The following is a 57,671-nucleotide window of genomic DNA, read 5'->3' as shown; positions in this document are numbered from 1 at the left end:
GGCGGACGAGGACGTCGAGGATGCCGTCGACGTTCCACAGTTCCAGCTACGGACCGCTCCTGAGGCAGACAGCGACGATTTTGACCTCAGCGATGCCAACTCCTTCCAGCCCAGCGCCATTGCCGTTTCCTTCAAGGCGCGTCTGCCGCCAGGGAGCTTTCTGAGCATCGATGCCAGCGCGGCGTCTTACGACGGCATCACCGTGCGGGTGAAAGGGGCCAAGCGGGAGCCGCGGTGGTGGGTGCGGCGCCCGTTCACGCTCCAGGCGCGAGCCGGTGGAAAGGAACTGCTCCAGCAGACGGAGCGGTTGCTCGGCCTAGCGACCGAATGCACGGGCCAGACGCGGACCGCGCCCCAGTTGCAGGCATACAGCCGTCCGGTGCCCGGCGTTCCTGACCCCGCCTGCCGCCTCGTGACGATCGCGCTCGTCAACACCAGCCAGGCGGCCGGCTCGGGCGGGGCCATATTCCAAGCCGCCTTCGCCATCCGGCCCCACGGCGGTGCCCGGGTAGAGCCCTATCCCGAATCGCCGGTGCCCGATGGCGCCGACGAGGAGGAAAAGTCAATCGAGCTGCTGTATCGGAAGAAGCTCACGTTCGCGGTCGGTCACGGGTGCGCAGCAGGATGGGACGAGCCCACCAAAGGCGCCACGTCAGCGATACGCGCGGAGGCTCTTCCGGCGTATGAGGTTTCCAGCCTCACGCCCGACATCGTCTGGCAGGACGGCTCGGGCAGGCGAGCTGAACTGCGCGCGAGCATGGCGGCGCTGGCCGAGAACCAAGCTGAGGCACACACGCAGATCGAGCTGATTCTCACCGGCTATGAACAGTGGATCGAGCACCGGGAACGGGAAACAGCAGCCCTCGAGGACCGCTTCCAGGAGACCGCTAGGCGGCACATCAGCCTGTGCCGGCAGGCGCTTCGACGCATGCAGCGAGGATGGGAGCTGGCAACGAACGACCCGCTCGCGTCCCGCGCGTTCCGGCTCGCCAACCGCGCCATGCTGTTCCAACAGATCAGGTCGCGCCTTCCGGTCAGAGACATCACGGTCAGCAAGGACGGCCTCCTTGAGATCGTCGGTAGTCAGCCCGAGGCCGTCGCAGGCCCAGGTACCGGTAACTGGCGCCCTTTCCAGATCGCCTTTCTCCTCGCGAGCCTGCCCGAGATCGTGTACCCGGAGCGAGAAGAACGGGACATCGTTGATCTAATCTTCTTCCCGACCGGTGGCGGTAAGACCGAGGCATATCTCGGTGCTGCAGCGCTCAGCATGATCGCCCGTCGGCTGCGCAACCCGGACGATGCCGGCACGGATGTGTTGATGCGCTACACGCTGCGCCTGCTCACCGCCCAGCAGTTCCTGCGTGCGGCGGCTTTGTCATGCGTGCTAGAAGACATGCGCACCAGCGAGGGCGACCTGGGGAACGAGCCGTTCACGATCGGAATTTGGCTCGGCTCATCGACGACGCCCAACACTTGGCGGCAGGCCAAGGCACAACTGCGGGCGCTGCAACGCAGCCCGCGCGATGAAAACCCGTTCCTGCTTCTCAGGTGCCCTTGGTGTGGGGTCAGGATGGGACCCGTCAGCGCCGGTGGCAGGCAGAGCAGGCATCAAGTTGCGGGCTATGTGGCAACCGGCAACAAGGTTCGGTTTCACTGTCCGGACAGGGAATGCCGCTTCGCCGGCCATCGGGGCGGCCTGCCAGTAGCCGTCGTGGATGAGGACATCTACGATCGCCAGCCAACGCTGGTCATCGGCACCGTGGACAAGTTCGCGATGCTGGCCTGGCGGCCAGAGGCGCGAACCATCTTCGGGATCGACCGCGACGGGCGCCGCCGCTGCTCCCCGCCAGGGTTGATCATCCAGGATGAGCTTCACCTCATCTCCGGGCCGCTCGGCTCCATGGTCGGGCTGTACGAGCCGGTCATTGAAAACCTCTGCACCGACCAACGGCTCGGCACCCCGGTCAAGCCGAAGATCGTCGCATCGACCGCCACTATCCGCCGGTACGAGAAGCAGGTCCGCGATCTGTACGGCCGTAATCGCGTCGCACTCTTCCCCCCGCAGGGGCTGGAGGAGGGGAAGTCGTTCTTCGCGGAGCCGGCACGACTGGCGGACGGGTCCCCAGCACCCGGACGGCGCTACATCGGGGTGCTCAGCCCATCGCTCGGCTCGATCCAGACGGTGCAGGTGCGTGTAGCCGCTGCCACGCTCCAGGCGGCGCGGGAGATTCCCGAGGCGAGCCGCGACGGATACTGGACGAACCTGAACTTCCTCAACAGCTTGCGTGAACTTGGAAACACCGTCTCATTGTTGCAGTCGGACATTCCTGACTATTTAACCGGGCTCCGCAAGCGCGAGGGCATCGACCCTGGAGACGTCCGGTGGCCTCGGAACGTCATCGAGCTGACGAGCCGACGCCGCAATGACGAAATTCCCAGGGCGATCGAGGAGCTCCAGCTTGAGTACGGCAACGACGGCTGCATTGATGTGTGCCTCGCGTCCAACATCATCGAAGTGGGCGTTGACATCGACCGGCTCGCTCTCATGACTATCGTCGGCCAGCCGAAGACGACCGCCCAGTACATCCAGGTCAGCGGCCGTGTCGGCCGCAGATGGGAGCAGCGGCCCGGCTTGGTTATCACAATCTACGGTGCGGCCAAGCCACGTGACCGCAGCCACTATGAGCGGTTCCGCACCTACCACCAGCGCCTGTACGCACAAGTCGAGCCGACCAGCCTGACACCGTTCGCCCTGCCCGTGGTGCACCGAGGGCTGCACGGTGCGATCGTTTCCCACGTCCGGCAGTCAGCGCCGGAAGCGCTGCCGGTCTACCCGTTCCCGAGGGAGCGTTTCGATGCCGCAGTCGAGATCCTCCAAACCAGAGCCAGCGTCGCCGATATAGCCGACACCGGTCCTTTGCGAGACGTGGCAGCACGCCGCAACCGGGAATGGTCCCAATGGGAGAGGACTGACTGGAACGCCAACGCGATCGGAGGCAATCCTCAACAGGGACTGATGAGGTATGCGGGTTCGTCAGCGGGATCCGATGCGAGGGTACCGGTGTGGGACGTCCCGACGAGCATGCGCAGCGTCGATGCGGAGTGCGAACTGCGCATCAGCCCACTGTATGCCCTGGAAGCCGCCGCTGAGCAGGAGGAGCGTCATGAGTAGCGGTCTCGTCCGGAGGGCGCAGCTCGTCGCACCCTTCGGCGTTGGGGCGATGAGCATCCTGGTGAACGGCACTTCCGTGATAACTGGAGGCCTTGATCACTGGTACCACACGGATGACCAAGCCAATCTCCACCCCGACGAGTTCGTCGTTGACGAGTGGCGCCTGCAGGAGCGGCTGCGCGTGCGGCAGCTCCGCCTGCCCCCGGCCCGCCGTACACCGCAGCCCGGCGGCGGCCGGCAACACAACGTCAACCTGTCTGTCCCGGCACTCCGGTTTCCGTGCTGGTCGTTCTGCATCTACTGCAAGCGGCTCGACGAAAGCCCCCTCAGCATGGCCCAACCGGTTCGCTGCGGGGACCAGAAACACGAGGGGAAGCGGTCCGGGCCCGTCATGTCACAAGTGCCCATCGTGGTCATCTGCGAACGAGGCCATCTTGATGACTTTCCCTGGCGCGAATGGGTCCATAAGTCACTACAGCCACGATGCCATGGCGTGCTCCGCCTTCTATCCCGCGGCGGAGGCACACTCGGCGGCCAGGTCGTCAAGTGTGACGGGTGCGAGGACGAACGCACGCTCGAAGGCGTCACAATCGCACAACCTAGTCGCGGAGGCCCAGAGGAGACGACACTGTCCAAGCGCCTCACGACCGAGGGAGAGTACCTATGCCGGGGGAGTAGGCCATGGGCCGCCGACACCGGATCGGGCTGCGGCTGGCCACTGCGCGCGGCGCTCCGGGGCGCCGGGAACGTGTACTTCCCCAAGGTCGAGTCATCCATCTTCCTGCCTCGGGTCCAGGGAGGTGCTAGCGCGGAGGTACTCGATGTCCTGCGCCGACCCGACGTCCAGACCCGCATCCAGCTACTTCACGAGGTCCTCGGCTCGGTACCTCTTACCAAGCTCAGGGAATCCACACCGATGGAGCTTCTCCAGCCGTTCTCCGATGCCGAACTCCAAGCGGGCCTGCAGGACCTACTCGGCGAGCCCAGCCACGGTAGCGAACCCGCCGATGATGGAGAGGACTTGACACCCGCCGTCGCTTGGCGCCGGCCAGAGTATGAGCTGCTGCGGGAGACGCCGCACCACCCTGATCTCACCGTAACCGATTCCGGCGTCCCAGCAACGCAAGCAGGGCGCATCGGCCGCGTGAGGCGGGTCGAGGTGCTGCGAGAGACCCGTGCTCTGCGGGGCTTCACCCGCGTCCGTGACGGCAACCTCCGGCTCAGCGAGGGCAAAGCACTTCTGCGCAGGCGGAGGCTGCCTCCCGCGCACGACTGGCTGCCCGCCTACGTGGTGCGAGGTGAAGGCATATACCTCGAGCTAGATCCCTCAGCGCTCATCGCGTGGGAGTCACGCGAAGACATCCGTTCCCGCGCGGAGGGCATAGCGGTCAACTTCCAGACGGTCCAGCAGAGCCGTGGACTGCAGCCACGCGAAGTCGCGCCGCGCTTCCTGCTCATACATACTCTCGCGCACCTGCTAATCAACGAACTCATCTACACCTGCGGCTACAGCTCCGCGTCGCTGCGTGAGCGCCTCTACGTCACGGCCGAGCCTGGGCGGCAGATGGCGGGCGTCCTCATCTACACAGCCGCCGGTGACTCTGAAGGCACTATGGGTGGCCTGGTACGGATGGCAGACCCCGATAACCTGGAGGCCGTCCTCACAACGGCGATCGGCAAGGCACGCTGGTGCTCCACCGATCCGGTCTGCATGGAGCTCGGTGAGGCAGGCCAGGGACCCGACTCCTGCAACATGGCTGCCTGTCATGGATGCGCCTTACTACCAGAGACTAGCTGCGAGGAACATAACCGGTTCCTCGATAGAGGGCTTGTCATCGGTACCTTCAACCAGCCTGACCTTGGGTTCTTCTCGTAGCTCGCTGTTGCTCCGGGATGCGTGTTCCTGCGACAGCCATCGCGGAGGAAGCTGCATTTCAACCACGCCAGCCGCAGGCAAGCAGCGGGCTCACTTGGGTGGTCTCTGCCGCCCCCAGAGCCCGCTGCCCGCCGGGCCCCTTCCGGAGAGCCCTGTCGCTCAGGAAGTCAGACATGGGCGCGCACACGCGCAGAACCGCGTGGGCCGAACCAGCGGCATGATGCCCACGCGGGAAGGGCGTGGTCGCGGCGCAGTGCTCCTCGGCGCCGCAGCGTCAAGGATACGCAGTCGGTCATGTGCGCCGGGCAGACGAGCGCCTCACATCCGCTACAACTCGAACGTTCGAGGCCTCAATGCGGTGACTGCCATCTGGCTGGGGCTGTATGTGCGGTCCCGTACGTACGCCACGTACCCGGTAGCGGCGAGAGCAGCCGCCCAACCTGCGCGGAACGATGGCGGGTTGGGCGAATCTGTACATGATCTTCGGATGAAGTTATTGACCTTGTGCCCGCTGCGCGGCAGGATCGTTGAGAGCTGCGGCCGGGTCGACGCCGCAGCTATTTTCGTGCTAGAACCTGGTCGGTCAGGGGAGGCCGTGGCCATCCAGGGTAAATTACCATGATGTAAGATGGTTGAGGGCGAGGACTGGGTGTCAACGAGACGTAGCGGTACGGTCGTTGAGGAGGGTGGCCCCGACGTCTTCCCACAACAAGACCCCCAGGGGACGATCCTGCGGGTGGCCGAACTACTGGAGGTCACCTACCGCTCCGCTGACCTAGGCAACATTACTGACGATGTCCTGAGTGAGACCCTCTACATCCTTCTTAGCCTGCAGACGCAGGAGCTGGTGTACCAGCGCATGTGGAGCGCATTGCGAGAGCGGTTTCCCACATGGGTCGACGCGATGAAAGCGTCGCGTGAGGAGCTGGAGGGCGTACTGCGCATCGGCGGCCTGCAGCACCAACGCGCGATCAAACTGCAGAACATACTTCGGGCGGTCCACGTCGACAACCTCAGCCGAGGTGTGGGACCTGCTGCGGGACAAGATTTAACCTTGGAGTACCTGCGCGAACTCGACGCAGAGGAAGCCGAACGCTTCTTGCTCAGCCTTCCCGGCGTCGGAACTAAGTCTGCCCGCTGCGTCGAATCTTACGCGCTGGGCCTTGACCGTTTCGCGGTCGATACCCATATTCAGCGCATATTCAACCGGTTGGGAATAGTTAGAGACACGCGGGCAAAATTCGATCACGATGCCTTCGAGCGGGTAGTCCCACCCCGACTGCGTCGGCAGCTTCATATCAATATGATCCACCATGGGCGCATGGTATGTAGTAGCAAGCCACAGTGTGGCAGTTGCGTCCTTGTCTCGTTCTGCCCTCCGGCGTCCCGGTCAAGCAACTCCGATGCAGGTCGACTGACAGCGACACCGAGGACCCGACAGCCAGTCGCGATCGATTTGTTTGGCGGAGCCGGAGGGTTGGGACACGGCTTTACGAAGGCCGGCTACCGTATCGCACTCGCCGTGGAACGTGATCGTCATGCCGCACAAACCTATCGCGCCAACAACCCCGGCGTTCCAGTAATCGAGGCCGATGTCGCGACTCTCAAGGCAAGTGACATCCGGCGAGTTTGTCCCGACCTTGGGGAGCCGGACGTAATCTTGGCGGGCCCGCCGTGTCAAGGCTACTCTCATGCAGGCTTGCGGCAACCTGAAGACGGAAAGAACAAACTGTTTGAGCATGTCGTGCGCCTTGCGGAGGAACTTGGTGCCCGATACATTGTGCTGGAAAATGTTCCCGGATTGCGGCGAGTCAATGGCGTCGGATTCGAAGACCGCATCCTCCGCCGCCTACGCAGAAAATTTAACGCCGAAGTCTATGAGCTGTTAGCGGCGCACTTCGGGGTGCCGCAGAACCGGCGCAGGCTTTTCTTCCTAGCGCGGCGCAAGGACCTCGGCGCTGCCCCGTCCGCGCCGACACCAACCCACCGGGTCCCAGGAGCACCAGCCGAGGCTAACGGCCAAGCGCTGCTCGACACTCCCCGGCTCGAAGACGTGCTCCGAGGTCCGCTGGAGCTTCCCGCTGCTACTGACGCCGAGTACAAGGTGCTGTCCGATGGCAGCGTCCTGCGGAACGCGTCCACAATGAAGCATTCTGACAAGGTTGTTAAAAAAATCGAGGGGATTGAGCGAGGGCAAGGGCCTATCTCCTACCGCCGGCTAGAGCTCGACCTCGCGCGCACTCTCGTTGCTGGTCATCGCGCTCTGCCGGTGCATCCTTGGCTGCATCGCTCGATATCGGTACGCGAGGCCGCGCGTATCCAGGGTTTTGAAGACGATTACTTTTTCTGTGGTCCGCGATGGGAGCAGCCGCTGCAGGTTGCAAACGCCGTACCGCCACCTGTCGGCCATGCTGTCGCGGTTCATCTGAACGAATACATCGATGCGGACGATCAGAAGGCCAACAGGCAGGGGTGCGTCGAGCCACCAAGGCTTTCCTAGAAGTTTGGGATTCCGAGCAAAGATTATGAACCAGCACTGTCTTGCCTGATTCCGGCCAGATTAGCGCGCACCTCGGCGGTCGTGGATGCGATCCGGGGCGTTGCAGAGGTCGTCGGGTAGAGGGTCGGCGGCGGTGATGGCGTGGGCGCCGGCCTGGATTTCGACGGTGCGGTAGCGGCGGGCGGTGCGGACGAACTTCTTGATCGACCAGCCGGTGCGGTCTTCGATCCAGCGGCTGACTGCGAGGGCGGCGAACACGATGGTGGTAGGCGTCGATGACGAAGCCGGCCGTGACGGGGGTGCCGCCGGGGCAGGTTTCTTGCTATGGCCGGCCAAAGGGTCTACCCAAGGACGAATCAGGGTCCCTCGGATTCCGCAAGCATGAAGGGCGAATATTGACTAGCTGTCGAGTCCCTCAAGAAAGCGCTTCGCCTCTTCGTCGTTCCGTCGGCCCTCTTCGCGGTATGTCGCCGCCATGTCTCGGAGGGCTGCGGCAGTTCGGGGGTGCGTTGCCTGTACGGCCGCTGCCCACTTCTCGTACTTGGCTGCCAATTCATATTCCTGTCTGCCGCCCTCAGTCATGCTTCGAGATGTAATACCCCGCTTGTTGAATAGTCCGATCGTGAAGCCGCGTCCAAGGCGGTCGTTTGGTTCAGTCTCAAGAATATTTCGGACCGGCAGACTTGGGAACGTTCCATCCGGGTCCGTCGGGGCGTGGGCCAATACTTCGCCGATCTGGAGTTCACCTATCTCCAGACGGCCTGACTTGGACAGCAGATCGCGTGTCTCAACTAGCCAGCGCTCGAGGGCTTCGCCGTCCACGCTGCCATCCTCGCGGGACCCGGGAACGACGCGCCATCCGCGAAGCAATCTGTAAGCATTCGAAGCTAGCCTCGGATTGACGGCTCGTTGTTCGGTGTCAGCATCCTTGTGGTCGGGCTTGAAAGCCAGTTCGATGACTTGAACGAACATCTGCGGCTCCCGTGCGAGAAGCCGTTGCAGTGCGGGGGTGCGCGATTCGCCGCGAAGGAGTGGTAAAAACTTCCACTCGAGCATTGCAATGGTCGTGTTGTCGGCGTCGTGATCCTTCAGGTAATTAAGAAGCCGCACAATATCGTACTCCGAAACGCGCGCCGTTTCAGGATCATCCACCGCACCGAACTTTGCCAAAGCTTCGATAACGAGTTCGACTTCCACCCCGTCCGCGAGACGCTCCGCATACATGCTCAATACGTCCACAGCCACCGCCGCACGTCCGTGGCGGATCAGTTGCCTTGCGGAGTCGTTCACCTGAGGGAAGTCTGCTCCGCGCCCGTAAGGCGTGAACTCGGACCAGTAAGCATTTTCCACATCAGAGCCGTACTCAGGCAGCAGTTGCCAAACGGCTTGCAGGTCGGAGACAGTCTGAAGAAGCCGTGCTTGAAGAAGAGGCCGGCCGCCGAAGCGCTCAACCCACGACTGCGCCGCGTCCAGAGCGCCCTGCAACCGCGCCCTCGCGAAACCCTCAGCGAACTGAACGACACGAGGCTCGGGGCTATCTAGTAGTGCAAGGGCGTCGTAATCATGGCTGTCGTCGACGGAGGCGAGTGCGTACCCTACAGCCCAGGGCAATTCAACGGTCGCCGCGAGTTCCACGACGCTGTCCATGCCCTCGTCAACCAAGATTTGCCGAACAGCTTCACGCCTTGCAGTCTCCACGGCGGCGTCATGGGCCTTCAGGTCGTCAGCCGGCGAAACTCCGATGTCGGGATGCCAATCATCGAATAGCCAGCGGTGAGTCTCCTTGGGCCTCGCGGGCCTGATGCGGTCAGCCGCGTCGGCCAGCGGCGCAAGCCACTCCTCAGAGAGCGCCCAGCCCGCGCCGGAGTACTGTCGATGCCTTCGGACGTAGCTGTTTATCGCATCCCAGAGGGCGATTCTCGCTTCGGGTGTCAAGTCCGTCGGCGCCAAAGAACTCAGATTCGCTATCACCCGACGCCGATATTGTGTGGCCAGTTGGCCCAACTTGGGAATCACCGACGCCCACCGATCAGGCTCCGCTTCAGCCATACGGAGAATTCTTCCGGAAGCCGCGTCCACCATCTCATTGAACTCAGGCTCCGGAACGACTGTCTGGTCCGATTTTACCCACTCTCGGAATCGCGGGCGATGGCTCTGTAGCGCGAAAGCCGACTGTTCAGGCAACATGCTCAGGAGCACTTCCCACACCACGTCCTTGTGCCTCCGCGTCAGCGCATCCAAGATCTGTATGCGAGTCGACAAGGGCGCGGACGTCTGAGGCGCCCAGGGCCTGAAGATGGCTTGAAGACTCGCCACCGGGCGATTGCTGAGTCGGCCACCCGGATCAATCTCCGCGAGGGAGGCCAATACCTCGGCTGCATAGCCCACGTGCTGGTCCGACCACGCGACACCTTCCAACGCCCAGAGGAATCCCGTGTGCGGGCTGCTCACGTTCCAATGGTGGTCGGTGTCTTGGAACAGGTTTCTTGCGACGGGACGCGAACCGCTTGCAGCATGAGAGAGCGCCCGAAGAAACGCATCCGGCGCCGCCTCAGCGAGGAGAGGAACTACATCCTCAATCGATGTCCACAGGTGTGGAGAATCATCCTTGATTGCCCGGTTGAAGAGGCTCCAGACAACTCTCTCGGCCCATTGCCGTGCAGTCCGACCACTTGAGAGTCGAACTTCGTCTCCGCGTGCACCCAAGACGGCCAGTGAACGACTCAGGCCCTTCCGCAGGTCAGAAGAATGAACACGAGCCTTGCCATGGACTGCGGCAAGCCAGCGCTCCTCTGCAGGCAACTCGAGACGCGGGTCAACGGCAGCGAGAACCGTCTGTACAGCACGTTCGAGTGCTTCCAAGTCACTCTCGGTGATAATTTGTCGAATGGCTCGCCAGGAGTCCTCTGGGGCGGAAACCGCCCACGTAGCGCCCACCCTCGTGAACAAAGGATCTGCTTGTTGGATCGCCTTCTGGAGCCGATCAACGAGGTCACCTATCTCGCTTCCGCTGAGGGCCTCCAGAACCTCGACGTCACCGCTTCGAGTTTGGCTCCAGGCCCCGGCGAGCCAAGCACGGCGGACCATTCGCTCGGAGAGATCTGTGAACCATGCCTCGGGGTCTCGCTGACCAAAGCGGGTTGCGACGCGGCGTAGCGCGACCAGGCTCTTGTTGCCAGCGCGGACGTATCGGTCGAGGTCCGTCTCAGGCACGTTGGCTTTGCGAAGCGCGGCCTGAAGAGCCAAATGGTCCAAAGGAGGCAGGTCGATGTCCACGTCGCCATCGGGCTCGGTGATGATAAAGACCACATGATGGTTCTCGACGAGGTGCGCGTCGCGCTGGAGTTGCTCCTCGTAAGGTAGAAGGATCAAGAGGCTCGATGTGTGGTCAAGCCGCCGGAGCGTAACGCCATCGTGGACCAATAGAGACCTCGACAGCATAGGCTCAGCCTGATCCGGCCCCGCCGCCAGCATCGAGCATGCGGCGAATGCCAGACCGTCATCCACGCTGGCCGCTCGAATGAAGGTACGGCCGACGTCTTCGGCCATGCGACGAACGAGAGCTGCCGCGTGGTCTTCCCGCCCCGCCAGCACGACATGCGGCGTCAACGTAGGCTCGAATCCTCTCGAGAACCGACCCCACCAGTCTTCAATGGAGGTCGCGCCGAAAGGCTCCATGCCCAACAGCTCGGAGAGCCAGACCTGGACCGCAGGCGATACCTCCAGCGCTTGCTCGATGTCGTCGGCGTCGAGCACCCGCACATCACGCCACTGACCCTCATCGCGGCGCCTCTGCTCCCAGTCCTTCTTCTTGTCCCAGCGCCGGGGCGTGACAAATACGAATGTCGTGGTGGCCTTGTCGACTCCCAGCGGATTGTCCGTCCGGGTGCGGTAGTCGCTCTGCGCCTTCTTCTCCGGATCCCCTCCAACGCCCATCTCCCACACGCTGAGGCCTTCGGGCACGAAGGGCGTCGAGCGAGTGGCGTCTACTACTCCGTCGTAACCGGGAAGACCAACGCCGTCGCCGCCGCGCATCTCGACGCGCTGAACCTGGTCGTTCTCGGCACGCACGAGGCGGCGCACCAGTACCGGGAGGTCGGCTTGAGCGGACCGCGTATCCGCCCAGCGCTCAAGATCACTGGCGTCGGCCAGGTGAGGCAGCCCGCCACTCGCCGCCATGAGCCGCGCCTCCTCTCGTCAACACGGGCAAGCCTAATGCCGCTGCACACGTAGCGGTGTAGTCGCGGTGGCGGTTTGCAGCGGCGATCATCTGCTCGGCCGGCTCGGTCCAAGGCGGCGGTGTGTCGGTCGACGAGCGCGGTCCGGGCTCGGCCGTCAGGACGGGTCGTTGCGGTCGGCCTACCAGGGCAGGGGACGAGTTCCGGGTCGTCGTCGAGCGGGGCCGGGCAGGGCGGGCTGGATACCCGTGGGCGAACAGAGGCGCGACGGCAGGGGGGTTCAGAAGCCGGGTGACCTCGTCGGCGGCGTCGCGGATGGCTCCGAGCTGGTCGATGCGGTCCTGCTGGGCACCGACTGCGGCCGCCTAGCCGTAGTGGTACTGGGTGTGGGACTGGGCGGCGAGGCGGCCGGCGAGCAGCTCCGACAGCGGGGCGTGGGCAGCAGTCTCATCGGGTAGCCACACCGGCCCATCAACGGCGGCGGCCGGATCGCGCACGAGCCCGCACGCGGGACAACGATGCTGTTCGCGTCGGCGATGTCCCGGCCGGTCTACCCGCCCCCACTCGGTTGTCGCGGCGGGCGGCGGCGAGCTGCTTGCTGGCGGCGACGAGGAACGTGACGGCGCGGGCCTCGGCGGCAGGTAGTGCGGACACCGGCCCTGCCAGGCCCGGTCCGCGGCGTAGGCGAGGTAACGGCCGAACTTCTCGCGCAGCACGCCTGGCTCACGCTGGTGGCGGTGCCGGTGATGTCGTCGTGGTCGACGCTGACCAGCAGCGCGGGGTCCGGGGTCAACCAGCAGGTGCGGGTGCCCCAGCCGGGCGAGGTGGTTTTTCATTTTTGCCAGTCAGCCCGGTCCGACCACCACCACCTGCCAAGTGCTAGGCCGGCGGTCAAGCCATGGTCGCGGACTGCGGGCGGCGGTTCCCGTGACCAGGCGGGCGCCGGTGGTCCGCAGCCGCTGCCCTGTCTGTCAGCCATGGCCGGCGACGGCTTCTTCCAAGAGCGCTGCACCGGTGAGGATTAACCCGCAACCTCGCAGTCCGGGCAACCGGTCAGATCGGCGCCGGACTCGACGTCCAGCACCACCAGGCCCTGTTTACCGCCAACGTCGGGATCGCGGATGACATCGAGGGCGTGCCTGGCCTCCACGCCGAGCAACTCATCGATCCGAGCACACCACGACGCGACAGGACCACACGTACGGTGACGTATGAGGCCTTCTCTCACGCCGAGCGTGCTCGGGATCCTCGTCCGCCGCGGAGCCGACTTCGCGGCGGCCGAGGACGCCGTCCAGGACGCCCTCGTCGAGGCGGTCCGCGTCTGGCCGGCCGACCCGCCGCGGGACCCGAAGGGCTGGCTGGTCGCCGTGGCCTGGCGCCGGTTCCTCGACACGACCCGAGCGGATGCCGCCCGCCGCCGGCGTGAGGACCTCGTCGACGAGGAGCCGCCGCCCGGGCCCACGCCGGCGGTGGACGACACGCTCCAGCTGTACTTCCTGTGCGCCCACCCGTCGCTGACGCCGTCGTCGGCGGTCGCGCTCACGCTGCGCGCCGTCGGCGGGCTGACCACCCGCCAGATCGCCCAGGCCTACCTGGTGCCCGAGGCGACCATGGCGCAGCGCATCAGCCGGGCCAAGCGCACCGTGGCCGGCGTGCGGTTCGACCAGCCCGGCGACGTCGCCACCGTGCTGCGCGTCCTCTACCTGGTCTTCAACGAGGGCTACTCCGGCGACGTCGACCTTGCCGCCGAGGCCATCCGGCTCACCCGGCAACTCGCGGCCACGATCGACCACCCCGAGGTGGCGGGGCTGCTCGCCCTCATGCTGCTCCACCACGCCCGGCGTGATACACGGACCGCACCCGACAGCAGCCTCGTGCCCCTCGCAGAGCAGGACCGCGGCAGGTGGGACACCACGATGATCGCCGAGGGCGTCGAGATCCTGCAGGCGGCCCTCGCCCGCGACCGGCTGGGCGAGTTCCAGGCCCAAGCCGCCATCGCGGCACTGCACGCCGACGCCCCCACCGCCGAGGAGACCGACTGGGTGCAGATCGTCGACTGGTACGACGAGCTTACGCTCCGGGCTGGCGGCCCTCGCGGCGCTGGACGACTCACTGCCACGCCACACAGCGACGGCGACCTGACCACGGCGGCATGAGTGTATGCCGAGGCAGCCCACAAGGCCCCAACCTCGCCGAACGCGACCACCTGACACGCCAAACCGCCCGACTCAACACCCACCAGCGTCGCTGACGGGACGCGCTCGGATCCCCGCCCGCGCCCGTCAGCCGGTACCAGGCGTAGTCGCCCTTGACCACCTGCTGCCGGTCCGGCTGGACCCTCGTCGGTGAGCCGGTCGAGCGTGCCGTAGCGCGTGCCAGGCCGCAGCGCCAGCCGCCCGCTGGATAGCGCGGCGGCATCGCTGATGACGCCGTAGCTATGTATGGGCTTCCGCGCGAGGGCGACACTGGCGGTGCGTTGCCCCCGGGCCACTGCGGTTCGGCACTCGGCCGTTGATCGTCTCGTCACCTCGGTTCATGCGGCCGTAGCCGCGAGAGCGGCTGGCCGGGGCGACCGCCGCCGGATTGGGGAGGCCGCTGGCCGCGCGGGTGCGGTGGTGAACCAACCGCGAAACGCCGACGACCGAGGTGCGACCACGGCGGCGTGTCCGTGCGCTCGCCGGGTCGTGTCCCGCGTGGCGGCTGGCCGCGCTGGGCGGGCCAGGTCCATGGCCCGGCGGGCGGCGCGGGCTGCGTCGCACATGCCGCGCTGGCTGGCGCACTGGAGGTTGCGGCAGTTGCCGCGGTTGTCGGGCTGGTGCGCGCCGATCACATCGAGGGCGAGCCGCCACAGGAGCGGGTCGGTCACATCGTCGGGGATCACAGCGAGCAGGCTGAGGCGTTCACGAGGCATGGCGGAGCCCTTTCGTCGATGGGTCACGCCGTCCGCAGCTGCGAGGCGGACGGACAACGGACACGATCGACGCTCGCCTTTGACAGAAGGTCAAGTCGTCTCGCCTGAGCGGCTATCCCGGGTTGGCGGCGTAGAGGTAGGCGTAGCAGAGAATCCGCTGGTCGTTGGTGTGAGGAGGGAGCGTGGCCGCGGTTCAGGCAGTACCTCGATCGCCGGAGGCAGGGTCCGGTGGCGCTTGCCGCCGAAACGCCGTGCAGGCTGGTACGGCAGGGAGCTTGTCTGGCGACGCCCGACGACGACGCGGTCGCTCCCGTCGTTGGTGGCGCTCGTGGGTGCCACAGCCTGATCTGACTTTGGCCGGTCGTCGGCGTCGCCGAGCCTGGTCGGTCGCGCGACTGCCGATAGGACGTTCGGTGATCAACCAGGCCCGCCCCCGGGACAGGGCCGTAGCCGAGGTCGGCGCCGGTGACGTTTCGTAGTGTTCAAGCGGTGGAAGGCGGCGGTTGCCGGTGGGAGGGTGAGCGGTGGCGCGTACCTGGCTGTCCGTACGGGTCGAGTTGGTCTCCGGTCGCGGCGTCGACCTGTGGCCTCGGCCGGGCAGGGTCTTCGTGGCGAGCCGGTCGCATACCTTCGCCCAGCTCGCTGACGCGATCGACCTGGCGTTCGCCCGTTGGGACCTGGCCCACATGCACATGTTCACGTTGGCTGACCAAACCCAGGTCACGCCGCTTGAGCTGTGGGATGGCGAGGCCCCCGAGGGCAGCGTCGACAGCGACCGGGCCAAGCTGAGTCGTCTGGGTGGCGGCGAGCAGTTCGCGTACGTGTTCGACTTCGGTGACGACTGGACGCACCTGTGCACGGTCGCCGAGTCCCGCATCGACCCGCTGGAGACGCTCGGCGGCATGCCCAGCGAGCCGATGCCGTACTTCGGGTGGGGTGACCTGCCTGATCAGTACGGACGGCGGTGGGACGGTGACGACGGCGAGGCGCCGCCGCCGGAACGGCCGCGGCGACCGCTTACTGAGCTTCCGCCGCTGCTGCCGTGGTGGGGACCCCGCCAGCGCGGACAGTAGCGGTCCAGAAGTCGTCGGACGGCATGCACCGTGGCGGGTTCACCTGTCAGCGCGCGAGTAAGTCGGGCGACGGGCTCTTGATCGACGAGATGCGCGGCGGGAAGAGGTAAAAGCAGCCTGTTCGCCGGCCAGGCTCTGATCGTGTGCCCCGGCCTGGGCGCCCGGCGACAGGTCACCTTTGCTGGACCGGGTGAGGACTGCGCTGCCTGCCCGCGCCGTAGCTCGGGTCGGACGCACGTGGACGGCGGCAGGGCAGGACCACCGATGGCGGAACGGGACCGTTCGAGGTGCGCTGGACAACTGCGGGGACTGCGGCCGTGGGGCGGGAACCCTCGCTTGGAGGCGTGGAGCGGTGCCACACCGCGTGCCGACGTGACGGCGGGTCGAGGCTGACCCGCCGTTGCGGTGCTGGCCCGCTCGACGCGCCAGCGACCGATCTTGACCCGCCCACGGGCGTCCCTTCGCAGGTCGCGGTTCACCGCCCGACCACGGTGCCGCTCCGTCCGGTAGCGCCGCAGCCGTCAGTGCTGAGCAGGCGGGGCCCCAGTCGTGCTCCGGGACGTTGCTGTCCGCGTCGAGGACGGTCGGGTGCCTCGCTTTCTGCGCATCGTCTACGTCGCGGGTACGGTCGGCGCTGGACACGCGGCGGGCCGTCGCAACGGTAGAGGTTGATGTGCTCAGTTCATCGTGACCGGCCGGGATCACCAAGTCCACGATCGAGGCTCCAGGCCCGGCCGAGCAGCGTGGTGGCGGGGCGGCAACCGGCCGACCGGCCGCGAGGGCGGGTGGGCGAGGCGACGCGGGCGACGCCGAGCTGCGGGCGGGCGTGAAGTTGTTGCTGGTCATCTGAGAGTGGGTGGTCTTCGACGATCGCTCTGGTGCGACAGGAAGTCAACGGCCTGCGCCGGTCACCTTCAGGCGGCGTCTGGCGACGCCGTTGTCGTCCTGGCGGCCACGCCTGTTGCCGCCTATCAGGTCCGGCCGGTCCGCTGGGATGTTCGGCCTGGTCGTGGGTCACCAGGAGGAGGCCGTCTCGACCCCGCCGCCGTGGAACGCCGGCAGCCTCCTGGGGGAAGTAGCGAAAGGAAACTCCCTCCTACGGAGGGAGTCTGGAAATGTCACCGCCGGTGACGAGCGACGGTCACCGGCGGTGTGCTGCACTGACAGCCGCCTGCGGCCGTCACGCCTGGTGCGATGGTCGTGAGCGGTGGTGAAGGCGCGGTGAAGTCCCAGGGGAAGACGTCATGGAAGACCCCGAACGAGCTCGCCAGATGGCCGCTCGCCGGCGGTCTCTCCACATCTCACCTGCCCGCCTCCCTTGCGCAGACGGTCGTAGACCAGCCCGACGCCGACCGCCCAGGCCAAGTCGACCCGCATGGGTCCGGGTCCGGCCATGGCCGCCGCGTGGAAACTCTCCCCGCCCTCAAACCGGCTCTTGTCAGCTCCAGCGAACGCCCCGGGCGTCTAACAACGATCTGACACGGCTCCGACAAGGCGCCGCCGGGTCTGACAGACCAGCTCAGCCGCCATACGCCCGTCCAGCAGCTGGGAGACGCGGCCACCGGCTTTCAGGCGTCTCCGTCCCCGCACCGCGGTGTTCGGCAGTAGCGTCAGGGTCCAGCCGTGATGATCTGACATTCGGCACCGCCCGTCGAGCCGGTGAGGCCGGCGTGCGAGGCGGCGGGCCTTCTACCAGGGCTGTCAGGTCAGCCCCTCCGCTGTCAGAGGTCTGTCAGATCCGGGGGGCGTTCGCCAGAGCTGACAGAATCCGGTTTGAGGGTGTCAGCGCACCACGCCCCACCGAGGCGACCACAGACCCCGGTGCCGCGGCCACCGGCGATCAACGTACCGAGCCCCTGCCACGCTCCCATCTGTAAACCGTCGTTTGTGTGCTCTGGCGAACGCCTGCGGAACTCACAACCACTCACAGTGCTTCGCGGTGCCGGGCGGGCCAGCGGCCAGGCGGATCCTTGATCGGCGTTCTGAGCAGGGCTGTGAGAACGAGCGGCCCCCCGCGCCGGGGTGCCCAACGAGGGGTATCCGGCGACGTACACGCCGTCGCTCACAGCGACCCACAGCGACTCACACACGCTCACGCGGTCGGCGTGGGTGGGCGACGACGAGACTGGCACGCGTCGATGTGGCGGCGGCGCCGGGGGGCCTACATCACAACTCGATCATGGCGGCTCTGCCCCGCTCGCCGGGGAATGGTGTCGGCGTCTTGCCCCGCGCCGAACGCCGTTCCGCGGCCGGAGGCAGGACACGCCCGCCCCGAGACGCAACCGGACGCGTGCGTCACGGCATCTCGCGATGTCAATCAGGCATATCGATGGGCGCGGCGTGATCGCACGGCGGACGCCGGCAAAGGCCAAAGGTGGCCGCAAGGGCCGGCGGGTCACCCGCCGCGTGTCCGGACATGTACGTGACCGCGCGACCATCCAACTGCCATCGTCGATTGGCATGGACGTGCGCGGACATGGCGCCAAAGCGGTACGCCGCCTGTGTCCGCAGCGCGGCTCGCCAGCGGCCACGGCGTTGGTCAACGCGCACAGAGCGGCGCCGAGGCCTGACCATGTCATCGAAGTAGGTCGTTGACAAATGTCCGGCCAGGGTCGCTGAACAGGGATTGGACACGCTCGCGGACACGGGTCACGCGTGCACGACGACGTGTGGTGGCCACATGCCCGCCTTCGCGCCGACGGCGGCCATACCCGAGCGGCACCGACCACGGCCACGCGGACAGGCGTGCCAACGACCGGTGGCCATGGCGTCCCTCTGCGCCGCCGACGTGTCCGAGGGGCACCGTGCCCATCCACCGACATGAGTGCCAGGCGGGCCGTCACGTCATAGGCCGAGTGACATGTCCGGGCCGCGATGACATCTCCGTGACCACGGCGTCGGACGGCGCGGACCGTACTCCACCCTCCTTGTCATCGGCGGAATCCACTGTCACGGCGACCGGTGCCGGCGGCAGCGGTCTGGCGCCAGGCGCGGGCGCGTACCCCAGCGACGCGGCCCAACAGGCAGCTCTGTGAGCGGCTGTGAGTCGCTGTGAGTGGGGCAGGCGTTCGCCAGCGCACACAAACGCGGGTTTAAGGGTGTCAGCGCACGGCCTGCGCGACGCGGGAGCCGACGACCAGATCAGCGATCACCCGCCGCATCACCACGCCCCTCGTCGACACCCACCACGTCGACCCGACCCGACCGATCCGGTCGCTGGCGGTCTGTCGGCAGCGTCAGCGTACGGCGCGCCGCCGATGCCCCGGCCGACCTCCGCTGCGGCGTCGGTACCAGGTCGGCCTGCCGCCTCACCGTCTCCGCCCACACCCAGCCGGGCGACACCCTCACGTCTCTATCACCGGAAGGACCACTGCGATGACCACCCCTGAACACCACTCCGACCTCGTACCTTCTGCCCGCCCGTCCGAGAACGGCTCAGATGCGTGGACCGCCGAGCGGATCCGCGCCCTGGGCGCGGTCACCGACCTGGCCACTGCGGCCCGGATCTTCGGGCTGTCCCGTTCCGTCGCCTACGACCTGGCCAAGCGTGGCCAGTTCCCGGTCGCGGTGCTGCGTTTCGGCAGCCGTTACCGGGTGCCGGTCGCGGCCATCCTCCACGCTCTGCACCTGCCGACCGCCGACGAACCCGAGCCGCCGAGCCCGCCGCTGGACGGCGACTTGATCCCGGGCGGAAGGCACGCGTGGATCACCCCGCACCGAATCCGCAGCCCCCGGCTGCCGCACACCCCGACTGAAGGGAACACCTGATCATGGCGGAAGGATCCGTCTTCAAACGCTGCTCCTGCCGCGACGGCAACGGCCGCAAGCTCGGCAACCGCTGTCCGCAGCTGCGGCGGGCGGGTGGGGCGTGGAGTCCCACCCACGGCCGGTGGGCCTACCAACTCGAACTGCCCACCCACCCCGGCCAGCCGCGCCGGCAGCTGCGTCGCAGCACCTTCGGCTCCCGCGACGCCGCCGTCACCGACCGCGACCACGCCAAAACGTTGCTCGCCCTCGCCGGCGGCGATGCGGCTGTCGCGGCCGAGATCGCCGACCTGCTCCTCGCCGTCGCCTCGGGCGCCCCGCTGCCGGACTGTGACACCATCGCCCGGCGGGTCCGGGCCGGGTTGCCCGCCACCGCCGCGACGACCGTCGGCGAGTACCTGACCTCGTGGCTGGCGTCCCGGCGCGGCATCGAACCCGCCACCGTCCTCGCCTACGGGTCACACATCCGTACCCACCTGGTGCCGCACCTCGGCGACATCCCGCTGGTCAAGTTACGGGTCGAGCACATCGAGGCGATGTTCACCGCCATCGCCGATCGGAACACCGCCATCGAGATCGCCCGGCAAAGCGACAAGCCGTGGATCCGCGCCAGCGTGCGCGGCATGCGCCCCACAAGGCCGTCCACCATGCACCGCATCCGCGCCACCCTGCGCAAGGCACTCAACGACGCCATCCGCAGAAGCAACAACCGGCTCATCGACTTCAACCCCGCAGCCCACGTCGAACTGCCCTCCAGTGCCCGCCCCAAGGCACGGGTGTGGACCGCCAAGGCCGTACAGAAGTGGCACGACACCGGCGAGCGGCCCAGCCCGGTCATGGTGTGGACCCCGCAGCAGGCCGGGGAGTTCCTCGACTACGCCGAGGACCACGACATCGCCCTCTACCCGCTGTTCGTGCTCATCCTCCACCGCGGCCTACGCCGCGGCGAGGCCATCGGACTCACCGACACCGCCGTCGACCTCGACAACGCCCTGGTCAGCGTCACCCAGCAGCTGACCACCCACGGCTACACGCCCGTGGTCAAGAAGGTCAAGTCCGAGTCCGGTAACCGGGTGCTGGCCATCGACAGCTTCACCCACACGGCGCTGCGCGCCCACCACGCCCGCCGCGCCGGATGGAAACTGGCCTGCGGCCAGGCGTGGCCCGACACCGGATTCTTCTTCGTCCAACCCGACGGGCAGCCCTGGCACCCCCAGGCCGTTACCGACCGGTTCGAAGCCCTCGTCCGCGACGCCGGACTGCCCCCGATCCGGCTGCACGACCTCCGGCACTGCGCCGCCACCTACCTCAAGGCGGCCGGCGCCGACCTCAAGGACATCCAGGAACTGCTCGGCCACTCATCCCTCGCGATGACCGACACCTACACCTCCGTCATCGCCGAACTCGACGTCGAACGCGCCAAAGCCGAAGCCGCCGCCAAACTCGTCCCCCGCCGGCGCCGACGAGCCGCGTAACGCACGCACCGTCGGTGGTACACGACGCCGGATGCGGTCGGCACGCCAGAATGTCCGACCGCATCCGGCCCACCACCACAGGCACCCCAGACACCCGCAACTCCGCCGGCCGAGACGCCCTCGTCGCCCCTCGCCCTACGCGCCCAACACCGACGCCACAGCTGGCCTGGCGCAGGTAGACGGGAACCCACGGCTCTCGCGACGGAATGCGGCGACATGCGTCGCCCCGCGGCACCGGGACGCACCCCCGACCGGCGACGTCGCGCGACGTCGCCTGGCGTCATTCCAGAGCTGGGTGCTCGGTGGGTGCTCGCACGCTAAGCCGAAAAATCCGACAAATGCCCCGACTGAGGGAGGCGGAAAATAGTGACGATGGACTATTTTCCCAGTTCAAAGGTGGGCCGCCTGGGACTCGAACCCAGAACCTAAGGATTAAAAGTCCTCAGCTCTGCCATTGAGCTAACGGCCCGCTGCGTCACCAGGTTACCCGATCACGGGCACCTGGCTTGATATCCGCCTGGGTGGGCATGAGCGGGGGTTCTGGTCTGTGTCGCTGCGAGGCAGGCTACTGCTCGTTCAGGGTGGTGCGCTACTGGTCGGGACGGGATGGCCCCGAGAGGCCACCACGTTCGTTCTACGCCGGCCCTGGTCGGGGTCTCGGCCGCCGTAGTAGGAGGCCGGAACTGGCGTCAGCTGTCCTGGTGCGGCGTCATATGAGGCCGTTGCGGAGCGCGTATGCCACGGCGTGGCAGCGGTTGCGTAGGTGGAATCGGTTGGTGACGTCGTACAGGATGTTCTTGATCGTGCGTGGGGAGTAGCGGAGTTTCGCCGCGATCTCGGCGGTGTCGTAGCCGTCGGCGACCAGGCGCAGCACTGCCGCCTCCCGGCCTGCCAGGCGCAGGATGGCCATCCCACGTGGCCCGAGGGTGTCCCGTTGCAGCGCCCCGACCTGCTGCAGGAGCCGGCCGAGCAGGTCGGCGGGGATGCTGCCCTCGCCGGCTGCGGCGGCGCGGATCGCGGTGACGAGGCGTTCTGGGCTGGCCTCGGCTCGGCGGACGAGCCCGAGGACTCCGTGTTCCACCGCGGCGGCCAAGCCGGCGTCGTCGATGTGGGTTACCACCAGCACCAGGCCGGGAGCTTTCCGGATGCGCAGCGCGCGTAGGGCCCGCAGGGTCGGCTCGTCGACGCTGTCGGCGATGACGAGTGTGGCCTGGGCCTGGTCGGCTTCGGTGTCGTCGAGCAGCAGCACCTCCGGACGGGGTCGTAGCTGGCCGATCACGCCCATGCGGGAGATGACGTCGGCGGAGATGAGGGTGACGGGTACTCGGCGCCTGGGCTGGTGTGGCCTGGCTTCCGGCTGCGGCTGTTCGGGGAGGACGGTTTCGCCTTCGGGCCGCTGCCGGCGCGTGTTGTCCGCGGGCGGGCGCTGGGCCAGGCTGGCGGTGGTCGCTTGGGGCTTACCGACCAGTGCTGGGTCCGGGGCATTCTTCGGTGACATGGCGTCGGAGGGCAGGTTGTCGATGTCGCTGGTGATGACCGGGTCGGCGTCACCGGACTGTAGAGATGGGCTTGGGTGACCTGCGGTGCCGGTGGCGACTGTCAACGGGAGTAGACCCTCAGCCTCGCCGTCGGCGAGTCGTCGCAGCTCGGCGCGTTTTTCCGGTCGAAGGAGATCCTGCAGGGCTGTCATCGCGGTTGGTCAATCCTGGCGTGGTGTCTTCGGCTGGGCGCCGGCCAGAGGTGTGCGGGAGAAGGTTTCCGCCAGGTGGAGGTGGTTGTCTGGTATGCCGGCGGCGGGCAGGCGTAGCCGGGCGTGGGTGATCAGGTCGGGTGGTCCGGCGACGTAGAGATGCTGGCCGGGCTGGTAGTGGTCGAGGGCGAGTGTCAGCAGGTCGCCTTGGGCGGCGGGCTCGACGAAGGGTTCGTCGGAGAGCGCGGGTACGACGGTCAGCCAGTCGTGGTGGGTGGTTTGCAGCTTGTCGAGGGTGATGCTGTCGTAGAGGTCGGGCATGGTGCGCGCCCCGACCACCAGGGTGACCCGACGCCGCGCCCGGGTGGCGGCGAGGTGTTCGACGATGGCGCGCAGGGGCGCCAGGCCGGTGCCGCCCGCGGCGAGGAGCAGATCGCCGTCGCGGTTGGGGTCGAGAGTGAGGCCCATGTCGTAGGGCGCGCCCATCCACACCCGCTCGCCGGTGGCGGCGTGGTGGGCCAGCAGCGGTGAGACCGGTCCGCCGGTGATGGCGCGGACGTGCAGCTCGATGGTGCCGTCGGGGCGGGGCGCGTTCGCTGGGGAGTACCACCGCCACACGCCGGGCTGGCGGGGTGTGGTGACCGGGATGGCCTGACCGGCCTCGTGGCGCAGTCGGTGGTGGGGCGGCAGGGTGAGGATCGTGATCGTGTCGGCGGCTTGGTCACGGCCGATGATCTCGGCGGGTGTCCAGGCCGGGCCGGTGGCGATCCGGGTGGTCGCCCGGTGGGTCAGGCTCAGGGCGTGGTGGCTGCGGCGCTGCCAGAGGCTTGCCGCCTCGGGTGTCCAGGTGGCGGCGGCGTGGCGGGCGACGGTGGCGATCAGGGCGTCGACGATCAGTGGGTGGTGGTGGGGCTGGATGCGCAGGTGCTGGTAGGTGGGGGTGAGGGCCGCGAGCAGCGCGGTGCGGCCGGCGTGGTGGTCGTCGCCGGCGGTGAGGTGGCCGAGGGCGGCGAGGAACAGGGGTGCGTCACGTTCCGGCAGGCGCGGGTGAAGCCGGTCGGCGAGGATGGACCAGAAGTGGTCGGCGGCACGGTGGATGCACGGGACGACCGCCTCCCAGCAGGGGCCGAGTGCGTTCAGATTCGGCGGCGTCACGACGCCGTCCCGCTGTTGACCGGGAACGGGTGGGTGTTGGCCAGGCGTGCGAGGAAGTCACTGCGGGCGTGGCGGGACCGTGCGTCGGCCGGGCTTGCCGCGAGTCGCGCCAGACCCGTCAGCGCGGCGCGCCGCAGCGGTTCCGGGACCCGGCTCAGGCCACGAGTGACGGCCTCGTTCACCCCGTCGGTTGTGGGCAGCCGATTGTTGGAGGGCTGCAGGTGGGCCCAGGTGGGGCATCCGGCCATGGTGACCGGGTCGAGGTAGCCGCAACCGACGACGAGGCTGCGGACGACCTCATCGGCGGTGTCGTGGGCGGCGGGTACGGGGGCGGGGCGCGGTACGTGTCGTGGGGCCGCCCACAGGGCCAGCGCCCGCTCGGCGACCGTGGTCACGGCGTCACTCCAGTCCGCGGTTGTTGCTGAGTGCAGACGGCGGGGTGGTTGAGGCTGGGCGGCGTGCTGATCGCGGCAGCCACCATGTCGGCCAGGGGGTCGTCGGGCGGCAGGTACCGGCCGATGCCGGTGCTGGCGGTGAGCAGGCAGCGGGTGGCCAGGTGGTGGTGCCCGCAGTCGCGGTAGAGGCCGCCGAGGTTGACCAGGGTGTGCAGGCTGAGCCGGGCGTGGTGGCCGTACCGCTGGCGGGCGGCGGCGTGAACATCGGCGAGGTCCCGCAACCCCGCCGCGCAGTCGCCGAGACTGTGCCGGAGTTGGGCGAGGGCCGACCGGGCGCGCAACGTCTGCGCGTGGTCGGCGCCGAGGGCCTTGGTCGCGCCGGCGATGAGGTCCTGGTACACGGTGACAGCGAGATGCGGTTGGCCGGTCTGCGCGGCCAACGGGGCCAGCAGCGCGGCGGCCCGCACCCTGTCCGGGTCGTCGGCGGGCAGATGGCAACAGCGCTGGTGGGCGTACTGCGCCCAGGCGTAGGCGTCGGTGAGCGCACCGTCGGCGCGCAGGGCGGCGCTGCGGCGTAGCGCGTCGGCGACAGCCCGACGACGATCAGCCGTAGCGCTCTCTGCCGATTGGCGGTGTGGTGGGGTTGCCGTCGGTGGCGGTGTGCCTCGGTCTTGCAGGGTGTGCATAGTTCGGTTCCTCTGGTTGTGGATGAGGTGCGGCCGGCGGCGGAGGAGTGGAGGGGTGCCCGCCGCCGGCCGCTGGCCGGCGAGTTGTTCCTGCCCGGGTTGGGGACCGGTGGCAGGAAGCCGGCCCGGCAGTCATTCGGGTTGACTGCCGCCGCCCCGACTCCCGGCTGGCGGGGTGCGAGCCGCTGCCAGGGGTGGGGTGCCTGAAGTGCGTCCTGGACGCTGCCCGCGGCGCCAGTGATCAGCGGTATGCGGCGGTGGCGAGGTCGCCGACGGCGGCGTCCACGGCGGCGGTGATGTGGCGTACCGGCTGGTGGTGCCGGTCGGCGACGGTCTTCAGCCGCGCGGTCACGGTGGCGGTGTCCGTGTCGAGGTAGAGGTAGACGGCGAGGCCGAGCGTCGCGACGAGCCCGGCGAGGGCAGCGGTGTGGTCGGTAGGTGGTTCGTGGCCGGTGGCGAGGGCACGCAGCCGGGCGCGGGGGACGACCGGCCACCGGGTGTGGGTGGGCAGGTAGATGTCCGTGGTGAGGAGTCCGTGGAGGCGCCGCCGGGTGGCATGCCGCAGGATGCCGGCGGAGACCAGCCCGGCGCGGGTGCGCTCGTACAGGTCTGTGGTGAAGCCCCGCAGCCACACCCGCAGCGGTGCGCCGGCGGCGTGGCGGAGTGAGGTGAGCGCGGCGTCGGCGATCAGGTCGCCGACGGGCCGGTCGACGTGGAGGCGGAGCCGCTGCTCGGGTGCGGGCACCGCGGAGTCGGCCGGGTCGAGGGCGACCCGCCCGGCGAGATGCAGGTCGATCAGGACAGCGCCGGCCAAGCCGAAGGCCAACGCCTGCGGGTGCAGGTGGGGGCGGCCGGTGTCGTCGTCATGGCCGATGAGGAACAACTCGTCCCGCAACGGCAAGAGAGGAACCCTGCTGCCCATCAGTACCCCGCCACCTGCCCCGCTGTGGCGGTGAGCTGCCGCAGCCGGTGGTGAGCGCCGCCGTACGCCTCGCCGGGTGCGGGCAGCAGGGTCTTGTCGACCGCGGCGAGGACCGTGTAGTTCGGGTCGCACACGTTGCCGATCGGCGCCCGCCCGGCCTGCGAAATGAGCTGGTAGGCGTCGAGCGCGTCAAGGCCGGTCAGAGAACTCGTCCAGCCGACCAGGTCGTGGTGCGCGATGCGGTAGGCATCCTCCAGCGGGCGGACGCAGCCGACCGCCATGACCGAGGTGTCGGTTTCCAGCCGCGGCCACACCGTCGGCACGCCTTTGATCAACTCCACGGCGAGTGTCGTGGTGGTGGCGATCTCGACGCCGACGCCGCAGACCTCGCCCTGGCCCTGGCGGGCGTGGCCGTCGCCGAGGGCGAGCATCGCCCCGTGCATCTTCACGCCGAGGTAGAGGGTGGTGCCGGGGCGCAGTTCCGGGGTGTCGAGGTTGCCGCCGTGGGTGTCCGGGACGATGGTGGAGCGGGCCTCGAACCCGCCCGGGGCGACCCCGATCGTGCCGATCATCGGCTCGAGAGGCAGGTCAACCTCGTGGCTGCTGGCGGTGGCGTGGAACCGGACCGTGCCCGCCCGCCGGTCGACGTCGTATATCCACACCCGTTCTTCGAGGGGCGGCTGGAGGGTGGCGGTGTGGGCGGTGGAGGTGAGGGCCCCAAAGTGCGGAAACGTCGTGGAGACGCCCCAGTCGCGGGCGGGGGTGATGGCGGCGATGTGGATGGCGAGGGTGTCGCCGGGCTCGGCGTCCTCGACGAAGAACGGCCCCGACACCGGGTTCAGGTACGGCATCCGACACACCTGCGACGGCAGATCGGCGGGGCCGCGGACGAGGCCGCCGAAGCAGTCCTCGGTGAACACCTCGAGGATGTCGCCGGAGCACACGTGCGCCACGGGCAGGCGGGCCCCGAAGGTGTAGGCGAGCTCATCGCGGGCCGGACGGTAGGTGATCTTGCCCATGGTCGTCACACCCGCTCCACGTCACGCCGCGCCGGCTGGGTTGGTGCGAGGCCGGACAGTGCGGGGCGGCGGCCGGTGGCGTAGAGGCCGGCGAGGACCAGCACGCCCAGGCCGAGCCACGCGAGGCCGAGGCGCTGGGCGGCGATCTGGGCGTTGACCACCACGTAGGCGAGGATCACGAACCCGATCGCGGGCATGACCAGGTGCGCCCACCAGTTGCGGCTGCGGCCGCGGATGAGGTGGTGCACGACCACGGAGACGTGCAGGACGAGGAACGCGACCATCGCCCCGAAGTTGATCAGCGACGACAGCAACGTGATCCCATCCGTACGGGTGGCCATGAGCAGGCCCAGGGTGAGAGATACGACTCCGGTGAGTAGGGTGGCGTTGACCGGCACGTTCCGCCGCAACGACACCCTTGCCAGGAAGGCCGGTAGTTGCCGGTCGCGGGCCATCGCGTACAGCAGGCGGCTGGTGGCGACCTGGGCGACCATCGAGTTCGGTAGCCCCCACGCGATCGCGGTCGCGACCGCGCACACCGTCGCCAACCAGCCCCCGCCGGCCACGGCGGCGGCGTCGTAGAAGGCGGTACCGTCCGGATCCCCGCCCGTGAGTAGCGCGTCCGGGTCGGGGACGAGCATGGCGGCCAGCCAGGTCTGGGCGATGAACAGCACCCCGGCCACGACCAGGACGGCGGTCATCGCCCGGCCGACCTGCCGCGACCCGCCCTTGGTCTCTTCGGCGAGCATGCTGATGCCGTCGAAGCCGAGGAACGACAGCACCGCGATCGACACCGCCCCCGCGACCAGGGACCAGGTGAAGGTGTCGGAGTTGTAGAAGGCGTCCCAGCTCAGGTGGCCCTTGCCCGCCGCGAGCGCCCCGGCCGCGACGACCAGGAACACCGCCAGAACGAGCAGTTCGCCGACGAGCATGATGCGGGTGACCAGGGCGGTCATCCGGATCCCGACCGAGTTCACCACCGTGTTGACGGCGACGAAGCCGAGCAGCCACAGCCACACCGGCACCGACGGGACGGTGGCGTGCATCGCGACCGACGCCACCAGGTACAGCAGCCCCGGAACGAGGACGTAGTCCAGGAGGATCACCCAGCCGGCCAGGAACCCGACCGGCGGGCTGATGCCACGGCCCGCGTAGTTGTAGACGCTGCCCGACATCGGAAACGCCCGCACCATCTGCGCGTACGACGACGCGGTGAACACCAACGCCACCACACCGACCGCATAGGCGAGAGCAACCATGCCACCCGAGCCGACGTACACACTGCCGAAGATCGCCATCGGCGCGATCGGCACCATGTAGACGAGGCCGTAGGACAGCAGGTCGCGGAATCGGAGCTGACGGGCCAACTCCTGTCGATAGCCGTACTGCGCTAGCTCTTCTTGTAGTTGCATCGCGTCCTCTCCGAGAATCCGCGTTATTCGACGGAGCTTCAGTTGATGGCTGGTTGTCGACCAGCGCGTGAGGACTGGCCTTTCCAAGAGAGTCGCCCGGCGGAGACGGATTGGTCGATACCGGTGAAGCGGACAGAGGCATGTGTCCGCATCGAGGCCATGATTGTTCCGGCGTAGCCTCGCCACCGGCCGGAAGGACGGCGGCGGGAGTCGAAGTAGCGTGCGCGTAGAGTCAGCCATGCCCGAGGAGTGCCGGGCCTGGGTTGTCGACCTGAAGACCTGAGCGCTCTGCGGCTGGCAGCCTAGAGGCCAAGACAGACTGTGATGGCTCACCGCGTCGGCGGTGGATCGCGCAAGGTGTGAGGAGGGGGCCGTGACGGTGGCGGCAGGCACTACCGCCAGCATTTCGGCGACGGATGCTGTCCGCGCGTCTGTCAGCTACGACCAGCTTCGTATTCACGAAGGGTCGCGTTATTGGCTGGAGACTCGCCCCGACGCTGGCGGGATCGCCACACTTGCAAAATGGCGGCGCGGCGAGGGGGCGCGCGACGCAACTCCCGAGACGTTCAGTGTTACCAGCGAAGTTCATGCGTACGGCGGCGGGTCCTTCGCTGTCATCGATGGAACAGTTTGGTGCGCAGGTGAAGGTGGCCTTTACCGGATTCGCGGCAATGGCGACGAACCGGATTTGATCCACCGCGCGTCTATCGGCGATTTGGTCGCGGGTGACGGCGAGTTGCTGGCTGTCCGGGAGTCTGAGCAGGGTGACGAACTGGTCGCGGTGACCATCGCTGATCCCGGGCGGCTTCGGACTCTCGCCCGGTCGCCGGGCTTCTTCGGTGCGCCCCGGCCAGGCCCCGGCTCTTTGGCTTGGTCTTCCTGGAGCGAGCACGACATGCCCTGGGACGCGTGCGAGCTCTGGGTGGCGTCCTACTCCCCAGGTGGGCGCATCGAGAATCCCACAAAGGTTGCGGGCGGAAAATCCGAGTCGACGGTAGAGCCTCGGTGGGGACCCGACGGCAGGTTGTACTTCATGTCAGACCGCAGCGGCTGGTGGAACCTCTTCCGTTGGGACCGCCACGAAGTCGAGACGGTGGCAACCGTTACGGGTGAGTGCGCGGCAGAGCCGTGGGAGCTGGGTTACGCGTCGTACGACTTCCTTGACGACGGACGGATCGTCATGGTGGTGCAGGAGGGGCCACGACACCGCCTCGTCGTTATCGACCCTTCTGGCGCACTGCGGCCGGTTGCGCTTCCGTACACGTCGATCAAGCCCTACCTGGCGGCACAGGGGTCCACTGTCGCGATGATCGCCTCGTCGCCGGTCGCGGCGCCGCAGGTCGCGCTCGTGCACCTGGCCGATGACGAACCGCAGCTGGAGGTACTGGCAAGGTCAGAGCACGCCAAACTCTCCGGGACGAAGGTCTCAACGCCGGTGGAGTTGCAGGTCCGCGTCCCGGGCGGCCGTGAGGTGCTCGCGCTGGTGTATCCGCCCACAGGGTCGACGAAAGACTGGCAGGCTCCCGTGATCGTTCGGGCGCATCCAGGTCCTACCGCCTCATGCCTGCTTCGCCTGGACTGGCAGGCGCAGTTCTTCACCAGCCGAGGGTTCGCCGTCGTGGACGTCGACTACCTCGGCAGCACTGGGTACGGGCGCGCGTTCCGCGAGTCGCTGTACGGCCGGTGGGGCCTGGACGACGTCAACGACTGCACATCAGTGGCGGAGCACCTCATAGCAGCGGGACGAGCAACGCCGGGACAGGTCTTCATCCGCGGCGCCAGCGCTGGTGGATACACCGCCCTTCATGCGGTGGCACAAGAGGGTCCGTTCGCCGCCGCCACCGCCGTGTCAGCGATCGTGGATCCTGACCGCTGGGCGACGACCGTGCCCAGATTCCAGCGTGCACACGCCATGCGGCTGCGAGGCGGAGCCGGACCGGTCCGCGCCGCTGCCGTTCGGCGACCTGTGCTGTTCGTTCACGGCACCGACGACGATGTAGCCGTCGCGGAGAACGTGCGGGAACTCGCAGCACAGTTGGAGAGCCGAGGCATGCCACACGAGCTGCTGCTGCTCCCCGGCGTGGGCCACTACGTGGCGACGTCCGCTCGCGCAGGCGAAGCCCTGGAGGCGGAACTGGCTCACTACCGGTCAGTGATGGCGGCTGCCGCGGCGAAGTAGGTGGTCATACCGCCGCCAGTGGTAGTCGATGGCGCACATACTCGCCGAACTCGCGAACCTCCGGTTCGCACCGGTAGGGCTCAAGGTCTACCTGGACATCGACTATCCGCTGCAGGCAGCGTTGAGATGCGGTCATCGCAGCTTGGTCGACAGCCTTGCGAGCCGTGGCACAAGCTTCGTCGATGCGGCCGGCGGTTGCCAGCGATGAGGCGAGCAACGCGGTGTCGATGGCGAGCCGGCGGACGTGGGAGGGGCTCAGCGCGGCGAGAGCATCGCCGACATGGTGTTGTGCCTGCTGCGGTCGGCCGAGATCGTGAAAACAGTGGGCAATCTCGTCAGCCAGGTACGCCGAGGTGAAATACCGGATCCAGTCCGGTTCGTCGTCCGCTCGGCTACGACCGAGCCGCCCCTCTGCGATGTTGAGATGGGCTACGCAGTCGGCTTCCCGCCCGAGACGGGCGTAGGCGCGTGCCACCACGGCGTGTAGCGCGGCCCATACGGCTGGCGTCGCCTGGGCCTCACTTCCTCTCACCGCAGTAAGCGCCATCCGCAGAGCTGGTCCGGGGTGATCGCAGTGCAGCGCCAGGTGGCCGATGTTCACGGCAAGAAGGTAGCTGCCATAGAGGCGATCGTTGGCGGCCTGCGTTAGCCGTAGGGCGCGCAGGTAGCGGCGTTGGGCGAGACCATGAGCGCCAGTGTCGACGGCCTGGTAGCCGCAGAGCTCGAAGAACCCAGCCGCCAGGGTGTAGAGGCGTCTGCCGATTAATTCGGAGGCGGGGGCATTCGCCAGCAAGCGGTTGAGCTCGCCTTCGACGTATCGCTGCACCTGTGCGTGGACTCGGCCGGCGCCATGGGTGTGGTCCAGCTGCCGAAACATCGCTAGGGCAGCCTCAGCTGAGACAAGATCGTCTTCGGAGACCCCCTTCGTCGAACTCGACCGCCCAGACGCCGAGAGGGAGGGACCGCAGTCGGCGTTCAGCCAGTCCAGGGCAGCACGATCGAGAACACCTGGCTGGAACGGAACACGCTTGATCATGTCGGCCTTCTCGATCCTTCCCAGGGAAGGTGCCGACAGCAGGCCGATGATGCCGGTATCGTCGGTCGACGGACCGGACACTGTCGCCTTTCGCCCGTTTTCTCGCTCCCTCTCGAGCAGAGGCAGCAACCGCATCAGGGCGCCGCCGGCCGCCAGCGCCTTGTCGCACGCTTCAACGAACTCCCGGGACGGGAAGCGGTCCGCTGTCTCCACACGGCGCACCAGGTCGGCGCTGAACTGGATCATCGAACCCAACCGCGCCTGTGAGAGGTTGGCCTGTTCCCGCAGGCGGCGCAGCTCGGCACCGAAGAAGTGGCGCTCGGACAACGACGGCTGGAGCTTCCGCGGGGTCTGACCCATGACACCGCCCTCCTCGGGCTGCGTTTCTACCGATCGACATCCGGCAGCTTGGACCTGGTGCACATAGGGTCACCCACCGTTAAGCGCGGCGCAACCAAGAACCGGCATGACACCCAGGTTGACGGCAAGGATCTGGCCCTGAGTGATTCGACATGCGGACAACCGCTTCGTCCGCATGCCCGCCCTTCATTTTGACGACTTGAAGGACGACCATGGTGTGTAGCGCGGCACCCTCTATCGCTCCCGTGACTCACCCCGGCCAATGGCGGTGGTGGGAGGCCTAGCCGGAGGGCTCAACATGTCCCTCGTTGGGAGCCCGAGCCGGGACGGATGGCCCTCGTGGCTTCCGGCCGGGGCTCCCTCCGCCGGAGGCCGCCGCCGTGGCGGCCCTGTAACCGACTTCTCACGCAGACCCGAGTTCTTGCGGCGACCGAGTGGCAGGCGATGAAACCCGGCGTCGTCGGGCAGATCAACGACCGCCACCCGGCCCGTGGCCCGTGCTGCGTCTCGAAGGACTACGGCCATCGCCCAGTCTCCGCTCGTTAGGACCTCTCCGACCGAGGCGACGAGAGCGGCGGGCCGGATGGCGGATCGGCACCAACGGGGTGACCGACAACCAGCTTTGGTTATGCGGCGTTGAGGGTCGACGAGAGCACATCGCGCTCCTTGTTGCTGACTGTGGCTGGGCTGGTGTGACCGGTAGAGTTTGTGGGCAGGCCGGTCGGGTTCGAGTTGATGTCGCTGCTGACGATGACGGTTCGAACTCGTTGCAGGATTATGATGAGTCGGTCGATGCCCTCGACGCCGAGTTCGGTGCCCTCGGAATCGGTGCTGAGGTACGCGTACGGCGCTCGATCTTGGTTATCGTCGTAATCGAGCGCGACCTGCACGTAGGAGTCGAGTTCGCCGCCGGCGGGCACCCGGTCGATCACCGTCGAGTGCAGGAACATGTTGCCCTGTGATCGGGCGTCGATGATCTCTTGCTTCGAATGCCCATCGCACCAGCTGATCCGACGTGGGCAGGGATACCGGGCCTCACCGGCCTCAAATCGCAGGGGCGTGGGTCGCTCAGGCGATGTCACGCCCGGGGCCGGCGCTGCGGGCAGGGGTAGCGCTTGGCCGGCGCTAACCAGGCGTCGCAACTCGTCTGCCAGAGTGCGGGTTTCGGTGGGGGTGAGGCTGACCCCGACGGATCCGGACTTCGACAGGGCCACCGTGCTTATCGAGTCGCGGTAGTGGCGTTCGACCATGACCTCGAGCCACTCTGGTTCGTCGTCGGTCGCGCGTTCGAGACACAGGTCGACCTTGACCATTGCCTCTTCGGACAGGTCTGGGATGTGGACGCGGTCCTCGTAGTGGGCAGCGGTGTCGTGCGTCTTTGCGCACCAGGGCGGACACGCGGTGCTCAGCCAGAAGGGTGATCCGTCGGAGGCGGGTGCCTCCGGGAGCGGTTCCTCGGCGAGTGCGGCCATGGTGACGAGCCTGTCGGCAAGGTCTACGGCCTCGACCAAGGTACAGGTGAACCACACTTCGTCGGCCCAGCGGTCGCGGTGGAACTGAACGGCGGGCTCTGCCTCGGTGAGGCGCTGGACGAGTTTGACATGGAGCCGCGCGGGGTCGTACCTGCGTTCGGCGGGAAGCTTGGGGCCGTGGTCGTGGGCTTCGGCCAGTGACAGACGCAGTTGACAGGCGAGGCTTTCATGGCGCCGGTCGGCGAGCGTGTCGTCGTTGAAGTGGCCGAAGACGCACCACGCGGGCTCGGGGCCGATCATCCAGAAAGGCCGGAAGACTGCTGCCGGGGCGGGCAGGCCGATCGAGCCCGCAGCCGGGGCCAGGTTCGGGGGTGTCACTGCGGCGGGCGCTTCAGGCGCCGAAGTGGTCAGCCCGATTGGGCCACGGCGGACCGGGGAAGGTGCTTGTAGTGAATGGGCTTCGCGAACCTTCGTGTTCGCCTTTCGCCAGCCAATGCGCTTCGACATTCCGCTTCCTCTCGGATCAGAGCACAACAGCGCACGAGGCACGCCACCTCCGACTGTTGAGCGCGAGACGCGGTCAACTCTCCGCCCTACGGCAAGGCACTTGTCGGAAAAAAAGTGTGTTTAGGTGTATGCCGGCCGAAGGGGGTAACAGCTTCGCCGACATGATCGACGACGAGGCGACTATCAAGCAGCCCGGGCCCAGGCGGCCCACCAACAGCTCATGAGTCCGCAGATGCGAAAGTGCATGTAGCGGCACCCGAACCTACTGCGGCACTGTTGAGAGATCGCTGCTACGTCCAGAGGCTGGTCACGCTCATCGCCGCCTGCTCAAGGATCCGCTGCGATGCCCGTCCCACGCGTACGCGCATCGTCCGTGCGTCACCCAGCCTCGTTGGTTACGACAGCAGCCTGTTCCATGAGGTTGACCAGCGCGTCTGCCCCTCGGGCGCCAAGAACAGTGAATCCATCCGCCGCGCATGGCAGCCCATCGGGAAGGATGGTGCGAAACTTCGCTCCGGGAGGCGATCGCGATCTTGAATCTGTCGTGCGTGTTCTGCTCGGTGACGGCCGGCGTTACCGATCCTGGGGTCTGCCTTGCCGTCAACAACGAGTTCGTTGTCTTTCCGGCACTTCACCAGCGGCCGAACAACAAAGGCCACACGCTTCTCGTCCCGGCAGGTCACTTCGGCGGCATCGCCGACGTGCCGCCCGAGAAGGCGGCCCCCATGCTGGCCGCGCTTCAGGTAACGACGCAGGCGGTGAAGGCTGCGTTCGGTGCCAGCGGGACGACGGTGCGGCTCAACCTGGGACCTCCCGCTCAAGACATCTTCCACCTCCACTGGCACATCATTCCGCGGTACGTGGGCGATGACTTCAACAGTGCCAAGTCCTCCGAGGTGCCCCTGAGCGAACGTCTGCAGCTCACAGCGAAGCTTGGCCAGCACCTTGTCAGACGGGCTTCGACCCGGGCCCGCAAGTGATCGGTCGCCGGCAAACAGCACCACCCTGCCTGCAGGCACCAGGTAACCCTCGGCAGCCCGGGTTACATCCGTTCGTTTGACAGACCCGGTTGACGCTCACGTCGCCCGAGCTCGCGCGATCTTGGCACGGCGCCCGTGCTGGTCCTCGGCGCTACCGGTGCTGTACTGTCCGAGGAGTTATGCACGTGCGCATGGAGTCGCTGACGTATGGGTACTCGCGGATCGCCTCAACGCTACCGAGTAGGCGCTGAGCTGCGTCGAGTACGCGAGAACCTGGGATTGTCCGGGGAGCGCGTCGCAGATTCGCTCGAGTGGTCGCAGTCGAAAGTCTCTCGCATCGAGACCGGGACGACGGCATTCACCGTTCGCGACGTAGACCGGTTGCTCGGCCTCTACGGGGTCGATCCCGACATCCGTGCTGAGCTGCTGGCGGCGACTGCGGAGGAGAACGGCGAGGGTTCCTGGATCACGAGTGCCGGCGGCTGGGGACGGCGGCAGGGAGCGGTCGCGGCGCTGGAGTCGACAACGCGGGAGATCAGGCAGTATCAGCCGGTCGTAGTGCCGGGCCTGTTGCAGACCCGAGCCTACGCCCACGCGATGGCGGTCGCGGTCGGGGCGGGAAGCCCGGACTACATCGCTGACGTGCGCATGGCGCGACAGCAGACGCTGGAGGGACCTGACGCGCCTCGCTTCGTGGTCGTGGTGGACGCTCGGGCCCTGCTGTTCCGCGCGTTCCCGGTCGAGGTGCGCCGAGGTCAGATCCTGCATCTGACGCGCTTGGTTGACCATCCCAACATCGAGTTCGGTGTCGTCCCGATCGGCGCGCAGCACCCGGTCGTAGCAGCTCAGGGGTTCACCATCTTCGACTTCCGATCCGGCCTCAGCCCTCGCACCGTATGGATTGAGTCGCCGGGAGGTGACTGCTATTTCAGCGAGGAGGCTGCCGTCACCCGGTTTGAGAAGGCGTTCACGGGGCTGAAGTCCGTTGCACTGCACGGCAGTCATGCCATTGAATACCTCAATGCTCTCGATGTTGAGATCGAGCGCTTCGACGCCATCATTCCCGGAGTGGGAGGCAGCTGATGACACCAGTGGGGTTCGCAGGCGCGACGTGGCGAAAGAGCAGCGTGAGCGGCGACACGGGCTGCGTAGAGGCCGCGTTCGTCGAGGAGAAGGTGGGGGTGCGGGACTCGAAACTGTCTGACGACAGCCCTGTCCTGGTCTTCACACGGCACGAGTGGGCGGCGTTCTTGCATGGCGTGGGCAACGGTGAATTCAGCCTCCCCGCAGCCTGAAAGCACCCAGCCAGCACCATCGGACCGGTCGGCGGCTGCTGCCGACCGGCGCCGTCAGATTCGTCCTCTGTTGGCCGCGGTAGCTGTCTCCGTCGCAGGCGACGGAGCGTTCATCGCCGCCGCACCGCTGCTGGCTTCGACCCTGACAGCCGATCCGCTTGCGATCTCCGCTGTGAGCGCGGCCTTCTACCTGCCGTGGCTCGCCCTCGGGCTGCCCGCTGGAGCGCTCGCGGACAGGTGGCCACGCCGCCGAGTGCTCGTGATCGCCGACCTCGTCCGCGCGGCGCTGATCGGGCTGCTGGCCGCAGCACTGGCGCTCGACTGGGCGAGCATTCCACTGCTGCTCACGGTCGTCTTCGCGGTGGGTGTCGCCCAGTGCTTCTTCGACGCCGCGTCGCAGGCCGTGATCCCGATGATCATTGGCAGGGACGGGGATGACCTGAGTAAGGTCAACGGCCGGTATTGGGCGCTGGACACCACGGGACGGTCGCTGGTGGGTCCGCCTCTCGGCTCGTTGACGTTCTCAGTCGGCCGGTCCCTGCCGTTCGCCGTTGACGCCGTCTCGTTCCTGGCCTCGGCGGCACTGGTGCGGATGCTGCCCGATGTGCGGTCTGAGCATCCGGCCCATCAGCCCTTGTGGGCGTCGATTCGTGAGGGCATGCGCCACCTGTTCAGAACACCGGACCTTCGCGTCCTCGCGGTCGCGATGGGTGTGTTCAACTTCGGCTACTTCATGGTCATGGGGACGTTCGTGCTCTATGCCCAACGCACACTTCAGCTTCCGAATGCCGCCTACGGGGCTCTGCTGGCCGCGATGGCGGTGGGTGGAATCGTCGCTGCGGCCAATGCTCGCCGCCTGATCGCGGGTTTGGCGTACCGCAAGGTGCAGGCTGCCGCATTGACTGTCCAGGCGGGGGTGTGGCTGGCGGCGATGCTGGCGGGCAACGTCTGGGTGATAGCCGCGCTGTTCGTCATCTACGGCGCGGCGGCAAGCCTGGCGTCGGTCGCTGTCGGCTCAGCTCGGCAGGCGCTGTCACCGGACGGCTTGATCGGCCGGGTGGTCGCGGCGTTCCGGATTCTGGGCCTGGGCGGGTCGGGACTCGGCGCGCTCGTCGGCGGCGCGGTGGCGAAGTCGGCCGGGCTGGACGCGACCTTCGTCGTCTCCGCTGTGGTGCTGGTCGTGGCCGCGTGTTTCACCTGGCCGAGTAGGCGGCAGCCGAATCAGGCGAACGATCACGAAGGGGCCCGGTCGGGCGCTTTCACCTGAGCTCTGTGTCGCCGTCCGCGTCGAGCAGCTTGAGACCGGCAGATATCCCGGGCAGCCGTGGGTCATCGCCGTAGAAGATGCCGTGCATCGAGACGATGCGGTGGCAGGTCGCGGCGTAGGAGGCCATGCCCTGCCGCCGGATCATCGGGATGAGCGTGCTGGATATGAAGAGGATTGCGCGCTGGAAGCCCGAGTACGCGCGCGGGACGTCGAACGCCTTCAGTTGCGACTCGACCTCGCTGAGCAGTTCGTCGCATGCGGCGTCCAAGTCGACGCCGCCGGTGCGGGGTTGCTGTAGACCGATGTACCGCAGAATGTTCAACACCTTCTCGCGCAGCCGTGAGGCACCCACGGTGGCCAGTGCGGCAGCACGGAGGTCCTTGCCGAGCGGTGAGGACAGCAGCGCGGCGCGGACAAGGCACGGCTCGACGTCAGCCGGCGCCTCGGCGAGTGAGGCACCGGTGTAGCGCGAGAGCTTGCGCCCTGCCGTGTCCAGCAGCGTGCCGTGCTGAACGATCATGGCGGGCAATGCGCCGGGTTGGTTGGCGGCCAGGAGCGTCAACAGCCACTTGCGCTGGATATCGAATCCAGCAGCGGCCACGATCGGGCCGTTCAGGCCGTGGCGGCGCAGCAGGCTTGGCCCGAGAGCACCGACCAGCCGCGGATCAAGGATCTCGCCGTCATGTAGCGGGGAAGGGACGCCGAGATTCCGCCGAGGGTGACCGACTCGGATCAGCGGATGCACGTCGGTGAGGCTACGTAGACGGCGGATGCCATAGCCGGGCACCCATTCGACGGTGGCTGCGCGGCGGAACACCTCGTCAATGTCGATGGGTAGGAACCAGTCCCGTGTGGTTCGCAGACGCAGCGGGCCGCCACAGGTGAAGCAGTGCTCGGCATCGGCGCTCGGCGGGAGGGCGATCCGGCAGCTGAGGCACCACTTCTCCTCAGCGGCCAGGTAGCGGACGACGTCGCTGTTGGCCAGTTCGGTGATGACCGCCTGGACATGTGCTCGCACGGACGCGTCGTCATCCCGTAGTGCGGCATGGGGCGACACCACGATGCCGAAGCCTTCCAACGTGGCGACGGCGTTGCTGACAGCAAGTCCGCAGTAGCGGGCGAATCCCTCCGGGTCGTGGCCGAACGTCGGCTCCAGGCGGCGGCTCGACATGTTCCACGACTGCGGCAGGTGAGCGTCGCCGCCGAAGTGCTGGGCAGTCCGGCGAGCCGCGTCGAGCAGCACCCATGTGTAGATGCCGCCGAGATGCGGCGCACCGGGTGGTGACGGCGGCGCCAACAGGACCGTGCTCGGCTCGCGGCCCTCCCACGCGATCATCGCAGCACCCGAGCTTCGCCGCCCGGCACGTGGCGGGGCAGCCGCCGCCGCTTGACGCGGGCGAACCGCGCCATGAATTCGACGAGCTGGCCGACCGCATCCAGGGAGATCGCGTTAAACAGCGAAACACGTAGATGTCCAACCTTGCGGTATCCCCACAGTCCGACGAGTCCCTGCCGCGCGGCCTCTGTCTGAAACTCGTCCTCCAGCTCCGCGGTCGGCAGCGCGAACGTGACATTGACCTTCGACCGGCTGTCGCGGTCGGCGAGGCCCGTATAGAAGTCGCTGTCGTCGATCGTGCGGTAGAGCAGCTGGGACTTGGCGGTGCTGAGGGTGTCCATCGCCTCGACCCCACCTTGCTGGATGGTCCACCCGGCCATGAGGTTCAGAACGAAGATCGCGCTGATCGGTGGGGTGTTGAATCGCGACCCCGCCTGCGCGTGCGTGAGGTAGCTGAGGAAAGGCGGGAGCTGGCGTACCGGTTCGAGGAGGTCGGCTCGGATCACGACGAGCGCGACGCCGGCGGTGCCGAGGTTCTTGTGAGAGGTCGCGTAGATCAGGCCGTGCCGGGCGATGTCGAACGGGCGGGTGAGGAGGTCGCTGGACGCGTCACAGGCGAGCCACGTGCCCGCCGGAATGCCGGGCGGCTGCTTGAACTGCGTGCCCATTTCGGTGTTGTTCGACGTGTAGTGCACGTACCGGGCGGTCGGCGTGAACGACGCTTCGGCTGGCGAAGGCAGGCGTAGGTAGCCGTCTGCGTGCGTGGAGGCGGCGATGTTGACGTAGCCGTAGACCGCCGCCTCGGCGGCTGCTGCCGCCCCGAAGTGTCCCGTGACCAGGTAGTCCGCGACGGCGTCTGGGCCGAGGTGGTTGGCGGGCAGCATCGTGAACTGGAAGCGCGCGCCGCCGTGCAGTAGTAGCAGTTCATACCCGGCCGGGACGCCGATGAGCGCGCGCAGGCGCTCGACCGTGGTGTTGTAGAGCTGCTCGAACTGTCCGCTGCGGTGGCCTAGTTCGAGGATGCCGAGCCCGGTGTCGGCGTAGTGCTCGACGCTTGCCTGGTACTCGGCCAGCACGTCGTCGGGGAGGATGGACGGCCCTGGTGCGAAGCTGCGTACTCGTGTGGGCATGGCGATGCCTCCGTAGCTGACGTGTACGGACAGCGCGGCCGACCGCGACGGATGGCGCAATCCGAGGGTTCGGGTAAGCGGACCCGGCTGGCCGCCCTGAATCAGGCAGTGGCCAGCCGGGCGGTATGTCAGGCGATGATGGAGACCTTGATGCCGTCGACGCCGCTGTCGGTGGCCGCGTCACTGAAGACCGCTTCGTCGGCGCGGGCAGCCACGCGAAGCGGTTCGGCCAGTGCGCGGGCGGTTCGGTGACCGTCGTCGGTGACGCCCTGCAGCACGACTTTCGCGATGCGGGTGTTGCTGCCAAGCTTGAGGCGGCTGCGCAGGACGCGGATCTGGTCGAGGATCGTGGACATGTCGTCGATGAGCTTGCGGTCGGTCCGCCACTGTGGCTGCGGTGCCGGCCAGGACGTGAGGTGAAGGCTGACGGTGTTCTCGTGGGGCCGGAACATCTGCTGGTAGAGATAGTCCGTGATGAACGGGGCGAAGGGCGCGAACATGCCGAGGAGGGCGCGGAACCCGAGGCCGAGCGCCGCGCGGGCGCTGGCCCGCTCGGCGTCGGTGTGGTTGCCGGGGTTAAGGAACCGCTCTTTGACCATCTCGATGTACCGGTCGCAGAAGACCGACCAGAAGAAGCGTGTCGCGGCCTGGTATCCCTGCATGAAGTCGTACTGGTCCATCGCCGCGGTGGTCTCGTCGACGGTGGACGCCAGGTGCGACAGCATCCACTGGTCCACGTCGGTGCACAGCGCGGCGGGATCGGGTGCGGCTTGTGGGTCGAACCCGTACATGGTCATCAGCCGGGCAACGTTCCACATCTTCACGGCGAACTTGCGGCCGGTCTTGACGTCCTTCTCGTTATAGCGCAGGTCGGTGCCGATCCGGGCCTTGGTGGCCCAGATGCGCAGCGCGTCGGCGCCGTACCGCTCGATGACGTGATCGGGGACGTAGCGGTTGAAGCCGTCCTGCGTGGTGGACTGGTCGAGGTCCCGCTTGGCGATCTTCTTGCCCTGCTCGTTCAGCCCCCAGCCGGAGATCATCACGGTCTGCCAGGGCAGCCGGTCGAAGTGGTACTGCGACTGCACGATCGTGTAGAATAGCCAGGTTCTGATGATCTCGAACGCCTGCACACGCAAACTCATGGGAGCCAGCTGCGGGTCACTGTTCAGCCCGTTGACCGCCCAGCCGTCGTTGATCTGCGGCGACAGGGAGGAGGTCATCCACGTGTCCATGACGTCGGGATCCGGGCTGAGGCGACCAGAGCAGGCCGGGCAGGCATCCATCGGCGGCGCGTCGGCGAGGGGGTCGATGGGCAGCGCACTCAGGTCGGCGGTGACCGCGTAGCCGCAGTCGTCGCAGAACCACACGGGAAACGGCACACCGTAGTGCCGCTGGCGGCTAATGTTCCAGTCCCACTTCAGGCCCTCGATCCAGTCTTCGAGGCGGCGCTGCATGTGGGCAGGTATCCAGGTCAGCTCCTTGGCGCGAGCCAGGAACGTGTCCTGGTGCTCGCGCACGCGGATGAACCACTGCGCCCGGATCTGGTACTCCACCGGCGTCAGACACCGCTCGTGCACCCCGACGTTCTGCTTGAGCGGGCGGGTTTTAGTCAACGCGCCGATCTCTGCGAGTTGGGCCACGATCGCCGCTCGTGCCTGGGTCAGTTGCAGACCCGCGAACTGCCCGGCGAGCTCTGACAGCCGGCCGTCGGGGGTGACGACGAGCCGCAGGTCGAGCCCGTCGCGTCGCCACTTCAGGACGTCTTCGCCGTCGCCGAAGGTGCAGACCATCATCAGCCCCGTGCCGAAGGCGGGATCCACGGACTCCTCGGCCTTGATCGGGACCTGATAGCCGAACAGCGGCACGGTCGCCTGGGTGCCGAGCAGATCCTGGTATCGCTCGTCTTCCGGGTGGAAGTACAGCGCCACGCAGGCGGGCAGCAGCTCTGGGCGGGTCGTCGCGATGACCAGCGCCCGACTGTCCGCCGCCGCGAAAGCGATGTCGTACATCTTCCCGGTGCGTTCGAGGTCTTCGACGTCGGCTTGCGCCAGGGCGGTCCGGCACTCGGTACACCAGATGATCGGATCTTCCACCCGGCGCAGATGGCCCGCCTCGTGGAGCTTGATGAAGCTGGTCTGCGCGGTGAGCTGGCACCGCTTGTCGATGGTCGAGTAGAGCAGATCCCAGTCGACCGACAGGCCCACCCGGCGCCACAGATCCTCGTACCGGGCCGCCGTCTTGCGGGTCTCGGCCAGGCACAGGGCCACGAATTCCGACCGCGGCATGTCGACGGCTTTGACCCCGTAGGTCTTCTCGACGTAGCGCTCTGTGGGGAGGCCATTGTCGTCGAAACCCATCGGGTAGAAGACACGGTCGCCTTGCATCCTTCGGTACCGGACCACGAAGTCGGGCTGCGAGTAGCTCATGGCGTGGCCGACGTGCAGGTGGGACGCCGACACGTACGGAGGAGGCGTGTCGATGCTGAACACCGGGCCGACCGCCGAGCGGTCGAACCGGTAGATGTCATGCTCCTCCCAGAGCGCCCGGACCGTCGTTTCGACGGCGAGATGGTCGTACTCAATGGCATCCATACCGCGGCATCCTCACTCTTGCGCTGGCCGGTTTCAGTGGGAATGTGTCTGGCTGAGGCGACGCTCGAAGATCAGGCGGGCCTCGGGGGTGAGGTCCATCGACAGCACCTCGCTCGCATCGACGAACCGGTAGTTCGAGTGCTCGGTCAGGCGGGGTGCGACGCTGTCGGGCAACTCGACCTCGAACGAGAACGCGGCCAGTCGGCCGCTCACGACGGGCTGGCCGTCGAACAGGCGGCTGACGGCGAGGTAACTACCGGTCTCCTCCCACACCTCACGGGCCGCTCCGTCGCGAGGGTCCTCGCCGGCCTGGAGGTAGCCGCCCGGGATCGTCCATTGGCCGGGGTAGAGGTAGTCGTCGGGGTGTCGCTGCACGAGCAGGGCCTTGTGCCCAGCCCACAAGATGCTCATCGCTGCCGCCTGCGGTAGCGCGATGTCCCAGCGGACCGCGCAGTCCTGCCCGTTCCATCGCACATCGCTGACGCCCCGGCGGCGGAAGTCGTCGAGCATGCGGCCATGGACGGCGTCCAGGAAGGTCGCCCCGCGCAACGCGAAGGCAGCGCCCACCTCCTCGTACTGCGAAGTGGCCTTGCGGGTGGCGCACTCCTCCAGGAACGCGATCTCCTCTGCGGTCAGCCGCTCGGTCGCGGTCAGATGATCCAGACCGTCGCGGTAGCCCATGCTGAGGTAGCCGTAGAACGCCGCGATGTACTCCAGGCTGATGAGCGGCGTCCGCACGAACTCGGCCGCGCCGTGGGGCGCCATCGAGACGTCGAACAGGAACTTGCGCAGGAAGTAGGAGAAGGAGGCTACGGTCCGGATCGCCTCGCGACGAGTACGCGACGGAGGTGGGTCGGTGAACTCGGCGAAGATGTTCCGCCCGAACAGGTTCACGCTGGTGTACTTGGCCTGGTAGATGAACAACTCCGCGCGGTTCTTGTGCTGGAACAGCTCGTACCGCCCCAGCGAAGGCTGCGCGTCGGCCAAGGTGTGCACGTTGACGCTGATCGGAATGCCAAGCTGTGCTGCCAGTTCGTCGCGGACCTTCGCGATGCCCTCGGCGGTGCCGGCGTCAAGGCGGTCGATGATCATTTGGACATCGACGTTGCTCTTGGCATGGGCGATACCCCGTGAACGTGAGCCCATCAGCATCGCGCCGACCACCGCAGGGACGCCGCCGAAACCCTCACGGAGCGCCTCGACGAGATCGGTGTCGATCCGGCGGATGTTGAGCCGGTCGGAGATCAGCAAGTCGGTCATGCGAAGGCCGTTCTTTGCGAGGGGACGAGTAACGGGCCATAGGTGGGTCGATCGGGCCGAGGGCCGGGATCGGTGGCCGACGACACCTGCCCCAAGGCCATCGTGAGGTCGATCCAGTCGCCGCCGAGTGCGGCCGAAGCAGTGGCGGCTTCCAGCACAGCCACCACGATCGCGCCGTGGATGCCGTCAGTCCGTGGGCGCGCACCAGTGCGGACGCAGTTCGCGAAGTGGCTCAGCTCGGTGTCGAGCGGGGGGCGAGGATCGGCTGCCGACAGCGTTCGCGGCAGCACCTTGCTGCCGTTAACGTGCAGCCGGACAGCTCCGCCAACGTCGTCGTAGACGATGCCTCCCGCTGTGCCCGCGACCGTAGCCCGCCTGACCTTTTCGGGGTCGATGCAGCTGAGGTGCACATGGCCGAGGAAGTCGCCGAAGTCGAGTGTGAGGAAAGCCAGGTCGGAGATGGTGGGCCGGGTGAACATGTACTCCACGCAGCGCACCGCCGTCGGCGGACGTCCAGCCCAGCCGATCAGGATCGACACGTCATGCGGTCCGAGGTTCCAGATGACGTTGGCGTCCTCGCGGAACCTTCCGTACGCCAGGCGCTGCAGGCTGACGTAACGCAGATCGCCAACCTGCCCCTCCCGGAGAGCGCGCTCAACGTCGATGACGTGCTCGGAGTACAGGAACGTGTGGCCCACCATGAGAGTGAGGCCAGCTGTCGCCGCGGCGTTGGCCAACGCGACCGAGTCCGTGGTCGACATAGCCAGCGGCTTCTCGACGAATACGTGCTTGCCCTGGCAGATCGCCGCCATAGCAAGCTCGAAGTGACTTGCGGCGTCCGTCGCGATCAGCACTGCGTCAAACTGCCGGTCACTCAGCAGGTCCGCTGGCGATAGGACCTTGGGTGCGGACGTCAGACGGGCGGCAAGCCTCGTCGCAGCCTCGGGATTGACGTCCGCTACAGCCGACAGCCGGGCTCCGGCACTTCGTTCAGCTGCCGCCGCGACGTTGGCACCCCACTGCCCGCAGCCGATCAAACCGAGCTTGACCGGCCCGGTAGTGAGGCGATCTCGCTCTTCAGCGTCAGGCGCGGTCGCAGCCTGGGGGTATGGCATCGAACTGCCTCCTACAGCATCACGAAACAAGATCGTTTATTCATGCACGCATGAATAACATTCCATAGAGAACCCTCTAATGTCAAGGAAGTCGCTGTGTAGCGAGTGGACTGGCCACGGTGGCAGGATGTCGGCGGTCTGCGCCCGATCGACGCTGTCGGGTGGGGTCGCCCTCCTCACCTGTTCGTCGATGTGTTCAGTTGCGGACGCCCCGTGTCCGTCGGCACCTTGCGACTGGCGTCCGACCAACGTTGCTCCGCTGCGCCTCCGCCGAATTGCCGGAGGGTACGTCCGCCCTCCACATCGTGAGCGGCGAGACCACCCGATGGCTGCAGGGGCTGGCGCGGTGACCTCGCCGCCCCCCCCTGCAGAAGCACTTCGACGACTGGCCGATCGAGCACCTCAAGGAACTGGCGGCGGCGACCCGAAGCGGTGCGATCATTCAGATCGTCCGGCGAGACTGAGAAGGCAGGCAGCAAGTGGGTATCGAATACCGACTGACACTGGCGGGTGACATCCCGCTGGAGCAGGTCGCCTCGGTCGTCGCCCCGGAAGGCGTCGAAGAGTCGGCACTGCCCGGCTACCCTCGGCTGCTCAGCGGCGGCCTCGAGGACGAACTCGGGTACACCATCACCGTCTCCGGGGGCGGCCACGGTTACTTCGACGCCGAGGACGACGACGGGACCCAGTGGGAGTGGGAGCCAGACGTGTATGTCGACGTCGTCTTCCACATGCGCAAGAACGACCAGCCCGAGGCCGCGATCCCCACCATGGTGTCGGCTGTTGGCCGCGCACTCGCCAGCCAGGTGGAAGACGCCGCGCTGGTACTGAACGGTAACTGGCTACTGCTCACGCGAGTCGCTGGGATCGTACGTAAGCACCGACCGTCGTGGTGGGACAACTACGGCATCGGCGACATGATCTCCGAGTGAGCGGACCGCTGTTCCCGACCGGTATGCCAACCAGGGCGAGCACGGTCACTACGACTTTACCGTCCGCGTGATGTGGCTGATCGACCCGCGCCGGTACCGATCCGCATCCGTTGTCCTCGATGCCGATCGCCTCCCCGGCTCTCAGCCGTGCCTCCGTTGCGGCTGACTGCGGGAAGTGAGACGACCGCACCTGGCCACTGTGCGTGTTTAGTCATTGCGCTGGGTGTCTCCGCCGGGCACGGTTATCTGATGCAGCGCTGGGATCGACTGAACGAGCGCCAGGTGGATCTACTGCGTCGGATTGCCGACGGCGACGATCTCAGTACAGCCGACGGTGTTCCTCTTCGAGGGTCCGCCCGTGCGCTGCAGAGTCGGCGCCTGGTGGACATCACGCGCAAGGGCGGGACGTGGCGAGCGACGGCCACGGAGTCGGGCCAGTTCTACCTGCAGCACGGGTTCCACCCCGAGGACCCCGCCCACGTAGCCAGGCCGTCGCCCACGCAGTCAACCGCAGGAGGGGCCGGAAGGCAGCCGGCAGCCGGCAGCACGGCGACGGCAACGGTTACCTTGGCGCAGCAACTCATCGATCAGCTGGCCCAAGGTGACGGTGTCGTCCGTATCGAGGAACCCGATGAGCAGACCCGGGCGCGATACCGGCGGGCCATCCACGCGGCGAAGCAGCACAAGCTCGTTCCGGACGGATGCGAGCTTCGGCACACCGGCCGCGACAGAGGTGACATCGTCGTCAGGCTCTACGACAAGACAAACGCCGCCAGCAACGGGTGGGACGCCTTCCGGATTGCCTCGCGGCACCAACTTACGATCGACGAGGAGATCGTCGCAGCGCTCCAGAAGAACCCCTCGGCGCTTACCGTCTCGGCCGACCTCCTGCCCCGGGCGTTGGAGTTCGTGCGCTTGCTCGCTGGGGCAGCCCGTAGCCGCGGGCACCGCCGAGTCGTCAACACCAAGGGCGCCCGACCCACACTGTCGCTGCGGCTGGAGAAGTCACAACGCGCGGTGAGAATCAGCGAGGAGTACGACAAGGTCCCGCACGTACTCACCAATGACGAGCGGCGGCGCCAGAAGCGGCAGCCCTGGATCTCGTTGCCCGAGTTCGACCGGGTGCCGAGCGGCCGCCTTGTCCTTGAGGTCAACCGCGCCGGCTATGGCAAGCCAGACACATGGACCGACGACAAGCGCACCACGCTCGAGAGCCGCGTCCACAAAATCATCAAGGAGGTGGAGGCGGGATATCTCGCCGACCAACGCGAGCACGAGGAGCGGGAGCGCGCCCGCAGGGAGGAGACGGAGCGCTGGGAGCGGCGGAAGGCCGAAGAACGCGCGCAGTGGGAGCAGGTCAAGGCCACCGCCACGGTCCAGGCCACAGACAAACTGCGCACGGACCGGTTCCGTGCCGCGTTCGACAACTGGGTGGCGGCGGACGCCATCCGAAACTTCTGCACCGCCCTCGAAGCCTCCGCCTCATCAAGCGAAGGCGCAGGCCAGAACCTTGATCAATGGGTGGCCTGGGCGAGAGACAAAGCCGACCGACTTGACCCCACGATCAACCCGGCGGTGCTCGCCGAGGTGGACTTCGACATCGAACCGCGCCCCAGGGATCTGGAGCCTTTCATGGGTGAGTGGAGCGCGACCAGGCCAGAGAAGGCGTACCACCCGGAGGCGACCCGCAACCAGTACGCCGACATCCTCGCCTACGAGAAGACCTGGCACCACGGCATGCGCGGCAACCCACAAGCATGGCGATGGCGCAGCTGACCCGGGCCCCTGCACAGGGCGCAACCGCCGCCCCGTTCATAGATTTCGAACCCAGATAGCCGCTGATAAAATTGTCATGCTGCGTGTTGGCCGCGGGCCAGTGAGTTGTGACAGGTGCTTGCGGTTCACGCGGCAGTCCGCTACTCCCTGCTGAAGCTGCCGTGACGACTGGTGGCGCTGGTGTTGGCGGCGGCCACACCCGCCGCAGACGCGGATGGTCGCCGCCGAGCTGACGACGGGTAAGGCGTCGACTGGCAGTGTTTGTGCGAACGAATAGTAGTGCCCTATGTCGACCAACGCATAAGCTCGCACTCGTGAAGGGATTGCCGCCCAAATGACGGGTCTTCGTACTGACGACCGGCGCACGGCCGGCGGGTGGCATTCGTCCAATATCTGGGCACGCACACAGACATTCGACGGCAATCCTGTCAAGCAGCTCCTCGTTCCAGCGAGCACCTTTCACGCTGTCTCAGGCAGTGATGGGGCACTTGAAGTCGCCAACAACTACGGCGTCTGGCCAGCTGCCAGCAGCGAGGCTCCATTCGATCAAGACATCCTGTGGCTAAGGCTTCCGCCTGGCACGGGGCCCGGAGATTCGCTGACCCGAGCGAGTTGGCACCTACCGAGCGCACTCGTGCGCTCCGCACCATCCGAGGTGCTTGAGTCGTATCGGGACGCGATCACCTTTAACGAAGGCACCAAGGAGAGTCCTGGCCTTCGATCGCCGCAACTCGGAGCGATGCATGCTGTGCTCGGCTACTGGACCACCAAGCGGACCATCCCGGCCACGGTGGTCATGCCGACAGGCACCGGCAAGACGGAGACCATGCTCGCGCTTCTGGTGGCCGCCCGCATCAACCGATTGCTGGTGCTGGTCCCCTCCGATGCCCTACGTGAACAGATCGCGACCAAATTCGAGACGCTCGGCGTGTTGCAGAAGCTGGGTATCGTCAGCAGCTCGGCGGTCCGCCCGTTGGTGGGGCGCGTCCAACAGGGCTTCACCACCGTCGAGGCGGCGGAGTCGTTCGCGCAGGCGTGCAACGTCATCGTCGCGACGCCCCAGGCGATGAACGCCTGCCAGCCCGAGGCACTGGCAGCCCTCGCCGGCGTCTGCTCCCACCTGTTCGTCGATGAGGCCCACCACGTGGCCGCGCGTACATGGTCTGCGATTCGCGACTTCTTCGTAGACAAGAACGTGGTCCAGTTCACGGCAACGCCGTTCCGCGAGGATGGCAAGCATCTTCAAGGCCGTATCATCTACTCCTTCCCATTGCGGGAAGCTCAGGCGCAGGAAGTCTTCTCGCAGATCGATTACACCGCCGTGATCGACTTCGAAGACCTGGACCTTGCTGTGGCGGAGCAGAGCATCGCCAAGCTGCGCGCGGACCTTGCGGCCGGGTTCGACCACGTTCTGATGGCTCGCGTCAGCGGCATCCCTCGGGCGAAGGATCTCAAGCCGCTCTACGACAAGCTCGCCGCTGATCTCCAGCCGGTCATCATCAACAGCCAGATGCCCGCAAAACAGCAACGCGACGCAGTCAAGGCGCTACGGGAAGGCCGCTCGCGCATCGTCATCTGCGTCAACATGCTCGGGGAGGGCTTCGATCTGCCGTCCCTGAAGGTCGCCGCGGTGCACGACCCGCAGAAGAGCCTCGGCGTCACCCTGCAGTTCATAGGCCGCTTCGCGCGTACGTCATCGAACGGCAGGTACGGCGACGCATCGGTATTCGTCGCCCGCTCCGAGATCGACGTGGACAGGCGCCTACGGACGCTTTACGCGGAGGATTCCGACTGGAACCTGATCCTGCGCAACCTCACCGAGACCGCAGTGCAGGGACAGCAGGATGCCAGCGACTTCGAGGAGGGCTTCACCAGCTTGCCGGAAGACGTCACGTTGCGGAGCCTGCTGCCGAAGCTGAGCACGGTCGTCTACCGAGCCCCTACTGAAAGGTGGGAACCGGAGAACCTGGTCGACTTCTTCGGCGAGGACCGCATGTTCACCCAGCCCATCGGCCTGAACACAGCTGCAGGGATCGCGTGGTGTGTCGTGGAAAGCCGTGACAACGTCCGCTGGGGTGACCTCAAGACCATCGAAGAGATCAGCTACGAGCTGTACCTTCTCTACTTCGACCGGGACAAGCGCCTGCTGTACATCAACAACTCCGCCAACGACGGTGTCTTCGAGGACCTCGCGATGGCAGTGCTGGGTGCGGGCGCGACGCGCTTCACGGGCTCGACGGTCTACCGCGTGATGGCCGACATTGACCGGCTAGTGCCGACGAACGTCGGCGTCCTCGACGCCCACGACCAGTTCCGCCGCTTCTCCATGCACGTGGGCTCCGACGTGACGGCCAGCTTCACCCAGGCTGAGGCTGGCACGAAGTCGCAGACGAACATCTCCGGCGGCGGGTACCGCGACGGTGAGCGGGTCAACATCAGCGCCTCCCTCAGGGGCCGCATCTGGTCACCCGCCACCGCCCGTGATCTCAAGCACTGGCGAGACTGGTGCGACTCCGTTGGCGAGAAACTTCTCGATGACACGATCAGCATCGACAAGGTCATCGGACAGTTCATCCTGCCCGAGCGCCTCAGCGGCCGGCCCACCGGCGTCGTCTTGGCAGTCGAGTGGCCGTGGCAGATCCACACAATGCAGGCCGACAACCTGAGGTTGTCGTTCCAGGACCTCACATACGAAGCCGTCTACACCGATCTCGTTCCGGACACCGCCGCGACCGAAGGCCCGTTCCGTTTCGACGTGCGGACCAAGGGGTGGTCGGTGACGTACGAGGCCACCGTCGAGAAGGGCCGCCTCGTCTACCGGTGTATCGGCGATAAAGAGATCAAGATCGTCCGCCCACGCTCCGAGCACAACCTGAGTGATTGGCTCAACCAGATCGGCCTCACCTTCATCCTTGACGATGACCGGATCATCGAGGGCGACCTGCTCTACAAGCCAACCTGGGACAAAGAGCCGTTCGACCGCGCCAACCTCACGCCTCTCGACTGGACCGGCACCACCATCACAGTCGAATCCCAGACAAAGGACCGACTGACCCACTCCATCCAGTACCGGGCCATCGCCGAACTCAAGGCTGAGAGCGAGCCGTGGGACATCATCCTCGACGACGACGGCAGCGGCGAAATCGCCGACATCGTGGCCATTCGGATCAACAGCGAAGGTCTGCTGATCCGGCTCGTGCATTGCAAGTACTCGCACGGTGAGAACGTCGGCACACGCGTCGACGACCTGTACGAGGTCTGCGGGCAAACCCAAAAGTCGATCATGTGGCGGCGCAGCGATCTAGGCCCGTTCTTTCGCACACTCGATGACCGGGCCCGCAAGAAGCAGCGGCGTGACGGCGTCAGCCCCTTCGAGGTCGGAGATATCAAGGCGCTCTACAGGATTCAGGAGCAGTCAACCGTACTTCGGCGGCGCATGGAGATGGTGATCGTCCAGCCGGGCCTGTCGGCCGCTAGGGCAACGGCCCAACAACTGAACCTGCTCGCCTCCACACAGGCATACCTCAGAACGACGATCAACGCGCCGCTCGCGGTCTGGTGCAGTCGCTAGAGACGATGCTTGGCCATCAGCGCGCCGGCAAAACGGAATCCAAGACAGGGGTTCGACTGGGATCTGGCTGCCGTACCGACGCGCACCCCGCCCACCCGGCACCAGCAGCCGCCCTCGTGCACGGTGAGCGACCCGGGCCCCGTGGTCCAATGCCGGAGGCGGGGGAGGAGTGCGGGTGGGGGTGACCCGTTCGTTGGTAAGGCTGTGAGTGCCCGTGAAGAGCTGGTGACCGACGTCGAGCGGCGTAGGCGAAACCGCGAGCAGCGGCGGGAGATTCTACGCCGACTGGAGGAGGACGGGGCGGGACCTCCGCCGTTCGGGGTGACCCTTGCCCAGGCTCGGGCCAAGGCCTTGCCGCCAAGGGCAGCGATGTACCGGGCAACCGTGCCGACCTCAGCCTTCGGCAGTTCGCCGCTCTCGATGGCGGCGACACGCGGCTGTGAAACGTTCATGCGGTCGGCAACCTGCTGCTGAGTCAGCCCGCGCATCTCACGCAGTCGCGCTGCGCGCACCTCGCCACGCATGCGCTCCTTGTGCTGCTCAACCTTGGCCTCATCGAGGTTCATGCGGGAGCGGACATCCCGCCAGCTACGCGCCATCAGTGCTGACCCTTCAGCTCTCGCAGATGGTCGGCGAACTTCTTGCATCCGCCGCGATCCGCGCGTCACATAACGTGAGCGTGGACGGTACGCCGGCAGACGCCCGGAATTGCCGAGTTGAGTGTGCCGCTCAGAGCGGCGCTGGCAGGGCCGACGGGATCAGGATGGCCCATTTTCCGTTCCCAAGCCCGGTGCTGGTTAACCACTCGGCGATTGATACGATCCGGGTCGAGGTGCCGTCAGCGAAGGCGATTTCGATACAATCACCGTCTCGCAACTCTTTCTGTAGCTCAGCGACCGAAACAACTGACTGCCTCTGGTCGGGGATCAGTCGCGTCGATTCCTCGGCGTGTGTGACTTTGTCGACAACGAGACGGAGCGCGTCGCCGACCCGTGAAAAACCAACAACCCGCGTCGTGCGGTAGGGAGACGTACCCACCATGAGGCTCCGCGAACCATCGGCGTCGGCCAGCAATGCGTGTACCTGTCGCCCGACCATACGCTCCAACTGATCGGTGTAGCTGGCAATCGCCGTTCGGCCGTCGATGCTTGAAATATTGCCGCCGCCAATTCCGAGATTTTCGAGGCGCCGGACGATACTGGAGGGATCCGGATTGACAACGTCCACCTGAACGTTGGCTCTCGCCACTGTGTCGGTCAACATCCCCGAGGCTACGAGGTCGGTCTGCGGCAATGAGTAACCGACAAGCGCCACTCGGTCGGCGTCTGCCAACGCTCGTGCGGCTGACTGCCAAAGCTCACGGGAGATGGGATTGTTGTAGAATGAGGACTTGGCGGCGGCGGGCGGCACGATAAACGGTTCGCGGCCGGGAAGTTGCTCTCGCCGAAGTTGCTCGGATGGGGGGATCGGCTGGCCCCACCTGCCCGACAGGGGCAGGCGTTGAATCGTCGCGCCGGACAGGTCCCCAGGCACCCAATAGTTGTCGAGCGACCCGTGTAGCTTAAGTAGACGAAAAGAGGGAGAACCGCGATCAACGATCCACCCACCCCGGTTAGGGCTGGGCGGAATATCACGCACCAGGTTGAATGATTTCGCCTGCGAATTGCTCGGATCCCAATCGCTCAGCACCGAGTACTCCACGGCCCGTTCGACTAACGTATCGTAGTTGAAGGTGATGACCGTGGCGCGAACAGCGTGGGCTATGCCAACCAAGCGTTGCAGCCACCACTCCGGGCGGTCATGCAGAACCAGTAGTTCTCGCTCCTGCATGACTCGGTGCAACTCCTGTGCCACCTCCAGGAACAGACCCTGGTTGGTCGCGTTGTCGGCTGCCGTCAGATCAGGCTGCGGCTCAGCGAGGCGTGATAGCCACGCCTCGAAGTATTGGTTCCGAAACCCCCGCGGTGTCCGCAGCCGAACCTGAGGGAGGCGAGCTCTAATTTCTTCACCCAGCTCATCGGTAAGGGGCATTTCGTCCGAGATTGCCCGGGAAAATCCCGCCCCCAACACGAGTGCGATTCTCATGCCGCTCCCACCCCTTGCACCGACGATCGGGAGCGACTGTACTCGAAGCGGGATACGGGGCTCATCGACAGGTTCAGCAGATGCGGAAGCACCTTATAGCCGCGGTAGTGCGACCGTCCGACGTCCTCATCTAGCCGCGATCCGGGCGTCGGCCGACTGCGTGCCGGTAACTGGGCGCGTTAGGCGCTGACACGGAGACTGGTGGGCCGATGGCCAGCGGCACACTGTTCCTCGGGGCATGCGGATCTTTGTACGTCAGCGAGTACCTGACTCTGTAGCGGAACCCGTACGCCGACATGCACCGCCCTGCCGTGACGGAACGCGACGCGGACCGGCATCGGACGCCCACGGATTCGGGTGCTCCGCGGGTGCTCGGGCGTTTCCCCACCCCGACGGACGCACCAGAGAAACCCGGGATTCCACCCCAGTCGACGACCAGTTGCTACGTAACCGCGCGTGGTCGTCGGCGCGGAACGGCCCGACCCGCTTCGGACGCAGCCGGACGTCCGAAGCTCACTCGACTACCGTGGGCTAATGAGACATCTTTGAAGTCATCTGGGGTACTTTTAATCCTTAGGTTCTGGGTTCGAGTCCCAGGCGGCCCACTTTGAACTGGGAAAATGGTCCACCATAACTATTTTCCGCTTCCCTCGGTCGGGGCATTTGTCGGATTTTTCGGCTTAGCGTGCGAGCACCCACCGAGCACCCAGCTCTGGAATGACGCCATGCGACGCCGCGCGACGTCGCCGGTCGGGGGTGTGATCCGGTGCCGCGAGGCGACGCATGTCGCCGCATTCCGCGGCGAGAGCCTGGGCTCCCGTCTACCTGCGCCAAGCCAGCTGTGGCGTCGGTGTTGGGAGCGTAGGGCGAGGGGCGACGAGGGGTCTCGGCCGGCGGAGTTGCGGGTGTCTGGGGTGCGTGTGGTGGTGGGCCGGATGCGGTCGGACGTTCTGGCGTGTCGACCGCATCCGGCGTCGTGTACCACCGACGGTGCGTGCGTTACGCGGCTCGTCGGCGTCGGCGGGGGACGAGCTTGGCGGCGGCTTCGGCTTTGGCGCGTTCGACGTCGAGTTCGGCGATGACGGAGGTGTAGGTGTCGGTCATCGCGAGGGAGGAGTGGCCGAGCAGTTCCTGGATGTCCTTGAGGTCGGCGCCAGCCGCCTTGAGGTAGGTGGCGGCGCAGTGCCGTAGGTCGTGCAGCCGGATCGGGGGTAGCCCGGCGTCGCGGACGAGGGCTTCGAACCGGTCGGTGACGGCCTGGGGGTGCCAGGGCTGCCCGTCGGGTTGGACGAAGAAGAACCCGGTGTCGGGCCACGCGGTGCCGCAGGCCAGTTTCCATCCGGCGCGGCGGGCGTGATGGGCGCGCAGCGCCGCGTGGGTGAAGCTGTCAATGGCCAGCACCCGGTTGCCGGACTCGGACTTGACCTTCTTGACCACCGGTGTGTAGCCGTGGGTGGTCAGCTGCTGGGTGACGCTGACCAGCGCGTTGTCGAGGTCGACGGCGGTGTCGGTAAGCCCGATGGCCTCGCCGCGGCGTAGGCCGCGGTGGAGGATGAGCACGAACAGCGGGTAGAGGGCGACGTCGTGGTCCTCGGCGTAGTCGAGGAACTCCCCGGCCTGCTGCGGGGTCCACACCATGACCGCGCTGGGCCGCTCACCGGTGTCGTGCCACTTCTGTACGGCCTTGGCGGTCCACACCCGGGCCTTGGGGCGGGCACTGGAGGGCAGTTCGACGTGGGCGGCGGGGTTGAAGTCGATCAGCCGGTTGTTGCTTCTGCGAATGGCGTCGTTGAGTGCCTTGCGCAGGGTCGCGCGGATGCGGTGCATGGTGGACGGCCTCGTGGGGCGCATGCCGCGCACACTGGCGCGGATCCACGGCTTGTCGCTTTGCCGGGCGATCTCGATGGCGGTATTCCGGTCGGCGATGGCGGTGAACATCGCCTCGATGTGCTCGACCCGTAACTTGACCAGCGGGATGTCGCCGAGGTGCGGCACCAGGTGGGTGCGGATGTGTGAGCCGTAGGCCAGGACGGTGGCGGGTTCGATGCCACGCCGGGACGCCAGCCACGAGGTCAGGTACTCGCCGACGGTCGTCGCGGCGGTGGCGGGCAACCCGGCCCGGACCCGCCGGGCGATGGTGTCACGGTCCGGTAGCGGGGCGCCGGAGGTGACGGCGAGGAGCAGGTCGGCGATCTCGGCGGCGACAGCCGCGTCGTCGCCGGCGAGGGCGAGCAACGTTTTGGCGTGGTCGCGGTCGGTGGTGGCGGCGTCGCGGGTGCCGAAGGTGCTACGACGCAGTTGCCGGCGTGGTTGGCCGGGGTGGGTGGGCAGTTCGAGTTGGTAGGCCCACCGGCCGTGGGTGGGACTCCACGCCCCGCCCGCCCGCCGCAGTTGGGGACAGCGGTTGCCGAGCTTGCGGCCATTGCCGTCACGGCAGGAGCAGCGTTTGAAGACGGATCCTTCCGCCATGATCAGGTGTTCCCTTCCGTCGGGGTGTGCGGCAGCCAGGGGCTGCGGATTCGGTCTGGGGTGATCCACCCGTGCCTTCTGCCCGGGATCAAGTCGCCGTCCGGCGGGGGGCTGGCCGGCTCGAGATCGTCGGCGGCCGGCAGGTGCAGAGCGTGGAGGATGGCCGCGACCGGCACCCGGTAACGGCTGCCGAAACGCAGCACCGGCACCGGGAACTGGCCACGCTTGGCCAGGTCGTAGGCGACGGAACGGGACAGCCCGAAGATCCGGGCCGCAGTGGCCAGGTCGGTGACCGCGCCCAGGGCGCGGATCCGCTCGGCGGTCCACGCATCTGAGCCGTTCTCGGACGGGCGGGCAGGAGATACGAGGTCGGAGTGGTATTCAGGGGTGGTCATCGCAGTAGTCCTTCCGGTGATCAAGAAGTGGAGGTGTCGCCCGGCTGGATGTGGGCGGACACGGTGAGGCGGCAGGCCGACCTGGTACCGACGCCGCAGCGGAGGTCGGCTGGGGCATCAGCGGTGCGCCGTACGCTGACGTTGTCGACAGACCGCCAGCGACCGGATCGGCCGGGGGTCGGGTCGACGGGGCGTGGTGATGCGGCGGGCGCTCGCTGATCTGGTCGTCGGCTCCCGCGTCGCGAAGGCCGTGCGCTGACACCCTTAAACCCGCGTTTGTGTGCGCTGGCGAACGCCTGCCCCACTCGCAGGCGCTCACAGCCGCTCACAGAGCTGCCTGGTGGGCCGCGTCGCTGGGGTACGCGCCCGCGCCCGCGCCTGGCGCCAGACCGCTGGCGCCGGCACCGGTCGCCGTGACAGTGACTTCCGCCGATGACAAGGAGGGTGGAGTACGGTCGGCGCCGCCCGGCGCCGTGGTCACGGAGATGTCATCGCGGCCCGGACATGTCACTCGGCCTATGACGTGACGGCCCGCCTGGCACTCATGTCGGTGGATGGACACGGTGCCCCTCGGACACGTCGGCGGCGCAGCGGGGCACCATGGCCACCGGTCGATGACACGCCTGTCCGCGTGGCCGTGGTCAGTGCCGCTCGGGTATGGCCGCCGTCGGCGCGAAGGCGGGCATGTGGCCACCACACGTCGTCGTGCACGCGTGACGCGTGTCCGCGAGCGTGTCCAATCCCTGTTCAGCGACCCTGGCCGGACATTTGTCAACGACCTACTTCGATGGCATGGTCAGGCCTCGACGCCGCTCCGTGCGCGTTGACCAACGCCGTGGCCGCTGGCGAGCCGCGTCGCGGACACGGGTGGCATGGCGCTTTGGCGCCATGTCCGCGCATGTCCATGTCAATCGACGATGGCAGTTGGATGGTTGCGCGGTCACGTGCATGTCCGGACACGCGGCGGGTGACCCGCGCCCGTCGCGGCCACCTTTGGCCTTTGCCGGCGTCCGCCGTGCGATCACGCCGTGTCCATTGGCAGACATCGTTGACGTCGGGGGTGGCGTGACGCACGCGTCCGGTTGCGTCTCGGGGCGGGCGTGTCCTGCCTCCGCCGAGGAACGGCGTTCGACGCGCGGGCAAAGACGCCGACACCATGCTCCGGTGAGCGCGGCAGAGCCGCCATGATCGAGATCCGATGTATGCCCCGGGCGCCGCTGCCATCTCCGAGGTATGCCAGCCTCGTCGCCACCCACCCGAGCAGGGCTGTGTGAGCGTCTGTGAGGCGCCGTGGGGCGCTGTGAGCGCCGACGTGTGCGTTCCCGGATACCTCTCGTTGGGCGCCCGCCGCTCGTTCTCACAGCCCTGCTCAGAACGCCGATCAACGATCCGCTTGGCCGCTGGCCCGCCCGGCGTCGCGAAGCGCTGTGAGTGGTTGTGAGTTCCGCAGGCGTTCGCCAGAGCACACAAACGACGGTTTACAGACGGGAGCGCGGTAGGGGCGCGGTACGTTGATCGCCGGTGGCCGCGGCACCGGGGTCTGTGGTCGCTTCGGTGGGGCGTGGTGCGCCGACACCCTCAAACCGGGCTCTGTCAAGGGTCAGGACGAAGTCCTGTCCGATGGCCTTGAGCTCTCCTTGTGGGCGGACAGCAGAAATCCATGCTGGTGGTCAGGTGATCTCCGTG

34 protein-coding genes, 1 tRNA gene and 2 pseudogenes (1 of these 37 running past the window's edge) are annotated in these 57,671 nt (G+C 67.0%); 15 read left to right on the top strand and 22 right to left on the bottom strand.

The features are described 5' to 3' along the window. From ACGFIZ_RS23410 to dcm, 3 genes are all read left to right on the top strand, one after another. Nucleotides 1-3,172, top strand: partial view of a helicase-related protein gene (locus tag ACGFIZ_RS23410; protein WP_393422446.1) — the 3' portion only. The gene continues 269 nt to the left of window position 1, outside the view; only the last 3,172 of its 3,441 coding nucleotides appear in the window; the start codon falls outside the window, past its left edge; the stop codon is at nucleotides 3,170-3,172. Beyond that, the gene (gene drmB, locus ACGFIZ_RS23405) at nucleotides 3,165-5,048 is read left to right on the top strand and encodes a DrmB family protein (protein WP_393422444.1); all 1,884 of its coding nucleotides are present in this window, start codon (nucleotides 3,165-3,167) and stop codon (nucleotides 5,046-5,048) included. The genes ACGFIZ_RS23410 and drmB overlap by 8 nt, the downstream gene beginning before the upstream one ends. Nucleotides 5,049-5,676: 628 nt before the next feature. Continuing rightward, nucleotides 5,677-7,548: a DNA (cytosine-5-)-methyltransferase gene (gene dcm, locus ACGFIZ_RS23400; RefSeq protein ID WP_393422442.1), complete on the top strand. Its 1,872-nt coding sequence runs from the start codon at nucleotides 5,677-5,679 to the stop codon at nucleotides 7,546-7,548. Nucleotides 7,549-7,608: 60 nt separating this feature from the next. Here dcm and ACGFIZ_RS23395 read toward each other — a convergent pair. The 3 genes and pseudogenes from ACGFIZ_RS23395 to ACGFIZ_RS23385 all read right to left on the bottom strand — a co-directional run. Then, nucleotides 7,609-7,812 (bottom strand): annotated as a pseudogene (locus tag ACGFIZ_RS23395) (IS1634 family transposase); the annotation flags it as partial. Nucleotides 7,813-7,947: 135 nt separating this feature from the next. Then, on the bottom strand, nucleotides 7,948-11,727 hold the full coding sequence (locus ACGFIZ_RS23390; RefSeq protein ID WP_393422440.1) for a hypothetical protein: 3,780 nt from the start codon (nucleotides 11,725-11,727) through the stop codon (nucleotides 7,948-7,950). A 1,020-nt stretch (nucleotides 11,728-12,747) separates the two neighbouring features. Then, a complete protein-coding gene (locus ACGFIZ_RS23385) occupies nucleotides 12,748-12,885 on the bottom strand; it encodes a hypothetical protein (RefSeq protein WP_393422438.1) in 138 nt (45 codons plus the stop codon). 52 nt (nucleotides 12,886-12,937) lie between these two features. Here ACGFIZ_RS23385 and ACGFIZ_RS23380 point away from each other — a divergent pair. The 4 genes and pseudogenes from ACGFIZ_RS23380 to ACGFIZ_RS23365 form a co-directional block, all read left to right on the top strand. Next, nucleotides 12,938-13,863: pseudogene (locus tag ACGFIZ_RS23380) on the top strand (RNA polymerase sigma factor); the annotation flags it as partial. 1,298 nt (nucleotides 13,864-15,161) lie between these two features. Next, nucleotides 15,162-15,710, top strand: a complete 549-nt coding sequence (locus ACGFIZ_RS23375; RefSeq protein WP_393422436.1) for a hypothetical protein — start codon at nucleotides 15,162-15,164, stop codon at nucleotides 15,708-15,710. A gap of 3,375 nt (nucleotides 15,711-19,085) precedes the next feature. After that, nucleotides 19,086-19,478: a helix-turn-helix domain-containing protein gene (locus tag ACGFIZ_RS23370; RefSeq protein WP_393422434.1), complete on the top strand. Its 393-nt coding sequence runs from the start codon at nucleotides 19,086-19,088 to the stop codon at nucleotides 19,476-19,478. A gap of 2 nt (nucleotides 19,479-19,480) precedes the next feature. Then, the gene (locus tag ACGFIZ_RS23365; RefSeq protein ID WP_393422432.1) at nucleotides 19,481-20,950 is read left to right on the top strand and encodes a tyrosine-type recombinase/integrase; all 1,470 of its coding nucleotides are present in this window, start codon (nucleotides 19,481-19,483) and stop codon (nucleotides 20,948-20,950) included. A gap of 397 nt (nucleotides 20,951-21,347) precedes the next feature. Here the strand turns inward: ACGFIZ_RS23365 and ACGFIZ_RS23360 are convergent. The 8 genes from ACGFIZ_RS23360 to ACGFIZ_RS23325 form a co-directional block, all read right to left on the bottom strand. Then, nucleotides 21,348-21,419, bottom strand: a tRNA-Lys gene (locus tag ACGFIZ_RS23360). 240 nt (nucleotides 21,420-21,659) lie between these two features. Next, nucleotides 21,660-22,640 (bottom strand): LuxR C-terminal-related transcriptional regulator, encoded by a 981-nt coding sequence (locus tag ACGFIZ_RS23355; RefSeq protein WP_393422430.1) that lies wholly within the window; start codon nucleotides 22,638-22,640, stop codon nucleotides 21,660-21,662. Nucleotides 22,641-22,649: 9 nt separating this feature from the next. Next, entirely contained in the window at nucleotides 22,650-23,795 is a 1,146-nt protein-coding gene (locus tag ACGFIZ_RS23350) for an FAD-binding oxidoreductase (RefSeq protein WP_393422429.1), read from the bottom strand. Continuing rightward, on the bottom strand, nucleotides 23,792-24,190 hold the full coding sequence (locus ACGFIZ_RS23345; protein ID WP_393422427.1) for a hypothetical protein: 399 nt from the start codon (nucleotides 24,188-24,190) through the stop codon (nucleotides 23,792-23,794). Before ACGFIZ_RS23345 ends, ACGFIZ_RS23350 begins: the two co-directional genes overlap by 4 nt. Continuing rightward, the gene (locus ACGFIZ_RS23340; RefSeq protein ID WP_393422425.1) at nucleotides 24,187-24,876 is read right to left on the bottom strand and encodes a hypothetical protein; all 690 of its coding nucleotides are present in this window, start codon (nucleotides 24,874-24,876) and stop codon (nucleotides 24,187-24,189) included. Before ACGFIZ_RS23340 ends, ACGFIZ_RS23345 begins: the two co-directional genes overlap by 4 nt. 241 nt (nucleotides 24,877-25,117) lie before the next feature. Beyond that, nucleotides 25,118-25,798 (bottom strand): GPP34 family phosphoprotein, encoded by a 681-nt coding sequence (locus ACGFIZ_RS23335; protein WP_393422423.1) that lies wholly within the window; start codon nucleotides 25,796-25,798, stop codon nucleotides 25,118-25,120. Continuing rightward, nucleotides 25,798-26,826 (bottom strand): acetamidase/formamidase family protein, encoded by a 1,029-nt coding sequence (locus ACGFIZ_RS23330; protein WP_393422421.1) that lies wholly within the window; start codon nucleotides 26,824-26,826, stop codon nucleotides 25,798-25,800. The genes ACGFIZ_RS23335 and ACGFIZ_RS23330 overlap by 1 nt, the downstream gene beginning before the upstream one ends. Next, a complete protein-coding gene (locus tag ACGFIZ_RS23325) occupies nucleotides 26,823-28,229 on the bottom strand; it encodes an APC family permease (protein ID WP_393422419.1) in 1,407 nt (468 codons plus the stop codon). Before ACGFIZ_RS23325 ends, ACGFIZ_RS23330 begins: the two co-directional genes overlap by 4 nt. Nucleotides 28,230-28,602: 373 nt before the next feature. Here ACGFIZ_RS23325 and ACGFIZ_RS23320 point away from each other — a divergent pair, with 373 nt between their 5' ends. After that, entirely contained in the window at nucleotides 28,603-30,408 is a 1,806-nt protein-coding gene (locus ACGFIZ_RS23320; RefSeq protein ID WP_393422417.1) for a S9 family peptidase, read from the top strand. 4 nt (nucleotides 30,409-30,412) lie between these two features. Here the strand turns inward: ACGFIZ_RS23320 and ACGFIZ_RS23315 are convergent, their stop codons facing one another. Next, nucleotides 30,413-31,804 carry a helix-turn-helix domain-containing protein gene (locus tag ACGFIZ_RS23315; protein WP_393422415.1) on the bottom strand — a complete coding sequence of 464 codons (1,392 nt, stop codon included), beginning with the start codon at nucleotides 31,802-31,804 and terminating at the stop codon, nucleotides 30,413-30,415. A gap of 626 nt (nucleotides 31,805-32,430) precedes the next feature. Continuing rightward, a complete protein-coding gene (locus tag ACGFIZ_RS23310; protein WP_393422413.1) occupies nucleotides 32,431-33,783 on the bottom strand; it encodes a DUF6907 domain-containing protein in 1,353 nt (450 codons plus the stop codon). Nucleotides 33,784-34,259: 476 nt separating this feature from the next. On the opposite strand from ACGFIZ_RS23310, the gene ACGFIZ_RS23305 reads away from it, so the two are divergent. From ACGFIZ_RS23305 to ACGFIZ_RS23290, 4 genes are all read left to right on the top strand, one after another. Further along, the gene (locus ACGFIZ_RS23305; protein WP_393422411.1) at nucleotides 34,260-34,763 is read left to right on the top strand and encodes an HIT family protein; all 504 of its coding nucleotides are present in this window, start codon (nucleotides 34,260-34,262) and stop codon (nucleotides 34,761-34,763) included. A gap of 207 nt (nucleotides 34,764-34,970) precedes the next feature. Further along, entirely contained in the window at nucleotides 34,971-35,846 is an 876-nt protein-coding gene (locus tag ACGFIZ_RS23300) for a helix-turn-helix domain-containing protein (protein ID WP_393422409.1), read from the top strand. Beyond that, the gene (locus tag ACGFIZ_RS23295) at nucleotides 35,846-36,058 is read left to right on the top strand and encodes a DUF397 domain-containing protein (RefSeq protein ID WP_393422407.1); all 213 of its coding nucleotides are present in this window, start codon (nucleotides 35,846-35,848) and stop codon (nucleotides 36,056-36,058) included. The genes ACGFIZ_RS23300 and ACGFIZ_RS23295 overlap by 1 nt, the downstream gene beginning before the upstream one ends. Before the next feature lie 70 nt (nucleotides 36,059-36,128). Then, complete coding sequence (locus ACGFIZ_RS23290; RefSeq protein WP_393422405.1) at nucleotides 36,129-37,325, top strand: MFS transporter; 1,197 nt, start codon at nucleotides 36,129-36,131, stop codon at nucleotides 37,323-37,325. Here the strand turns inward: ACGFIZ_RS23290 and ACGFIZ_RS23285 are convergent. From ACGFIZ_RS23285 to ACGFIZ_RS23265, 5 genes are all read right to left on the bottom strand, one after another. Next, nucleotides 37,318-38,661, bottom strand: coding sequence for a hypothetical protein (locus tag ACGFIZ_RS23285; RefSeq protein WP_393422403.1), 1,344 nt, complete (start codon nucleotides 38,659-38,661; stop codon nucleotides 37,318-37,320). The two genes, ACGFIZ_RS23290 and ACGFIZ_RS23285, sit on opposite strands and share 8 nt — an antisense overlap. Then, nucleotides 38,658-39,791: a 3-phosphoserine/phosphohydroxythreonine transaminase gene (gene serC, locus ACGFIZ_RS23280; protein ID WP_393422401.1), complete on the bottom strand. Its 1,134-nt coding sequence runs from the start codon at nucleotides 39,789-39,791 to the stop codon at nucleotides 38,658-38,660. Before serC ends, ACGFIZ_RS23285 begins: the two co-directional genes overlap by 4 nt. Nucleotides 39,792-39,919: 128 nt before the next feature. Next, entirely contained in the window at nucleotides 39,920-42,382 is a 2,463-nt protein-coding gene (locus ACGFIZ_RS23275) for a valine--tRNA ligase (RefSeq protein WP_393422399.1), read from the bottom strand. A gap of 33 nt (nucleotides 42,383-42,415) precedes the next feature. Next, nucleotides 42,416-43,642: an NUDIX hydrolase gene (locus tag ACGFIZ_RS23270; RefSeq protein WP_393422397.1), complete on the bottom strand. Its 1,227-nt coding sequence runs from the start codon at nucleotides 43,640-43,642 to the stop codon at nucleotides 42,416-42,418. Further along, nucleotides 43,639-44,757 (bottom strand): Gfo/Idh/MocA family protein, encoded by a 1,119-nt coding sequence (locus ACGFIZ_RS23265; RefSeq protein ID WP_393422395.1) that lies wholly within the window; start codon nucleotides 44,755-44,757, stop codon nucleotides 43,639-43,641. Before ACGFIZ_RS23265 ends, ACGFIZ_RS23270 begins: the two co-directional genes overlap by 4 nt. A 479-nt stretch (nucleotides 44,758-45,236) precedes the next feature. On the opposite strand from ACGFIZ_RS23265, the gene ACGFIZ_RS23260 reads away from it, so the two are divergent. From ACGFIZ_RS23260 to ACGFIZ_RS23250, 3 genes are all read left to right on the top strand, one after another. After that, on the top strand, nucleotides 45,237-45,689 hold the full coding sequence (locus ACGFIZ_RS23260; RefSeq protein ID WP_393422393.1) for a SitI3 family protein: 453 nt from the start codon (nucleotides 45,237-45,239) through the stop codon (nucleotides 45,687-45,689). Between the two features lie 249 nt (nucleotides 45,690-45,938). After that, nucleotides 45,939-47,465, top strand: coding sequence for a hypothetical protein (locus tag ACGFIZ_RS23255; RefSeq protein WP_393422391.1), 1,527 nt, complete (start codon nucleotides 45,939-45,941; stop codon nucleotides 47,463-47,465). A 655-nt stretch (nucleotides 47,466-48,120) separates the two neighbouring features. Continuing rightward, on the top strand, nucleotides 48,121-51,036 hold the full coding sequence (locus ACGFIZ_RS23250; RefSeq protein ID WP_393422389.1) for a DEAD/DEAH box helicase: 2,916 nt from the start codon (nucleotides 48,121-48,123) through the stop codon (nucleotides 51,034-51,036). On the opposite strand, the gene ACGFIZ_RS23245 is transcribed toward ACGFIZ_RS23250, so the two are convergent. The 4 genes from ACGFIZ_RS23245 to ACGFIZ_RS23230 form a co-directional block, all read right to left on the bottom strand. Next, nucleotides 51,033-51,560 carry a helix-turn-helix domain-containing protein gene (locus ACGFIZ_RS23245; protein ID WP_393422499.1) on the bottom strand — a complete coding sequence of 176 codons (528 nt, stop codon included), beginning with the start codon at nucleotides 51,558-51,560 and terminating at the stop codon, nucleotides 51,033-51,035. The two genes, ACGFIZ_RS23250 and ACGFIZ_RS23245, sit on opposite strands and share 4 nt — an antisense overlap. Nucleotides 51,561-51,765: 205 nt before the next feature. Further along, nucleotides 51,766-53,121: a hypothetical protein gene (locus ACGFIZ_RS23240; protein WP_393422387.1), complete on the bottom strand. Its 1,356-nt coding sequence runs from the start codon at nucleotides 53,119-53,121 to the stop codon at nucleotides 51,766-51,768. 999 nt (nucleotides 53,122-54,120) lie between these two features. Beyond that, the gene (locus tag ACGFIZ_RS23235; RefSeq protein ID WP_393422385.1) at nucleotides 54,121-55,590 is read right to left on the bottom strand and encodes a tyrosine-type recombinase/integrase; all 1,470 of its coding nucleotides are present in this window, start codon (nucleotides 55,588-55,590) and stop codon (nucleotides 54,121-54,123) included. A 2-nt stretch (nucleotides 55,591-55,592) separates the two neighbouring features. Beyond that, the gene (locus ACGFIZ_RS23230) at nucleotides 55,593-55,985 is read right to left on the bottom strand and encodes a helix-turn-helix transcriptional regulator (RefSeq protein ID WP_393422383.1); all 393 of its coding nucleotides are present in this window, start codon (nucleotides 55,983-55,985) and stop codon (nucleotides 55,593-55,595) included. Nucleotides 55,986-57,671: the final 1,686 nt, after the last annotated feature.

This window comes from Micromonospora sp. NPDC048830, from assembly GCF_043198215.1.
Taxonomy (GTDB): Bacteria; Actinomycetota; Actinomycetes; order Mycobacteriales; family Micromonosporaceae; genus Micromonospora.
Note: the sequence above shows the minus strand (reverse complement) of the source record. Positions and strands in the feature narration are given on the sequence as shown.

What these genes read in the sequence shown, in the direction of transcription:
- drmB (WP_393422444.1), top strand. Translation starts at nt 3,165, where the DNA reads ATGAGTAGCGGTCTCGTCCGGAGGGCGCAGCTCGTCGCACCCTTCGGC.
- dcm (WP_393422442.1), top strand. Translation starts at nt 5,677, where the DNA reads ATGGTTGAGGGCGAGGACTGGGTGTCAACGAGACGTAGCGGTACGGTC.
- ACGFIZ_RS23390 (WP_393422440.1), bottom strand. Translation starts at nt 11,727, where the DNA reads ATGGCGGCGAGTGGCGGGCTGCCTCACCTGGCCGACGCCAGTGATCTT.
- ACGFIZ_RS23370 (WP_393422434.1), top strand. Translation starts at nt 19,086, where the DNA reads ATGACCACCCCTGAACACCACTCCGACCTCGTACCTTCTGCCCGCCCG.
- ACGFIZ_RS23365 (WP_393422432.1), top strand. Translation starts at nt 19,481, where the DNA reads ATGGCGGAAGGATCCGTCTTCAAACGCTGCTCCTGCCGCGACGGCAAC.
- ACGFIZ_RS23355 (WP_393422430.1), bottom strand. Translation starts at nt 22,640, where the DNA reads ATGACAGCCCTGCAGGATCTCCTTCGACCGGAAAAACGCGCCGAGCTG.
- ACGFIZ_RS23340 (WP_393422425.1), bottom strand. Translation starts at nt 24,876, where the DNA reads ATGCACACCCTGCAAGACCGAGGCACACCGCCACCGACGGCAACCCCA.
- ACGFIZ_RS23335 (WP_393422423.1), bottom strand. Translation starts at nt 25,798, where the DNA reads ATGGGCAGCAGGGTTCCTCTCTTGCCGTTGCGGGACGAGTTGTTCCTC.
- ACGFIZ_RS23325 (WP_393422419.1), bottom strand. Translation starts at nt 28,229, where the DNA reads ATGCAACTACAAGAAGAGCTAGCGCAGTACGGCTATCGACAGGAGTTG.
- ACGFIZ_RS23315 (WP_393422415.1), bottom strand. Translation starts at nt 31,804, where the DNA reads ATGGGTCAGACCCCGCGGAAGCTCCAGCCGTCGTTGTCCGAGCGCCAC.
- ACGFIZ_RS23310 (WP_393422413.1), bottom strand. Translation starts at nt 33,783, where the DNA reads ATGTCGAAGCGCATTGGCTGGCGAAAGGCGAACACGAAGGTTCGCGAA.
- ACGFIZ_RS23305 (WP_393422411.1), top strand. Translation starts at nt 34,260, where the DNA reads ATGGCAGCCCATCGGGAAGGATGGTGCGAAACTTCGCTCCGGGAGGCG.
- ACGFIZ_RS23300 (WP_393422409.1), top strand. Translation starts at nt 34,971, where the DNA reads ATGGGTACTCGCGGATCGCCTCAACGCTACCGAGTAGGCGCTGAGCTG.
- ACGFIZ_RS23295 (WP_393422407.1), top strand. Translation starts at nt 35,846, where the DNA reads ATGACACCAGTGGGGTTCGCAGGCGCGACGTGGCGAAAGAGCAGCGTG.
- ACGFIZ_RS23285 (WP_393422403.1), bottom strand. Translation starts at nt 38,661, where the DNA reads ATGATCGCGTGGGAGGGCCGCGAGCCGAGCACGGTCCTGTTGGCGCCG.
- serC (WP_393422401.1), bottom strand. Translation starts at nt 39,791, where the DNA reads ATGCCCACACGAGTACGCAGCTTCGCACCAGGGCCGTCCATCCTCCCC.
- ACGFIZ_RS23275 (WP_393422399.1), bottom strand. Translation starts at nt 42,382, where the DNA reads ATGGATGCCATTGAGTACGACCATCTCGCCGTCGAAACGACGGTCCGG.
- ACGFIZ_RS23270 (WP_393422397.1), bottom strand. Translation starts at nt 43,642, where the DNA reads ATGACCGACTTGCTGATCTCCGACCGGCTCAACATCCGCCGGATCGAC.
- ACGFIZ_RS23265 (WP_393422395.1), bottom strand. Translation starts at nt 44,757, where the DNA reads ATGCCATACCCCCAGGCTGCGACCGCGCCTGACGCTGAAGAGCGAGAT.
- ACGFIZ_RS23255 (WP_393422391.1), top strand. Translation starts at nt 45,939, where the DNA reads ATGCAGCGCTGGGATCGACTGAACGAGCGCCAGGTGGATCTACTGCGT.
- ACGFIZ_RS23245 (WP_393422499.1), bottom strand. Translation starts at nt 51,560, where the DNA reads ATGCGTGGCGAGGTGCGCGCAGCGCGACTGCGTGAGATGCGCGGGCTG.
- ACGFIZ_RS23240 (WP_393422387.1), bottom strand. Translation starts at nt 53,121, where the DNA reads ATGAGAATCGCACTCGTGTTGGGGGCGGGATTTTCCCGGGCAATCTCG.
- ACGFIZ_RS23235 (WP_393422385.1), bottom strand. Translation starts at nt 55,590, where the DNA reads ATGGCGGAAGGATCCGTCTTCAAACGCTGCTCCTGCCGTGACGGCAAT.
- ACGFIZ_RS23230 (WP_393422383.1), bottom strand. Translation starts at nt 55,985, where the DNA reads ATGACCACCCCTGAATACCACTCCGACCTCGTATCTCCTGCCCGCCCG.